The 57,671-nt window shown below is 32.0% G+C and carries 49 protein-coding genes and 4 tRNA genes (1 of these 53 only partly in view); 42 read left to right on the top strand and 11 right to left on the bottom strand.

Annotated features, from left to right (window positions below):
- Positions 1-271, top strand: the end of a protein-coding gene (gene hemL / locus ACYU7A_RS06495; RefSeq protein ID WP_460575095.1) for a glutamate-1-semialdehyde 2,1-aminomutase. Its footprint begins 1,016 nt before the window's first position; 271 of the gene's 1,287 nt are visible here — the last part of the coding sequence; the start codon falls outside the window, past its left edge; it ends in the stop codon at positions 269-271.
- A gap of 49 nt (positions 272-320) precedes the next feature.
- Here the strand turns inward: hemL and ACYU7A_RS06490 are convergent, their stop codons facing one another.
- Positions 321-647, bottom strand: a complete 327-nt coding sequence (locus tag ACYU7A_RS06490; RefSeq protein ID WP_298303541.1) for a hypothetical protein — start codon at positions 645-647, stop codon at positions 321-323.
- Positions 648-717: 70 nt separating this feature from the next.
- A complete protein-coding gene (locus tag ACYU7A_RS06485) occupies positions 718-1,170 on the bottom strand; it encodes a Spy/CpxP family protein refolding chaperone (RefSeq protein ID WP_460575093.1) in 453 nt (150 codons plus the stop codon).
- Positions 1,171-1,343: 173 nt separating this feature from the next.
- Between ACYU7A_RS06485 and ACYU7A_RS06480 the strand changes: the two genes are divergently transcribed.
- The 10 genes from ACYU7A_RS06480 to ric all read left to right on the top strand — a co-directional run bounded on the left by ACYU7A_RS06480 (position 1,344) and on the right by ric (position 9,370).
- Positions 1,344-1,820, top strand: coding sequence for a c-type cytochrome (locus tag ACYU7A_RS06480; RefSeq protein WP_460575091.1), 477 nt, complete (start codon positions 1,344-1,346; stop codon positions 1,818-1,820).
- 58 nt (positions 1,821-1,878) lie between these two features.
- Complete coding sequence (gene nosZ, locus ACYU7A_RS06475; RefSeq protein ID WP_460575089.1) at positions 1,879-3,852, top strand: Sec-dependent nitrous-oxide reductase; 1,974 nt, start codon at positions 1,879-1,881, stop codon at positions 3,850-3,852.
- A gap of 51 nt (positions 3,853-3,903) precedes the next feature.
- The gene (locus ACYU7A_RS06470) at positions 3,904-4,497 is read left to right on the top strand and encodes a hypothetical protein (RefSeq protein WP_460575087.1); all 594 of its coding nucleotides are present in this window, start codon (positions 3,904-3,906) and stop codon (positions 4,495-4,497) included.
- A gap of 96 nt (positions 4,498-4,593) precedes the next feature.
- Complete coding sequence (locus tag ACYU7A_RS06465; RefSeq protein WP_460575085.1) at positions 4,594-5,019, top strand: nitrous oxide reductase accessory protein NosL; 426 nt, start codon at positions 4,594-4,596, stop codon at positions 5,017-5,019.
- Positions 5,016-6,248: a nitrous oxide reductase family maturation protein NosD gene (locus ACYU7A_RS06460; RefSeq protein WP_460575083.1), complete on the top strand. Its 1,233-nt coding sequence runs from the start codon at positions 5,016-5,018 to the stop codon at positions 6,246-6,248. The genes ACYU7A_RS06465 and ACYU7A_RS06460 overlap by 4 nt, the downstream gene beginning before the upstream one ends.
- A complete protein-coding gene (locus ACYU7A_RS06455; RefSeq protein WP_298179232.1) occupies positions 6,245-6,988 on the top strand; it encodes an ABC transporter ATP-binding protein in 744 nt (247 codons plus the stop codon). Before ACYU7A_RS06460 ends, ACYU7A_RS06455 begins: the two co-directional genes overlap by 4 nt.
- The gene (locus tag ACYU7A_RS06450) at positions 6,985-7,752 is read left to right on the top strand and encodes an ABC transporter permease subunit (RefSeq protein ID WP_460575081.1); all 768 of its coding nucleotides are present in this window, start codon (positions 6,985-6,987) and stop codon (positions 7,750-7,752) included. Before ACYU7A_RS06455 ends, ACYU7A_RS06450 begins: the two co-directional genes overlap by 4 nt.
- A 3-nt stretch (positions 7,753-7,755) precedes the next feature.
- On the top strand, positions 7,756-8,127 hold the full coding sequence (locus ACYU7A_RS06445; protein WP_460575079.1) for a group III truncated hemoglobin: 372 nt from the start codon (positions 7,756-7,758) through the stop codon (positions 8,125-8,127).
- Positions 8,127-8,570, top strand: coding sequence for a copper resistance protein CopD (locus ACYU7A_RS06440; protein WP_460575077.1), 444 nt, complete (start codon positions 8,127-8,129; stop codon positions 8,568-8,570). Before ACYU7A_RS06445 ends, ACYU7A_RS06440 begins: the two co-directional genes overlap by 1 nt.
- 68 nt (positions 8,571-8,638) lie before the next feature.
- Positions 8,639-9,370 carry an iron-sulfur cluster repair di-iron protein gene (ric, locus tag ACYU7A_RS06435; RefSeq protein ID WP_460575075.1) on the top strand — a complete coding sequence of 244 codons (732 nt, stop codon included), beginning with the start codon at positions 8,639-8,641 and terminating at the stop codon, positions 9,368-9,370.
- A 103-nt stretch (positions 9,371-9,473) separates the two neighbouring features.
- Here ric and ACYU7A_RS06430 read toward each other — a convergent pair whose 3' ends face one another.
- The 3 genes from ACYU7A_RS06430 to ACYU7A_RS06420 form a co-directional block, all read right to left on the bottom strand.
- Positions 9,474-10,028 carry a fasciclin domain-containing protein gene (locus tag ACYU7A_RS06430; RefSeq protein WP_460575073.1) on the bottom strand — a complete coding sequence of 185 codons (555 nt, stop codon included), beginning with the start codon at positions 10,026-10,028 and terminating at the stop codon, positions 9,474-9,476.
- Between the two features lie 75 nt (positions 10,029-10,103).
- Positions 10,104-11,345, bottom strand: coding sequence for a hypothetical protein (locus ACYU7A_RS06425; protein ID WP_460575072.1), 1,242 nt, complete (start codon positions 11,343-11,345; stop codon positions 10,104-10,106).
- On the bottom strand, positions 11,345-11,935 hold the full coding sequence (locus tag ACYU7A_RS06420; protein ID WP_460575071.1) for a Crp/Fnr family transcriptional regulator: 591 nt from the start codon (positions 11,933-11,935) through the stop codon (positions 11,345-11,347). The genes ACYU7A_RS06425 and ACYU7A_RS06420 overlap by 1 nt, the downstream gene beginning before the upstream one ends.
- 143 nt (positions 11,936-12,078) lie before the next feature.
- Here ACYU7A_RS06420 and ACYU7A_RS06415 point away from each other — a divergent pair, with 143 nt between their 5' ends.
- The 3 genes from ACYU7A_RS06415 (at position 12,079) to ACYU7A_RS06405 (ending at position 15,473) form a co-directional block, all read left to right on the top strand.
- On the top strand, positions 12,079-12,456 hold the full coding sequence (locus ACYU7A_RS06415; protein ID WP_460575070.1) for a hypothetical protein: 378 nt from the start codon (positions 12,079-12,081) through the stop codon (positions 12,454-12,456).
- A gap of 114 nt (positions 12,457-12,570) precedes the next feature.
- The gene (locus tag ACYU7A_RS06410; RefSeq protein WP_460575068.1) at positions 12,571-13,422 is read left to right on the top strand and encodes a hypothetical protein; all 852 of its coding nucleotides are present in this window, start codon (positions 12,571-12,573) and stop codon (positions 13,420-13,422) included.
- Positions 13,423-13,481: 59 nt separating this feature from the next.
- Positions 13,482-15,473 carry a TonB-dependent receptor plug domain-containing protein gene (locus tag ACYU7A_RS06405; protein ID WP_460575067.1) on the top strand — a complete coding sequence of 664 codons (1,992 nt, stop codon included), beginning with the start codon at positions 13,482-13,484 and terminating at the stop codon, positions 15,471-15,473.
- 50 nt (positions 15,474-15,523) lie between these two features.
- Here the strand turns inward: ACYU7A_RS06405 and ACYU7A_RS06400 are convergent, their stop codons facing one another.
- The 4 genes from ACYU7A_RS06400 to lysS all read right to left on the bottom strand — a co-directional run bounded on the left by ACYU7A_RS06400 (position 15,524) and on the right by lysS (position 19,638).
- Positions 15,524-15,886 carry a hypothetical protein gene (locus ACYU7A_RS06400; protein ID WP_460575066.1) on the bottom strand — a complete coding sequence of 121 codons (363 nt, stop codon included), beginning with the start codon at positions 15,884-15,886 and terminating at the stop codon, positions 15,524-15,526.
- Between the two features lie 139 nt (positions 15,887-16,025).
- On the bottom strand, positions 16,026-16,529 hold the full coding sequence (locus ACYU7A_RS06395; RefSeq protein WP_460575065.1) for a hypothetical protein: 504 nt from the start codon (positions 16,527-16,529) through the stop codon (positions 16,026-16,028).
- Positions 16,526-17,857: an AAA family ATPase gene (locus ACYU7A_RS06390; RefSeq protein WP_460575064.1), complete on the bottom strand. Its 1,332-nt coding sequence runs from the start codon at positions 17,855-17,857 to the stop codon at positions 16,526-16,528. The genes ACYU7A_RS06395 and ACYU7A_RS06390 overlap by 4 nt, the downstream gene beginning before the upstream one ends.
- A gap of 32 nt (positions 17,858-17,889) precedes the next feature.
- Positions 17,890-19,638 (bottom strand): lysine--tRNA ligase, encoded by a 1,749-nt coding sequence (gene lysS, locus ACYU7A_RS06385; protein ID WP_460575062.1) that lies wholly within the window; start codon positions 19,636-19,638, stop codon positions 17,890-17,892.
- Positions 19,639-19,969: 331 nt separating this feature from the next.
- Here lysS and ACYU7A_RS06380 point away from each other — a divergent pair, with 331 nt between their 5' ends.
- On the top strand, positions 19,970-20,794 hold the full coding sequence (locus tag ACYU7A_RS06380) for a hypothetical protein (protein ID WP_460575061.1): 825 nt from the start codon (positions 19,970-19,972) through the stop codon (positions 20,792-20,794).
- Positions 20,794-21,498: a lipoyl(octanoyl) transferase LipB gene (gene lipB / locus ACYU7A_RS06375; protein WP_460575060.1), complete on the top strand. Its 705-nt coding sequence runs from the start codon at positions 20,794-20,796 to the stop codon at positions 21,496-21,498. The genes ACYU7A_RS06380 and lipB overlap by 1 nt, the downstream gene beginning before the upstream one ends.
- Positions 21,499-21,506: 8 nt before the next feature.
- On the opposite strand, the gene ACYU7A_RS06370 is transcribed toward lipB, so the two are convergent.
- Complete coding sequence (locus tag ACYU7A_RS06370; RefSeq protein WP_460575059.1) at positions 21,507-22,106, bottom strand: ribonuclease HII; 600 nt, start codon at positions 22,104-22,106, stop codon at positions 21,507-21,509.
- A gap of 199 nt (positions 22,107-22,305) precedes the next feature.
- On the opposite strand from ACYU7A_RS06370, the gene ACYU7A_RS06365 reads away from it, so the two are divergent.
- The 4 genes from ACYU7A_RS06365 to ACYU7A_RS06350 all read left to right on the top strand — a co-directional run bounded on the left by ACYU7A_RS06365 (position 22,306) and on the right by ACYU7A_RS06350 (position 30,885).
- A complete protein-coding gene (locus ACYU7A_RS06365; RefSeq protein WP_460575057.1) occupies positions 22,306-25,557 on the top strand; it encodes a SusC/RagA family TonB-linked outer membrane protein in 3,252 nt (1,083 codons plus the stop codon).
- An 11-nt stretch (positions 25,558-25,568) separates the two neighbouring features.
- Entirely contained in the window at positions 25,569-27,254 is a 1,686-nt protein-coding gene (locus ACYU7A_RS06360) for a SusD/RagB family nutrient-binding outer membrane lipoprotein (RefSeq protein WP_460575056.1), read from the top strand.
- Between the two features lie 119 nt (positions 27,255-27,373).
- Entirely contained in the window at positions 27,374-29,323 is a 1,950-nt protein-coding gene (locus tag ACYU7A_RS06355; RefSeq protein WP_460575055.1) for a putative porin, read from the top strand.
- A gap of 200 nt (positions 29,324-29,523) precedes the next feature.
- Positions 29,524-30,885 (top strand): pyridoxal-phosphate dependent enzyme, encoded by a 1,362-nt coding sequence (locus ACYU7A_RS06350; protein WP_460575053.1) that lies wholly within the window; start codon positions 29,524-29,526, stop codon positions 30,883-30,885.
- A gap of 37 nt (positions 30,886-30,922) precedes the next feature.
- On the opposite strand, the gene ACYU7A_RS06345 is transcribed toward ACYU7A_RS06350, so the two are convergent.
- Positions 30,923-32,572, bottom strand: coding sequence for a PNGase F N-terminal domain-containing protein (locus ACYU7A_RS06345; protein ID WP_460575052.1), 1,650 nt, complete (start codon positions 32,570-32,572; stop codon positions 30,923-30,925).
- A 112-nt stretch (positions 32,573-32,684) separates the two neighbouring features.
- Between ACYU7A_RS06345 and ACYU7A_RS06340 the strand changes: the two genes are divergently transcribed.
- From ACYU7A_RS06340 to ACYU7A_RS06235, 22 genes are all read left to right on the top strand, one after another.
- A complete protein-coding gene (locus ACYU7A_RS06340; RefSeq protein ID WP_460575407.1) occupies positions 32,685-33,953 on the top strand; it encodes a DUF2851 family protein in 1,269 nt (422 codons plus the stop codon).
- Position 33,954: 1 nt separating this feature from the next.
- Positions 33,955-34,176, top strand: a complete 222-nt coding sequence (locus ACYU7A_RS06335; RefSeq protein ID WP_298303510.1) for a PspC domain-containing protein — start codon at positions 33,955-33,957, stop codon at positions 34,174-34,176.
- A gap of 3 nt (positions 34,177-34,179) precedes the next feature.
- Positions 34,180-35,076, top strand: coding sequence for a helix-hairpin-helix domain-containing protein (locus ACYU7A_RS06330; RefSeq protein ID WP_460575051.1), 897 nt, complete (start codon positions 34,180-34,182; stop codon positions 35,074-35,076).
- Between the two features lie 35 nt (positions 35,077-35,111).
- Positions 35,112-36,284 carry an acyl-CoA dehydrogenase family protein gene (locus tag ACYU7A_RS06325; protein WP_396147146.1) on the top strand — a complete coding sequence of 391 codons (1,173 nt, stop codon included), beginning with the start codon at positions 35,112-35,114 and terminating at the stop codon, positions 36,282-36,284.
- Between the two features lie 331 nt (positions 36,285-36,615).
- The gene (gene rpsU / locus ACYU7A_RS06320; RefSeq protein WP_298303504.1) at positions 36,616-36,810 is read left to right on the top strand and encodes a 30S ribosomal protein S21; all 195 of its coding nucleotides are present in this window, start codon (positions 36,616-36,618) and stop codon (positions 36,808-36,810) included.
- A 92-nt stretch (positions 36,811-36,902) separates the two neighbouring features.
- Positions 36,903-37,796 carry a tyrosine-type recombinase/integrase gene (locus tag ACYU7A_RS06315; RefSeq protein WP_460575049.1) on the top strand — a complete coding sequence of 298 codons (894 nt, stop codon included), beginning with the start codon at positions 36,903-36,905 and terminating at the stop codon, positions 37,794-37,796.
- A 31-nt stretch (positions 37,797-37,827) separates the two neighbouring features.
- Entirely contained in the window at positions 37,828-38,130 is a 303-nt protein-coding gene (gene hpf / locus ACYU7A_RS06310) for a ribosome hibernation-promoting factor, HPF/YfiA family (RefSeq protein WP_345090237.1), read from the top strand.
- Between the two features lie 90 nt (positions 38,131-38,220).
- Positions 38,221-38,294, top strand: a tRNA-Thr gene (locus ACYU7A_RS06305).
- A gap of 28 nt (positions 38,295-38,322) precedes the next feature.
- Positions 38,323-38,404 (top strand) — tRNA-Tyr (locus ACYU7A_RS06300).
- A gap of 41 nt (positions 38,405-38,445) precedes the next feature.
- Positions 38,446-38,517: transfer RNA gene (locus ACYU7A_RS06295), tRNA-Thr, on the top strand.
- 58 nt (positions 38,518-38,575) lie between these two features.
- A complete protein-coding gene (gene tuf, locus ACYU7A_RS06290; protein ID WP_298120327.1) occupies positions 38,576-39,763 on the top strand; it encodes an elongation factor Tu in 1,188 nt (395 codons plus the stop codon).
- Positions 39,764-39,820: 57 nt separating this feature from the next.
- Positions 39,821-39,891, top strand: a tRNA-Trp gene (locus ACYU7A_RS06285).
- A 21-nt stretch (positions 39,892-39,912) separates the two neighbouring features.
- Positions 39,913-40,110, top strand: coding sequence for a preprotein translocase subunit SecE (secE, locus tag ACYU7A_RS06280; RefSeq protein WP_298305976.1), 198 nt, complete (start codon positions 39,913-39,915; stop codon positions 40,108-40,110).
- Positions 40,111-40,120: 10 nt separating this feature from the next.
- A complete protein-coding gene (gene nusG / locus ACYU7A_RS06275) occupies positions 40,121-40,672 on the top strand; it encodes a transcription termination/antitermination protein NusG (protein WP_344815214.1) in 552 nt (183 codons plus the stop codon).
- Between the two features lie 66 nt (positions 40,673-40,738).
- Entirely contained in the window at positions 40,739-41,179 is a 441-nt protein-coding gene (rplK, locus tag ACYU7A_RS06270) for a 50S ribosomal protein L11 (protein WP_344815213.1), read from the top strand.
- A gap of 8 nt (positions 41,180-41,187) precedes the next feature.
- A complete protein-coding gene (gene rplA / locus ACYU7A_RS06265; protein WP_344815212.1) occupies positions 41,188-41,877 on the top strand; it encodes a 50S ribosomal protein L1 in 690 nt (229 codons plus the stop codon).
- Positions 41,878-41,899: 22 nt separating this feature from the next.
- Positions 41,900-42,400, top strand: coding sequence for a 50S ribosomal protein L10 (gene rplJ / locus ACYU7A_RS06260; protein WP_344815211.1), 501 nt, complete (start codon positions 41,900-41,902; stop codon positions 42,398-42,400).
- Positions 42,401-42,454: 54 nt separating this feature from the next.
- Positions 42,455-42,826, top strand: coding sequence for a 50S ribosomal protein L7/L12 (gene rplL, locus ACYU7A_RS06255; RefSeq protein WP_333601479.1), 372 nt, complete (start codon positions 42,455-42,457; stop codon positions 42,824-42,826).
- A gap of 247 nt (positions 42,827-43,073) precedes the next feature.
- Entirely contained in the window at positions 43,074-46,886 is a 3,813-nt protein-coding gene (rpoB, locus tag ACYU7A_RS06250; RefSeq protein ID WP_344815210.1) for a DNA-directed RNA polymerase subunit beta, read from the top strand.
- A gap of 241 nt (positions 46,887-47,127) precedes the next feature.
- Positions 47,128-51,444, top strand: a complete 4,317-nt coding sequence (gene rpoC, locus ACYU7A_RS06245; protein ID WP_396147964.1) for a DNA-directed RNA polymerase subunit beta' — start codon at positions 47,128-47,130, stop codon at positions 51,442-51,444.
- Positions 51,445-51,446: 2 nt separating this feature from the next.
- A complete protein-coding gene (locus ACYU7A_RS06240; RefSeq protein ID WP_298303737.1) occupies positions 51,447-51,761 on the top strand; it encodes a DUF3467 domain-containing protein in 315 nt (104 codons plus the stop codon).
- A gap of 189 nt (positions 51,762-51,950) precedes the next feature.
- Positions 51,951-57,671 (top strand): YDG domain-containing protein (locus ACYU7A_RS06235; protein WP_460575043.1); only part of this gene is annotated, 5,721 nt, incomplete at its 3' end.

Below are 57,671 nucleotides of genomic sequence, written 5' to 3'. Positions count from 1 at the left end.
AAAAGTACTCTCAAATAATAATGTAGAATTTACTGTAAATAGAGTTGGTTCGATGATTTCAGTTCATTTTGATAAAGGTGCTGTAGTTGATTTCAAAACTGCTAAAAATGGAGATAACGAAACCTTTAAGAAATTCTTTCATGGTCTGTTAAATCAAGGTGTTTATATAGCACCATCTGCTTATGAAACTTGGTTTATAACAGACGCTTTAACTTATCAAGATTTAGATTATACTATAGATGCAATTGATAAAGTATCAAAAGAGTTGTAATAAAAAAGCTTCACAATTTGTGAAGCTTTTTTTATAGGTAATACTAAAATTATCTTTTTAATCTTTCAAACATTGCTTTGTTAGATTCAAGAATAGACATTTGTTTTTCACTTAATGTTGCTCTAATTTTAGCATCCATCACTTTTTCAAGTTCTGCTTTTCCTTCTGCAGATAAACTTCTATCTTCAAGAATTATATATTTTCTTTCAAACAATCTATAAAAATCTTCAATTTGATTATCTTTTAAACCTACCAATTCAGCAAGTTCAACAGCATCTTTCTTTGCAGCTTCTTGCGAAGTTAGTCTTTTTTCTTGAGCATTAGCGCTTAGAGTAAAAGCACAAACTAAAGCGAAAATAAAAAATATTTTTTTCATGTTTTTTTAAATTATTTGACGTCAATTATATTCAAAAATAATTCATTTAAATGAAAACACAAAATTTATTTTAGTTATCTTCTACTTTTTGACCTCTTTTCTTTTTATCTTTCATTTTTTCAATCACTTTTTCTTTGCGATCTTCACGTTTTTGGTCCCATTTTGTATACTGTTCATCAGTAAGAATTTTTTTCATTTCAGCTTTCAATACTTCTTGCTCTTTTTGCATTTCAGCTTTTCTTGCGGCCATTTCTTCTTTTGAAGGTCTTGCTTGTTGAGCACGTTCTTCTTTTAAAGCTTTCATTTCGGCTCTTTTTGCTTCCCTTTTTTCAGCTTGTTTAGCCATTAAAGCCTTTACTTCTTGTGCTTGCTTCTCGTTTAAGGATAAGTCAGTAGTTAATTTTTTTACATGCAATTCAACTCGTTCTTCAGTTGATAATTGTTCTTTTCTTTCTCCTCTTTTTCCTTGGGCAAATGTTGTAAATCCTACAACTAGTAATGCTAATAAAAATACTTTTTTCATGATGTGTTTTTTAATTGTTATAGTGATAAGACTCACTCTCTTTCAAAAGGTTTATTCGTTAACAAATATTTAATATTATTTCAAAAAAAATATTATGTCTTATGATTGCAGTCATAAAACATAACCCTATTCAATTAAGACCTTTGAGGTATTATTTTAAACTAAATTATATTATGAAAAAACTAGTATTATTATTTACCACAGTAGTTTTATTGTTTTCTTGTGGCAAAAAAGAAAAAGAAGGTGAAGAATATAATCCTTCTGCAACAACTGAAGAAGCTGCTTCAGCAGATCCATCTTCTTACGACCCAAAAAGAGGCGAAGGAAAATTTACAACTGTTGAACTTGGAGCTGCTTTAGATCAAGCTATGGCTACCAAAGGAGAAGAGGTTGCAGGAGTGAAATGCACTTCTTGTCATAAAACTACCGACGAAAAACTTGTTGGACCAGGATGGAAAGGTGTAACCGAAAGAAGAAAACCAGAATGGATTATGAACTTCATTACCAATCCAGATCCAATGATTGACAAAGACCCAGAAGTTCAAGCGCAATTAGAAATATGTCTTGTTCGTATGCCAAATCAAGGTTTAGCAGATGAGGAAGCAAGAAGTATTTTAGAGTTTATGCGTAAAAATGACGGTGTAAAATAAAAAAACAACCAACTATCTTATTAGGTGAAAGTAATTGGATAGTTCTAATTTCAATATAATGAAAAATAAATTTGTAAAAACAATTGCGATTCTAGTTTTAGGAAGTGCATTATTCACTTCCTGTAAACCAAAAAATTCAAGTGATGCAACGGTTGGTGATGCTGAAAAAGCGTATGTAGCACCTGGAAAATATGACGAATTCTACAACTTCGTATCTGGAGGTTTTAGTGGTCAGTTAAGCGTTTATGGTCTTCCAAGTGGAAGATTATTTAGAGTAATCCCAGTTTTTTCAGTAGATCCAGAAAAAGGTTGGGGTTATAGTGAAGAAACTAAACCAATGTTGAATACTTCGCATGGTTTTGTGCCTTGGGATGATTTACATCACACCGAAATGTCGCAAACAAATGGTGAAGTTGATGGTCGTTGGGTTTTTGGTAATGCCAACAATACACCTCGTATTGCTCGTATTGACCTAAAAACATTTAAAACAGCAGAAATAATCGAATTGCCAAATAGTGGTGGAAATCACTCTTCTCCATTCATCACAGAAAATACAGAATATGTAGTTGCAGGAACTCGTTTTAGTGTTCCAGGTGATTATTCTAATGGTGATGTGGCAATCAACACTTATAAAGAAAATTTCAAAGGGCATATTAGTTTTGTAAAAGTGGGTAAACAAGGCGAAATGGATTTAGCATTTCAAATTGTAACGCCTGGTGTAAACTTTGACCTTTCTCATGCAGGAAAAGGGAAATCTCATGGATGGTTTTTCTTCTCTTGTTATAATACGGAACAAGCCAATACTTTGTTAGAAGTGAATGCTTCTCAAAAAGATAAAGATTTTATTATGGCTGTAAACTGGAAAAAAGCTGAAGAATATATCAAAGCAGGAAAAGGAATAAAACAAAAAGCTCGATATGCTCATAATACATGGGACGAAAAAACACATACAGCAAAATCTGAAATTAAAACCGATGTTTTAGTTCTTGATGCTGCTGCTTTAAAAGATATTTGTTATATGATTCCTTGCCCAAAATCTCCTCATGGTTGTGATGTTGATCCAACTGGTGAATATATTGTGGGCTCTGGAAAATTGGCAGCTTTGATTCCTGTATTTAGCTTTGATAAATTAATGGGAGCTATTAAAGATAAAAAATTTGATGGAAATTATGGCGGAATTAATGTCATAAAATATGAAGCAGCTCTTCATGGTGAAGTTCAAAAACCTGGTTTAGGACCATTGCACACTGAGTTTGATGGAAAAGGAAATGCTTATACAACCTTCTTCGTTTCTTCTGAAGTTGTTAAATGGGATATCAAATCATTAAAAGTATTAGACAGAGTTGCTACCTATTATTCTGTTGGTCACTTATGTATTCCTGGCGGTGATTCTAAAAAACCTTTCGGAAAATATCTTGTTGCCTATAATAAAATTACAAAAGATAGATATTTACCAACAGGTCCAGAATTGGCACAATCAGCTCAAATATTTGATATTAGTGGTGATAAAATGAAACTCGTTTTAGACTTTCCAACTATTGGAGAACCTCACTATGCACAAGCAGCACCAGCCGATTTAATTCGAAATAATGGTCAATTAAAATTCTATAAAATCGGAGACAACAATCACCCATTTGTAGCTAAAGGTGAAAAAGAAGCCAAAGTAACACGACAAGGAAATCAAGTACATGTTTACATGACTTCTATTCGTTCTCACTTTGCGCCAGATAATATTGAAGGTATAAAAATGGGTGACGAAGTATATTTCCATGTTACAAATCTTGAGCAGGATTGGGATGTTCCTCACGGATTTGCAGTAAAAGGTGCAGATAATGGCGAATTATTAATTATGCCAGGAGAAACTGCAACTCTAAAATGGAAACCAGATAGAGTTGGAATTTTTCCAATGTACTGTACCGATTTTTGTAGTGCTTTACACCAAGAAATGCAAGGTTACATAAGAGTTTCTCCTGCAGGAAGTTCTGTACCGCTTACATGGAGTGTTGGAACTAACTTACCAAAAACAAAATAATTTTACCAAAAGGGACAAAGTAACTTTTGTCCCTTTTTAAATTCATTTTTTATGAAATCTTCTAAAATTTCAATGGTATCAAAAGTGATATTATTGGTTGTTTCAATCTTATTTATTGGCTCGCTTTTTGTTCCAATGTGGCAAATCGAACTCGAAGCGCCTCAATATCCTGAAGGTTTGGTTTTAAAATTGCATGCTAACAAAATTGGTGGCGATGTAGAAATCATCAACGGATTAAATCACTACATCGGAATGGCAACTTTGCATACCGAAAACTTTTTCGAATTCACTGCTTTACCCTATATTTTCGGAAGTTTTGCTATAATTTCTTTGTTGCTAATTTTTGTAGCAAAAAGAAAAGCAGTTTTAGCATTCTTTATTTCCTACATTCTTTTTGTGGTTTTAGCAGCCATCGATTTCTACAGATGGAATTATGAATATGGACATAATTTAGACCCAAATGCGGCTATAAAAGTGCCCGGTATGGCTTATCAACCGCCGTTAATTGGATACAAACAATTGTTGAACTTTGGAGCGTATTCAATTCCAGATATTGGTGGATGGTTTTTGACAGCTTGTGGTTTATTGTTGTTTTTCATCGTTTTTAAAGAATATAATTTATTCACTAAAAAGAAAATCAGTTAGTTATGAAATCGCTATTAACTAGAAGTTTGCGGAAGCAAACACCAATGAAAATAAAGCGATACTATATGTTACCGCTTAAAAATATAATTTAAACATATGAAATCATTTTTTATAGTGCTAATAACATCATTTTTGGTTTCTTGCAATTCAAACGAACCAAAACCAATTAAACTAAATTCTGATTCCTGTGATTTTTGTAAAATGACAATCGCAAACGGAAAATTTGGTACAGAATTAATCACTCAAAAAGGAAGATATTACAAGTTTGATGATGTAGCATGCATGATTCAATTTGACGAAACAAGCGAAGTTCCTTCCAAAGTATTTTTTGTAAATGATTATTTAAAAGAAAATGAATTAGTTGCAGCCGAAAAATGCTTTTTTCTAAAAGGCGGAACAATCAATTCTCCAATGCGTGGGAATCTTGCTGCATTTTCATCTGATAAAGAACAAAAAGAATTTCAAACCAAATTAAATGCTGAACCTATGACTTGGCTACAAGTTTATGATTCTTATAAATGAAGAAATTAATCTGCATATTATTTTTACTCTTATTTTCTATTTCAAATGCTAAAACCATTCAAGTAGGAAGCAATTTTCCTGTCAAAAAAATCAAGCAGGCTCTTCAGTTAGCTGTTGATGGCGACACAATTATTGTAAATAGCGGAGTTTATAAAGAAGGAAATATTCTAATCAATAAAAAAATCATTTTTCTTGGTAAAAACTTTCCAATTCTTGATGGACAGCGCAAGTTTGAAGTTATTTCTGTTAATGCCGATAATGTTGTGATCAAAGGATTTAAAATCATCAATTCAGGTTATGCCTCTCTTGATGATCCATGCGGAATCAAAGTGTATGATAGAACTTTTGTAAAAATTGAAAACAACATTCTCGACAACAATTTCTTCGGAATTTATCTTCAAAACTCTAGAAATTGCCTAATCAAAAACAATAAAATTACCGCTTACGGAAAACAAGAACAATTAATTGGAAATGGAATTCACTGTTGGAAAAGCGATAATCTTCAAATAATTGCTAATAAAATTTCGGGACATCGCGACGGAATTTATTTTGAATTTGTAACACAATCTGTCATTTGGAGGAATATTTCCAATAAAAACATTCGTTATGGTTTGCATTTTATGTTTTCCAACGATGATGCTTACATATTGAATGTTTTTAAAAATAATGGTGCAGGTGTTGCTGTCATGTTTACCAAAAATGTAAAAATGTATAACAATTATTTTGAAGAAAATTGGGGCGATTCCGCTTATGGTTTATTGCTCAAAGAAATTGCCGACAGCTATATTTTCAATAATAAATTTGCCCGAAATACTTCTGGAATTTATATGGAAGGAACATCAAGAATCAAGGTCGAAAAAAACGTTTTTGAATCGAATGGTTGGGGAATGAAAATTCAAGCAAGTTGTATGGATAATGAAATTGTAAACAATAATTATCTAAAAAATACTTTCGATATTAGCACCAATGGGAGCTTAGTTTTAAACACTTTCAATTCAAATTATTGGGATAAATATGAAGGATATGATTTAGATAAAAATGGAGTAGGCGATGTGCCTTATCATCCATTAAGTTTGTTTGCTGTTTTAACCGAAAAAACACCTTCTGCCATGTTGTTATACCGAAGTTTTATGATAACACTTTTAGACAAATCTGAAAAAGTTTTGCCAAGTATTACACCAGATAATTTTATAGATAAAACGCCTTTAATGAAATCGCTGCCATTATGATTGAAATTAAAAACATAAACAAAAAATTCGGAAAATTAGAAGTGCTGAAAAATGTCAATCTTTCATGTAAAAGTGGAGAATGTATTGCGCTAATTGGACCGAATGGTTGTGGAAAAACAACGTTGATAAAATCAATTCTCGGAATGGTTCTGCCAGATAAAGGTTCGATTGAGTTTAACGGGAAATCGGTTTTAGGAGAATATATCTATCGTGAAAACATTGGTTATATGCCACAAATTGGGCGTTATCCGGATAATATGACGATTGGGCAAATCATTGAAATGATAAAAAAAATCAGAAATTCCAATCAAGAATTAGATGAAGATTTGCTAAAAGCATTTGAATTAGAAAAAATGTTTGATAAGCAAATGCGAACACTTTCGGGTGGAACAACTCAAAAAGTAAGTGCCGTTTTAGCTTTTTTATTCAATCCTGAAGTCCTGATTTTAGACGAACCAACAGCTGGTTTAGATCCATTGGCATCTGAAATTTTGAAAGAAAAAATCATAAAGGAAAAAGAAAAAGGAAAACTCATTTTCATCACATCACATTTACTAAGTGAATTAGACGATTTGATTACCGAAATTATTTTTATGCAAGATGGAGAAGTTCATTTTCATAAAAAAGTTGAAGTCTTAAAATCTGAAACCAATGAAACTAAAATTTCAAAAGCTATTGCCAGTATTCTGAAACAAAAGCAACCTGAAAGTCATAACCCAAAACTCGCAAAAGTGTCATGAACAGAATCATAAAAATCATATTACTCGATATTCTAAAAAGCAAAATAGTTTTGGCTTACACCTTTATTTTAGCCATTCTATCATGGAGTTCGTTTGCGCTAGAAGACAATTCTGCAAAAGGAATTTTAACCATTTTAAACGTAATTTTATTTACAGTTCCATTGGTTTCAATACTTTTTGCAACGATTTACTTGTACAATAGCTCCGAATTTATTGAGCTTCTATTAAGTCAACCTATCAAAAGAAGAAAAATTTGGATAAGTTTATTCCTTGGACTTTCTTTTTCCATGATTCTTGCCTTTTTTGTTGGAGCTGGAATACCTTTATTACTCAATTCGCCTGATAGTATTGGCATTATGATGTTGTTAAATGGCTGTTTGATAACCGTAATTTTTACAGCATTAGCGTTTTTAAGTTCTATTTTAACAAGAGATAAAGCCAAAGGAATTGGAATTGCAATTATGACTTGGTTGTTTTTTGCCTTGCTATTTGACGGATTGGTTTTGTTTTTATTATTTCAATTTCAAGATTATCCAATCGAAAATGCAATGGTCGGAATCACCGCCTTTAGCCCAATAGATTTGGCACGAATTCAGATTTTGTTGCACCTTGATGTTTCTGCAATGATGGGTTATACAGGAGCTATTTTCAAAGATTTTTTTGGAACTTCAACAGGATTAATTGTGTCATTTTTCTTGTTGAGTTTATGGGCAATTATTCCGTTTTTTATTTCGTTGAAAAAATTTAATAGAAAAGATTTGTAACCAATGAAAACAGATATTAGAAATAGAAAAGACATCGAAAAGCTAGTTAATGCTTTCTACGAAAAAGTAAAAACAGATGAAGTTATTGGCTATTTATTTACCGATGTTGCCAAAGTAAATTGGGAATTACATTTGCCAAAAATGCATGATTTTTGGGAAAACATATTGTTCTATTCAGCCAATTATAGCGGAAGTCCAATGGCAGTTCACAAAGAATTGCATCAAAAAAGCACTATGACTCAAGAACATTTTCAGCATTGGAATGCACTTTTTAATCAAACGGTTGACAAACTTTTTGAAGGTGCAAAAGCAGACGAAATTAAAAATCGAGCGATGAATATCTCGGCTGTAATGATGTACAAAACATTGACTTAATGCATCATCAAATTATCCTTATAATTCATTTATTGGCTGCTAGTATTTGGGTTGGTGGTCATTTGTTTTTGATTTTAAGAATCTTACCTGCAACCTTACAACAAAAAGACATTTCAATTTTAAGTGATTTTAGACTTAAATTTGGAAAAATAGGAATGCCTTCTTTGCTTATTTTAGTCGTTACAGGAATTCTTTTAGCTTACGATTATAATGTACCTATTTCTGATTGGTTTTCATTTTCAAATCCAATAGAAAAAATTATTTCCATAAAATTACTTTTACTTTTTACTTCTCTAAGTTTAGCGGTTCACGCTCAAAAAGTTGTTTTCCCAAAATTGACTTCCAATAGAATGTTACCTGCAATTGTAGAAATTATTATTGTCACTTTAATTGCAGTTTCTATGCTCGTTTTAGGAAGTTTAGTAAGAGTTGGAGGAATATAATTTCTTTATGATTTAACTCATATTTTATAATTTTTTTTTCAAATACTTTTGAATAAAATTTAAAAGATATGGACACATTACAAAAAAATACCATTGGAGAATATGTAGCGCAAGACTTCAGAACCGCAGCACTTTTCTCAAAATATAAAATCGATTTTTGCTGTAAAGGCAATAAAACACTTGATGAAGTTTGCGAAGCAAAAGGTTTAGATGTAAATCAAATTGAAAATGAAATTGATGCAGTTTTAAACACCAATTCTTCATCAGAAATGGATTTTAAATCGTTTTCACCAAATTTATTGATTGATTATATATTAGAAACACATCACGAATATATCGAATCTAAAACACCTATTTTATTGATGTATTTGGATAAATTATGCAAAGTTCACGGCGAAAGGCATCCTGAATTGTTTGAAATTAATAATTTATTTAAAATTGCCTCAAGTGAATTGCTAAATCATTTGCAAAAAGAAGAAGTAGTTTTGTTTCCATTCATCAAAACAATGACAAACGCCATCAAAAACAACGAAACTATCCAACAACCAGGTTTCGGAACAGTTGAAAATCCGATTGCAATGCTAAAACATGATCATGAAACCGAAGGAGATTTATTTGCTAAAATTTCAGAGTTAACTAACGAATACAATCCACCAATAGATGCTTGTGAAACTTATAAAGTTACTTATGCAATGCTAAAAGAATTTGAACAAGATTTGCACAAACACATCCATTTAGAAAACAATATTCTGTTTCAAAAAGCAGTTGAATTAGAAGAAAGGTTCAATATTTTAGATTAAATAATTTTTCCAATAATGCATTAAAAAAGCGTGAATTACGACAATTCACGCTTTTCAGCTTTAATTAAAAAAAGAAAAACAATAATTGAATTAATAATTGATTTTATTTTGGTAGAAGTACATCTCCAATAACATGAATTATTCCGTTTCCTGTTGGGATTGATGCAACTATTTCTGAGCCGTTTACATACGTTTTGTCACCTTTTTTGGTGATTTTTACTTTACCTCCAAAAACCATATCAAATTCTTGTCCGTCTTGCATATATTCAGTTTTTAGCGTTCCTACATAAGTATGATAACCTAAAATATTTTCTAAATCACCTTTTTTCTCTGGTTTTAATAAACCTTCAACTGTTCCAGCAGGCAATTTATCAAATGCAGCATTGGTTGGAGCAAAAACTGTAAAAGGACCAGCATTGCTTAATGAAGTTACTAATCCTGCAGCTTTTACAGCCGTAACTAAAGTAGTATGATCTTTGCTTCCAACAGCAGTTTGTACAATGTTTGGAACAGAAGTTTCATCCACTACATTTTCTTGTCCGCCAGAACTTACTTCAGTAGTTTCAGAAGTGGTTTCTGATGTTGCTTGTTCGTTTTGTTTGCAACCAATGGCAATAAATAAACTTGCCAATAACAATGTTTTAATTGATTTTTTCATAATAAATACTTTTTTATACTTTCAAATTATACATACAAAGTACCTAATTATGAAACAGTTATTTTATGAGTGCAATCATAATAATGGAAGATTTTTAACTTTTTTTATAGAATAAAAAGCAGTAATTCCAATTCCAGAAACTAGAATAATTGCAGCTCCAAAGAGCATTTCGTTTGCAAAAGGAATTATGGTGTAACTAAATGATGCAATGCCTTGAACAGCAAGAATTATTTCGTTTAATAAAACGCCAATCGAGAAAATAATGACGCCAATTTTTATGGGTTTGTTAAAGTGAATTAAATGATTGGCATAAATGTAAAAAAGTAAAAATAAACTAATAATTGCCAATAAAACCAAGTGCAAATAAGCAATGACAATTGGTCTAAACCCAAAGGCAAGTTGACTAATTGCTGGAATAGTTGAACCCAATTGAAGCATAAATTTTATACTCAAAGCTAATCCAACGAAGAGTAAAATATAGCGTAAAAAGAAAGGAAAATTTTCAAGAAATTCTCTTTTTGTTTTGACAATGATAATCAAAAATCTAAACCAAGTATAAACTTGAATAAAAGCAGCAATTACAGTTGGAATGTAAATCCAAATAGGTAAATCTAACCAAAGTGTTGATAGAAAATACGCAGGAACACAAGATAAAAAAAACAGCCAAAAAGTTCTTTTTAAAAAAGCGCTATCATCTGATTTTATTTGTAAAAAAGAAATCAATAATCCCATACAAGCAAAGAAAAACCAGCCGTTATATTGAAAGTGCAAATAATAATAAATGGAAGCCAAATATTCATTTTGGAGAATATTTTTTGTCATCATCATATAAGCCAAAGCAAATGTCCCAAACGATGAAATCACATTGAAAAATAAAGCTGCTTTAAACCAATTTTTAGCCAATTCTTCATCAGAAATTAATTTCAAATCTTTAACAAAATAATACGCAAAAAAACATGTAACTACAATTGAAGCTGTAGAAAAAACTATGGAAATCAAACCATAACCTTGAATGATAAAAAACACCAACATTCCATAAGCACAAATCAAATTGGCGATTAAAATTTTATTGTATTTTTCAGTAAGTCTATTTTCTATATTCTTTGTTCTTTTTTTTAAAAAAACAATCATCAATACCATCAAAGTATGACTAATCCAACCCGAAAAAGCAAAATGCGAATGCGAATGTTGTAAATGTTTTTGGTCGAAAAACGGAAATTCAAAACCTATTTTGTAACGCATCAAAAGTCCGATAAGTGCAACAATTAATAAGTTTAGTATTGAAAATTTCAGCCAAAATTTGCTGTTAAAAAGCATTAGAAATAGATTTTATGATTAATGATGTCAATTTTTTTATCAGCTTTCATTTTACTAAAAGCTCTAATAACAGTTTCTACTCGTAAGCCAGTAAAATTGGCTATTTCTTGTCTTGTGAATGGAACCATTTCTTTTATTTTACAATCAGAACCTTTTTTGTGAGCGTTTAAAAAAGCAATAATTCTAAATTCTGGTTTTTGGTTGATAATATCTTTTGAAGTTTTAGCTTTAGAGTGAATTCTTTGTGCCATTAAATTCAAAAAATTCTTTTGAATAGAAGGATATTCATCCAATATTTTCAAGAATTTATCTTTAGAAAGCTTTACTATTTTACTGTCTTGAAAGGCTACTGCTGTTGCTGGATAACACTCGTCAATAAAAAGTGGTGGCTCTCCAAAACTTTGTCCGTTGGAAAAATAACCTTGCGTAAATTCTTTTCCTTCATCATTAGAATTGAACATTCTTATGCTTCCTTCAATGATTTGGTAGTAAAAATTTGCCATTTCTTCTTCATCAAAAATCACCTCATTTTTCTTGTATTCTTTAGCAATTGCTCCCCAAGAAAATAGTAAATCTAAATCTATCTGCATGATTGATAATGTGTTTTTTAAGTCGAAAAACCTTTGCTGAAAAGCTTTTCCGACTTATGGTTACAAAGTTAATTTTTATAAAATTACTAAAATTATGACCATAATCATATAAAACCCTAAAATTCTTATTGTAAATTTGCCTTGTGAAAAAACTTATAATCATAATAATTCTTGCAATATTTCTAAAACCGATTCTTCCGGTTATAGATTATGTTATTAATTATGATTATATCTCAAAAGTTCTTTGCGAAAACAAAGCTAAGCCACAACTAAAATGTAATGGTAAATGTCATTTGATGAAAGAATTGGCTAAAGCATCTGAAGACGAAAAACCAATTAATTCAGATAAAAAAGACAATTCTAAACAAGAAATTGAATTACTTTATTGCAACGAAGTTTCCGAATTTAATTTTAGACAAATTTATTTTTATAATAAAACTTCTGTTGGAGACAACTATGCCAACTTATACTTTCACACGGTAAGTTGCTCCGTTTTTCATCCGCCAACTTTTATTTCATAAATTTTATTTGAAATCGATTCAATTAGTTTGAATTGAAAGGATTCTTATATCCAAAAATGTCTCAAAGAGAAATCTTTACAGACACAGTATTCTATAGACTTTAATTAATAAAAAATGAAAACTCAATTAAAAAATATTTTCGCCATTTTATTTATGGCACTAGCTTTTACATCTTGTTCTAATGATGATAATAATGAACCAACAATAAATGAATTGGAAGGTTTAACAAAATTCAAAGAAATTGTAAATACTACTCATACTATTGAATTGTATTCTCATATAGGAGCAACAGTTCAAGGTTATAATGAAATCAAGTTAAGAATTAAGAATAACGCTAATAATCAATATGTTAAAAATGCAGAAGTTTCATGGATGCCAATTATGCACATGGCTATGATGAATCATTCCTGTCCAAATTCTGAAGTTGAAAAAATTACTGCAGATGGAACTTTGTATGGAGGGTACATCATGTTTCAAATGCCTCAAAATGCTACTGAATATTGGGATTTAAAAATCGATTATACTATTGATGGTGTTGGTTATACAATGACATCTGTTATCGATGTTCCTGCATCATCTAAAAGAACAGTTAACACTTTTATGGGGTCTGATGGTGTAAGATATTTAGTTGCTTATGTTGATCCGCATCATCCAAAAGTAGCTGTAAATGATTTAGTTGTTGGTGTGTGGAAAATGCAAGACATGATGACTTTTCCTGTAGTTGACGGTTATACTCTAAAAATTGACCCAAGAATGCCAAGCATGGGAAATCATAGTTCACCAAATAATGTAAATGCAACTCAAACAACAGCTGGTGACTTATACAATGGTAAATTATCATTAACAATGACAGGTTATTGGAAAATAAATCTTCAGTTAGCAAAAGCTGATGGCACCATTGTTAAGGGTGAAGAGATATCTGGAAATGTGACAGATAGCAGTATATATTTTGAAATAGAATTCTAATTTTATTCTTAAAAAGGTCATTTTACAGTTTTGTTTTTTGACCTTTTTAAACATTCATTATGAAAAAAAATATTGTAGTTTGTCTTCTATTTTCAGTTCTATTTTCATTTTCACAAGAAAAAGCAAAAGATACTTTAATTTCTCAAATTTTAAATGAAATAATACTAATTGGAAAAAAAAGACAACTTTCTGATAAACAATCCAAAACGCTTACTTCAATTGATGATTATTTACAACAATCAGCAAAAGTTGATATGATAAAACGTGGTGCCTATGCTTGGGAACCAATAATCAATTCGATGTCAACAGAAAGAACATTGATAACCATTGATGGGATGCGAATTTTTGGTGCTTGTACCGATAAAATGGATCCAATTACTTCCTATGTTGAAGTTTCCAATTTATCTGAAGCTACCATTTCTTCAGGTCAAGAAGGTGCTTGTTTTGGTAGCACAATTGGCGGTTCAATTGATTTAAAAAGAAACCAAAACAACTTTGGAAATCAAAAATGGAGTTATAATTTAAACTCTGGTTTTGAAACCAATAACCAACAAAAAATCATAGGTACTGCTATAAATTATGCAGATAATTTGTTTTATGTTGATACCGATTTTATGTTGCGTGATGCAGAAAATTACAAAGCAGGAAATAATAAAGAAGTTTTGTTTTCTCAATTTAAGAAAATGAATTTTTCCGTTACTTCAGGTTTCAAATTAAGTAAAAATAAATTGATTGAAGCTTCCTTAATTTACGATAAAGCAACCGATGTTGGTTATCCAGCTTTACCTATGGATGTTTCAATTGCTGAGGCAATTATATCGTCTTTAAAATATGAGTATGTACCATTAAATTCTATTGTAAACAGTTGGGAAACAAAAGTGTATTTCAATACAATTATGCACAAAATGGATGATACAAAACGACCGTTTGTACCAGTTCATATGGATATGCCAGGTTGGAGTAAAACCTATGGTTATTATTCAAAAATTAAAGCCAAAAATGGAAATCATAATTTGTTATTGAATTTGAATTCGTTTTACAACAAATCTTTGGCAGAAATGACCATGTATCCTGCAAATCCAAATGAAAATTTGATGTTTATGTTGACTTGGCCAGATGTTACTACATTCTATAACGGATTATTTTTAGAAGATAATTATGCGTTAAATTGTCATTCAAGTTTGAAATTTTCTGCTGCATTTGGTAATCATTCTAACAAAATAGAAAGCGAATTTGGATTAAACAGCTTGCAAATTTTTTATCCCGAAATGAAAGCAAAAAACGACCGATTTCTAAAAAGTTTTTCAGCTAATTATAATTCTTCTAAAAATAGTTTTGAATTTGGATTTGGAGCTGCTTATGGAGAAAGAGCACCATCAATAACTGAGGCATATGGCTTTTACTTGTTCAATAGTTTTGAGAATTATGACAACATTGGAAATCCGAATTTGAAAAACGAAACTTCATTAGAAGGAAATGCTTTTGTTGGTTTGAAAAAAGAAAAAATGAAAATGAAAATTACATCATCTTATTTTCATATTTCCAATTATATTGTTGGAAAACCAAATGTTAGTTTAGTTCCAATGACAATTGGCGCAACTGGTGTAAAAATTTACACAGCACTAGATTATGCTACCATTTTCAATGTAGGTTTAACTTCTGAAATCAAGTTTTCTAAACAATTCAAATGGAATTCGCAGTTGGTTTATAGTAGAGGAAAAGATTTTGAAAATGTAAATTTACCATTTATAAGTCCGTTTAGCTTTACAACTTCAATGGTATATTTTAAACAGAAATTTTCATCAGAAATTGTACTTCAAGGAAATGCAAAACACACCAATTTTGGAATTATTTACGGTGAAGATAGAACTCCAGATTACGCAATAATTAATGTTAATTTTGGATATAAATTCAATATGAATAAATGTAAATTTGTCACAAAATTCGGAATTGAAAATATTCTTGATGCTTATTATTCAACGTATTCAGATTGGAATAATTTTCCGAGACAAGGAAGAAACTTTTTTGTGAATTTAAGTTGTAGTTTATAAAAAAAATAGGCGATTCAATTGAATCGCCTATTTTTTATTTTATTATAATATTATTTGCTAGAAAACTGAGTTAATCTGTTGAATAATTCTTTATCTTTCTTTAGAGCTTCAATTTGTTCCTCATCGAAAGCACTTAATAATTTTAAAGTATATCTTTCAAAAACTGCTTGTTTTTCTTCTTGAGTTTTAGAATTATTTACGTCATCTTTTCTCATTTGTAATAAATTTAATAAATCCATTTTCAAACTTTCTTCAATTTTTACTGACTTTGACATTAAATTAATATCCTCAATAATAGTTTCTTTTACACTTTTTTCATTTGTGTTCGGAGTTGAAAATGTTTTTGCTTCTTGAGCATTTGCATTAAAACTAAACGCTAAAAACAATGTGAATATTGCGATAATTCTTTTCATAATCTTCTTTAAATTAATTTGTTGAAAAGCGAATTTAATAATTTTTTTTAAAAATCAATGCAAATGATAAAAAAAATTATGATTTCAGTTCAACTGTTTTGTTTTCACCATCCACAATAACTTTTGTTAAACCTTTTAGTTATTCAAATAAAATATAATTTCCAATTGTTAAATCAATATTATATTTGGTTTTAAATTCTTTTCTTTTTGTTGATTCACTCGGTTTGATTATTCTTTTTTTGTTAGGAAAACAGACTAGTCCATGCAATACTAAATTATTAGGAAAGTCTAATTTATTTAAATAAAAATTAAAAGTATTCTCAATCTGTTTATAAGCTTTCTTTTTATGATTTGCAAATCCATCTTTTGCAACTTTGATATCAATAAAATGAAAATCTAATGAATTAAATACAATATAATCACATTGCCCACCTTTTACATTATTCATTACACAATCATCATTCTGTAAAAAATAAAATGGGGTGTTTATGCTATTTTCAATATGCAAATGTTTCGGTTCTGTTTTAGAAACAAAAACTCCTTTTTTCAATTCATTATCTTCAAATATATATGAATGTTTATCATTAATTGAAGATAAACATTTTTCTACATCCGAAAAAGCTTCTTGAATTACTGCAATCATAAATCCAACAATTTGTCAAATTCATCTGAAAAATCATCAGAAATAGTATCAATCATATTTTCTTTGATTTGGCCTAATTTGTCGTCCATTATTTTATATGCTTTTCCATTTTTTAATTGGTACGCAATAAATTTTTTTGGATTTAACCAAGAATCTTTTTTTATAATTTTATTTACTTCTTTTGGTTTTGATTGACCTTTGTCATATGCTAATAATAGATTATTGATTGATGCCAAAACAAATGGACTATGAGTTGTGAGAATCAAATTTTTTCTATTTAAAAGACAGTTTTTAACTAAATATTTAATCAACTCATGTTGTGCTTTAGGATATAGATTCAATTCAGGCTCTTCAACTACAAAATTGAAATTATATTCATCTTTTAATGATTTTGCATATTCAACTAAAAGTAAAACAGGAATTACAGATTGTAATCCAGAAGCCGATTCTAGTAAATCTACTTTTTCATTATTGTTATGATAAATGTAAGATGTTTTTCCTTCTCTTTTGTACGTTATTTTTTTATCAATTATGCTCAAAGGCAATTCTTTTATTTTTTGTAGTGCTTTTTCATAATCTTGACCACTTTCTAAAAGATGTTTTGGAATTTGAATATTATTGTTTATTAAACCAAGAGCATTTTCTGCAATTAGATGGAGAAAGTTTCTTTCGGATGGTATGTAAATAGAATCAAATAAATATAAATTAGGAAATAGAGTTAGTATTTTTTCAAATAATTCAATGTAATTTTCTAAGTTCTTTTCTATGTTTAAAATTTCAAATATTTTATCTACACCAATTTCTTTGAAGGTTGTTTGAAGTATATCAGGATTGAGAAATTTTAAAAATTTATTTTTTTGATCTTTTGTATTGAATAAGTTTAATACTTTACTCACATCGTTTAATAGACAATCTCTTAATTCTAATCCGAGATTTTTTTTTAAATCATCAGTTATTTTTTTTTGATTTAAATTCTGGTCTTTGCTAAATTCTTTTATTACAGAAACGTATCTATGTGCAGTTGCTTTAGTAAAATTTCCATTTTTATAGCTAAGTGAAAAAGGGCTTTTGCCAATGTAATTTATATTATCATAAGAAATGAATGTGTCATTCTTTAGATAATTAATAATGTTATATTTTTTTAATTCATCTTCAAAAGTTAGTGATTCATCTTTTCTAAATTTTTCATCCTCAAAAATTGAAAGCAATTTTGCGAGTGTACTTTTACCTGAAGCTTGCGCACCAATAAAAGTCACCATTTCTCTTACTTCGATTTCAATATCTTTTAGAGGTCCAAAATTTTTAACAATAAGTTTTGCTCTTTCCATAATTCAAATATAGGAAATATTTTTATGCTATATTAATACAAATCATACAATGGTTCCTCATTTGAGGGATCGTTTTTTAATAGAACATCTTCAACGAATAGAATTTCATTTTCTTTATAAATTTTTACAAATCCTGAGTTTGATAATTCTTTAATCGCCTTATCCCATTTTTTTCCTGATAAAAAGGATTTTTGTTTTAAATCAACTAACTCCATTTTAACAGACTTTTCTAATATGTCGAAAATTAATTTTTCATCACCAGTTATAACAAATTGTTTCGACTGCTTTTTCTCTGGTCGCATTTGAGGAAAGAAAAGAACTTCTTGAATAGAAGGATTATTGGTTAAAAACATAATCAATCGATCCATTCCAATTCCTAATCCAGAAGTTGGTGGCATTCCATATTCTAATGCTCTTAAAAAGTCTTCATCTATAATTCCGTTAGCTTCATCATCACCTTTTTCACTTAAAGCCATTTGTGCTTCAAAACGTTCACGTTGGTCAATAGGATCATTCAATTCTGAATATGCATTTGCTATTTCTTTTCCACAAACCATCAACTCGAAGCGTTCTGTTAATTCAGGATTATCTCTGTGTGATTTACACAATGGTGACATTTCTTTTGGATAATCAGTAATAAACGTTGGTTGAATAAAATTTCCTTCACATTTAGCTCCAAAAATCTCATCAATTAATTTTCCTTTACCCATTGTTGCATCAACCTCAATTCCCATTGATTTTGCAGCTTCAAAAAGTTCTACTTCCGTTTTACCAGAAATATCAAAACCTGTAAAGTTTTTAATGGCTTCGGTCATAGTAACTCTAGCATAAGGTGCTTTGAAACTTACTTTATGCTCGCCAAAAGTTGCATCAGTTGTTCCATTTACCTCATTTGCACAATATTCTAATAAATTTTCTGTAAACTCCATCATCCAGTTGTAGTCTTTGTAAGCTACATAAATTTCCATTGCAGTAAATTCAGGATTGTGCGTTCTATCCATTCCCTCATTTCTGAAGTTTTTCGAGAATTCATATACACCATCAAAACCACCAACAATCAATCTTTTAAGATATAATTCGTTAGCAATTCTCAAATATAATGGAATATCCAAAGCATTATGATGTGAAATAAAAGGTCTTGCCGCAGCACCACCAGGAATTGCTTGTAAAATTGGAGTTTCCACTTCCATGTATCCAGCAGTGTTAAAGAAATTTCGCATCGCTGTAAAAAGTTTCGTTCTTTTTACAAAAACTTCTTTCACATTTGGGTTTACAACCAAGTCAACATAACGCATTCTGTAACGCAATTCAGCATCATTAAAGGCATCGTGTACTTTTCCATCTTCATCAACTTTTGGCAAAGGCAACGGACGTAAAGTTTTACTCAAGAATGTAAAATTATCAACTCTTATACATTGAGCACCAACTTTAGTCATGAATAATTCTCCTTCAACACCAATGAAATCACCTAAATCGGTCAATTTTTTAAAAACCTGATTGTAAAGCGTTTTGTCTTCTCCTTCACAAATTACATCTCTATTAAAATACAATTGAATTCTGCCATCGCTATCTTGTAATTCGGCAAAACAAGCTTTTCCTTGATCTCGAACACTCATCAATCGTCCAGCAACATTAACCTTCTTACCTTCTTCAAAATTTTCCTTCACCTGTTTAGAAGTAGCGTTTACTGGATATAAATCCGCAGGATAAGGGTTAATTCCAAGAGTGCGTAAAGCATCAAGTTTTTCTCGTCTAATGATTTCTTGTTCTGAAAGTTGCATATAATTGTATTTAAGCGTGCAAAGATAGGTATTAGTTAGAAAGTTTCAAAACAACAATTTTCAAATTTATTTTGTAAAAGTAGCGAATGGCTTGGGCTTTATTTGTTATCCATTTTCCTGCCATCCATTCTATCTTTTTCTCTCGTTTTAAAAAAAAACGAGAAAAAAAGGATGCCATTCCTGTCAGGGCTAAATTGTAAACTTTTTGTATATTTGTAAAATAAATTAAATTAAAGATGAAATCGCCATTAACTACAAGTTTGCGCAAGCAAGCACCAATAAATAAAAAGGCGATTACATATATTACCACTAACAAATAAATTTCACATATATGAAATCAATAAAATTACTTTTTGCACTACTTCTTACGTTAGCTATGACGAGTTGTACCATAACAGAAAAAATGATTATTAATGATAATGGTTCGGGTAAATTTGCTTATGACATTGACGGTACCAAAATGATGTCAATGATGGGTAGCGCATTTAAAGGTGATGATAAAGAAGATACTAAAAAAGATAAAAAAGAAACGGTAAACAGAAAAAATAAAAAAGTAGTTGACAGTACTTTTACTTTCAAAGAAATGTTTGCGAGTAAACAAGATAGTATTTCTAAATTATCTCCAGAAGAGCAAGCCAAAATTAAAAAAATGGAACGCTTTAGTGTGAGAACCATTATTGATGAGGAAAAAGGAATAATGAATTACAGTATGTTTACAGATTTCAATTCAATTTCAGAACTTCAAGATGTAATGTCTCCAGTTGAATCAATGAAATCAATTTCTCCTACAGGTCAAAAATCTGGTGGAATGGGAATGGCTCCAGATGCTTTAGAAGATAATTCTTCTACAAGTTTCTTTTATGATGGAAAAACATTCAAAAAGACTGTAGCTAAAATTGAAAAGAAAAAAGAGGTTACTGAAGAGGTAGAAGAAGGTTCAGAGGATGATGTTGCTAATAAAATGAAAGAATCTTTAGATATGTTTTATGACCAATCTAATTTCAAAGTAGTTTATCAATTTCCAAAACCAGTTAAAAAGATTTCTATTGAAAATGCACTTTATAGCGAAGACAGAAAAACAATTACCATAGAATATCCTTTGAAAGATTATATGGAAAATCCAGAGAAGCTTAATTTTGAAGTGATTTTTGAATAATGAATAAAAAAATAAAGCTTCAAGATTTAGGTAAAAAAGATTACAAAGAAACTTGGGATTATCAAGAAGAACTTTTTAAAGGAATTGTTGATATAAAAATTCAAAATAGAAAAGAAAATACTTTGGTTGAAACGCCAAATTATTTTTTGTTTGTAGAACATCCTCATGTATATACATTAGGTAAAAGTGGAGATATATCTAATTTACTTTTATCAGAAAAACAACTTCAAGATAAAGGAGCAACTTTTTACAAAATAAATAGAGGTGGAGATATTACCTATCATGGACCAGGTCAGATAGTAGGATATCCAATTTTAGATTTGGAAAATTTCTTTACTGATATTCACAAGTATTTACGATTTCTCGAAGAAGTAATAATTCTAACTTTGGCCGAATACAATATAACTGGAACAAGAAGCGAAGGTGAAACAGGTGTATGGCTAGATGTTGGAACACCATTTGCTAGAAAAATTTGCGCTATGGGTGTTCGAGCAAGTCGTTGGGTAACCATGCATGGTTTTGCCCTAAATGTAAATGCCAACTTAGGATATTTCGACAATATCATTCCATGTGGTATAAAAGGAAAAGCTGTTACATCATTGCAAGTTGAACTTGGTGTCGAAAGTGTTAATGAAGAAGAAGTAAAAGAAAAAATTCAAAAACATTTCTCAAAATTATTTGAATCAGAATTTCAAATTTCCTAAAATCAATATTATAAATCTAGTTTCAATTGTTCTGGTAACAATCTAAAGCTCATTCGGTGATATTTAGTTGTTCCATATTTTCTAATGGCTTCTCTATGTTCTTTAGTTGGATAACCTTTATTTTGTTTCCAATTATACATTGGAAATTCCTCGTGTATTTTATCCATATATTCATCTCTGTAAGTTTTTGCCAAAACCGATGCTGCTGCAATGCTCATATATTTAGAATCACCTTTTACTATAGTGCTGTATGGGATATTGTTGATAGGTTTAAATCTATTTCCATCTACTATAATATAATTAGGTATAGGATTTAACTTAATAACACATTCTTGCATGGCTTTTATAGATGCGTTTAAGATGTTTATTTCGTCAATGATTATCGGCTCCAAATGAGTGACAGCATAAGATATTGCTTTTTCTTCTATAATTGGTTTTAATCTTTCTCGAACCTTTTCAGATAATTGCTTTGAGTCATTTAATAAATCCAACTGAAAGTCTTCCGGAAGAATAATAGCAGCAGCAGTTACAGGTCCTGCTAAACAACCTCTTCCGGCTTCGTCAGTTCCGCACTCATAAGGTGATTCAGAATATCTTAAACTTAACATAAAATTAATTTTGATAAAAATACAAATTTTAACGCAACCTTTTGCATAATTCTGCATCATAGTAATGTGTTGCAACCACAATGTTAGTAAACCGCTTAAAAAATTTAACAAAAATAAATTGTAATATTCCGAAGTATTATTTGTTTATTTAAGAAATTATTAAGAAGTTTGCGGAATAACTAACTCAAATAAATTTAATATGAGATCGAAGTTCAAATGGATTTTTACGCTATTAGTAGCGTTATCAATGCAGTTTTCGTTTGCACAAGAGAAAACTGTAACAGGTACAATTACCGATGGTAAGTTACCTTTACCTGGTGCTAATGTTGTTATTAAAGGAACAACAAATGGAGTTGCTGCCGATATGGATGGTAAATTCTCCATAAAAGCAAAAGCTGGTGATGTTCTTGTAGTATCTTTTACAGGATATGACAATAAAACATTGACAGTTGGAGCAGCTAACAGCTATAAAGTAGCTTTAAATGAATCAGCAACTATTCTTAAAGAGGTAGTTGTTGGGGCTGTGGGTATTAAAAAGAAGAAAGATGCTGTTACTTCAAGTAGTCAGGTTGTTTCTTCAAGAGAACTTACTCAAGCTGTGAATCCAAATGTTGTTCAGTCTTTAGCAGGAAAAGTTTCTGGTTTGCAAATTAACACAGTTAGCAATGGTGTTAATGCAGAGACTAGAATTGTTTTAAGGGGAACAAGAACAATAACAGGAGATTCTCAAGCATTGATTGTGATTGATAATGTTGTTTCTTCTGCATCAGTTCTTTCTCAATTACCTCCAGAAATTATCGAGTCTGTAAATGTTCTTAAAGGACAACAAGGTGCTGCTTTGTATGGAGAAGTGGGTAGTAATGGTGTAATTATTGTTTCAACCAAAAAGGGGTCTAAATCTAACAAACCAAGAATCTCTGTAAATACTTCAGTAGATTTTGAGGAAATATTATTCTTGCCAAAAAGACAAGAAAAATATGGACAAGGATGGGCTGTTCCTACTTCATTTGATGATGGTACAGGAAATCAAACTTATCATGATTTTCTTGAGAATGGAGCTTGGGGAGAAGCTTTTCAAGGCTCTTTATTGTCAGGTACTATGCAGGCTACTGGTTTGCCGCAAGCAGATGGAAGTTTTATCTTTTCTCCTTGGGCTCCAATTAAGGATAACATTAAAAAATTCTTTAAAACAGGAACTACTTATCAAAACGGATTTTCTATGAATTTTGGAAATGATGAAGGGTATGCTTTGTTTTCTGCAAATAGACAAAATACTGATTTTGTTGTTGCTGGAGATAATGTAGTAAGAAATTCTTTTTTGTTTAAAGGAGGTAAAAAGCTTGGAAAGTTTACAATTGACGGAAATGTTAATTTTGTTACTGCTCATTCAACAGAAACAGATGCTTCTTTGATGGATGAGTTATTAAACACTGCTACGAATATACCTGTTGAGAAATTTGCTGCAGGTGAGAATCAACATCACTGGACAGTATATTACAAATCACCTTATTGGATGTCGAGAAATTTAAGATATGATGATAGATCAGAAATTTGGAACGGTGTATTAACTTTAGGTTATGAAATTAATAAAAACATTAATGTAAATTATACAAATAATGTTCAGTTAAGAAATGTTCAAAGTGAATACCATAATAATGGATATAATACTGACTATGAATATAATCTTCCTGCTCCATATCTTTATAATGGAAGTTCAACGTTCTTGTACTCTGATTTAACAACTACTCCTTTCTTTTCTTCATCTTATTACATTCAAAATGATAAAAGAAGAAGTTATTACAGTGATTTTATAGTTAATTTTAACTATGATTTGACTAAAGACTTAAATTTTAAATTAAATTTAGGTAATAACATTCAAGATAACAGAAGAAACTTGATTACAAATGGAGGAACTGGTTTAGATAAACCAGGTATCTATAATGTAAATAACTTGCTTAATCCTAATAATGTGGATTCATCAGCTGGAACTGGAGCTACTCCTGGACAATTTATTGGGGCTGGAAACCGTTTGGATAATAGATTGGTTGAAAGTAGAAAAGTTGCATACTTTGCTAATGCAGATTTTGGATATAAAGATTATTTATTTTTAAATGCCACTGCAAGATATGAAAAAACATCTGTTGTAAAAGGTTCACAATTTTATCCTAGTGCTGGAGTTTCATTTATACCTACTAAAGCATTTTCAAGTTTAAAGGATAATTCTGTGTTGAATTATGCAAAAATATCTGCTAACATAACAGTTACTGGTAATACATCAAATGTACTTCCTTATGAAATTTCTGGTGCTCCAGGAATACTTGGAACTGGTTACCCATTTGGAGCATCTAACTCTTATGTTAATACAACTTCAAATATTGATCCTGACATTTCTCCTGAATATGTAATTTCAAAAGAGTTGAATTTAAGTTTAGGTTTCTTGAAAAATAGAATTACCCTTGAAGGCTCCGTTTATAAATCTGATACTAAAGATTTGATTACTAATAAAACCACTTCTTCTGCATCAGGTTTAGCAAGATTGAAAACTAATGTTGGTGATATGGAAAACAAAGGTTTTGAGATTGATTTAGGAGTTACTCCAATCAAAACTAAAAACTTTAGTTGGGATATGAAAGCAAGTTACACTACATTCAAAAGTGTCGTAACATCACTTGCTGATGGAGTGGATGAAGTTAACTTACAGTCTAATGCTGTTGTTGGTATTTTTGCTCAAGTTGGTCAAGAATTTCCATTAATTAAAGGGACAAGTTATGTTAGAGATGGATTAGGAAATGTTGTGTTAAATGCAAACAATGTTCCTGTAATTAATAATAATTTTACAATACTTGGTAAAGCTACTCCAGATTATATCATTGGTTTTACAAACTCATTTGAATATAAAGGATTAAAACTAACAACTGTTGCTGATTTTAGAACTGGACATAGTTTCTTTTCTTCTGTAACAAGAACACTTTCTTTTGCAGGACATTTATATGAATCTGGAGAATTTGATAGAGAATTTGGTTATGTTTTTCCTACAAACGTTGAATTTCCAGTTGGTTCAGGAAATTATGTTCCTAATACTAATCCAGTGAATGGAGGTGGTAATAATGCAACGTGGAGATACTATGATCAAAATTATGGTAGTGTTGCTGAAGCACAATTAATTGATGCAACAGCTCTTAAAATTCGTGAAATTTCATTAAGTTATTCATTACCAAAAAAACTTATTGAAAAAGTTGGATTTGAATCATTTAGATTTGGAATTAATGCAAGAAATCCGTTTGTGTTTTTAGCAGATGGTAAATTCTTAAAAGCTAAAAATGGTGGTGAAAATAGGGGATATGCTGATCCAGAGGCTTCTAATACCACGGGTAATGCTCAAGGATTAATCGATATTGGTAAATATCCTACAACTAAAACTTATGGTTTTAGTATTAATTTAACTTTCTAAAAAAAAAAATTATGAAAAAAAATAAATTTTTAGCAATTGCCATTGCTTTCGTTTTATTTTCATGTGATAATTATTTGGATGTAAATGATAATCCAAATCAGGCTTTATATGAAGATTTAGTACCTAGTGAATTGCTGTCGGCTGCTCAATCAAATGCTTTTAGAACTCAAACTATAAACATGAATCAATTAGGGAATGTTTTTAGTAATGCATGGGCAGGAAATATTCTTCAGGTTTCTGGAGGTTTCTCTGATGAGTTTAATTTAAATGTTACAAGTTCATTTCAAAATGGAATTTGGAATAATTTATATAGAAGTATTGGTAATTTTCAAAGTATAATAGACCGCCCTAATACAAATGGTGAGTTTGATAATTATCAAGCAGTTGCTAAAATATGCAAGGCACATTATATGCAATATATTGTTGATTTATATGGTAACGTACCATATTCTGAAGCATGGAAATATTCTTTAAATACTACTCCTAAATATGATGATGATCAACAAATTTACAGATCATTAATTGAAGAATTGGAGTCTGCAAGGACATTAATTGACAATGCTTCTGGTAATGCACAAGATGTAACTGCCTCTGATGTTATGTTAGGTGGTGATATGGCAAAATGGAAATCTTTTGCTAACAATATTGAGCTAAGATTACTTATTCGTATGTCTAATTCTACTGGAGCTGTTGGTTCTTACAGAGATTCTAAATTGCAAACATTGCTTGCACAAAATGATTTCCTAATTGAGGATGTTAAGATTAATCCAGGTTATTCTATGGCAAGTAATGATAAACAGAACCCTTTTTGGGGAACTTATGCTTATGATGCAAGTCCTGCTGCTTTACAAAATTATAACTATATTGCACCTACAGGTCATTTTTATAGAGCTACATCATTGTATTCTACATTTCCTACTGCTGATGCTGGATCTACAAAAATTCAATTAAAACATGGAACTTCTCCAACTTATTCTACTGTTGATTATCCAAACGTTGCCGATAACAGAAGAACTAGAATATTTAGACCTGGAGCAAGTCAAACTATATTTAGAGCTGTTGATCAAGGATTTACATCACCAAACGTATTCCCTCCAACGGATTTAGGTACTACAAAAACATTGGGAAGACAAGGTTTTGGTACTTTTAATCCTTACAATATCAAAGGATTATTTGTTGATGAGTTATCGGCTGTTGATGGTTATGTTATGACAAAATCTGAAATATGTTTTCTTTTAGCTGAAGCTGGTATTAGAAAAGCAAATGGAGAAACTGGATATAATAATTTTGTAGGAAGTGCAAGTACTTTCTTTAGTGATGGAGTTCAATCTAGTTTTGATTTTAGATTTGCAAGTGGAGCTCCTGCTTACATTACTAATGTTAATGGTAAATTGAATTACAGCATTACTTTGGGCTCGTTTGAAAACAAACTGCATGCTATTATGTTTCAAAAATGGATTGCTTTAATCGGTATTCATGGTATAGAATCTTACATTGATTACACTAGAACAGGTTTTCCAATAACTCCTTTAGCAAGTACTGCGGCTAATCCAAATAAGCCAAAACGTCTTGTTTATCCTGTATCTGAATATGTTGCAAATTCAGCTAATGTTCCATCTATGGGTAATGGTGAAGTTTTTACAGTTAACTCTAAATCTCCTTTTTGGTTATTAGGTGATCCTGCTTTAGGAAATTAATACATATTTTTATTTTAAAGACCACCATTTATTGGTGGTCTTTTTTTTTGCTTTATATTATGATTTTCAATTAGTATAGTTTATAAACAATTGTCTATTTTTGTTGCTTTGTATTTACTATGAGAAGATTATATTTTTTATTGTTGTTTATTCCATGCTTACTTTTATCTCAAGAAAAAGGAAAAGAGGAAAAGCGTAAAAGTTTGGTAAAAACCGCTGAACAGAAAGCAAAAGAGCAAGCTAGAAAAGCACCAATTACATCATATAAAATTATTTCTATTGATAGAGATACTACTTTTGTGGACACCACTCTTGCAATTAAAAAAGAGTATGATTATAATTATTTAAGAAGAGATATTTTTGGTTTGATGCCATTTCCTAATGAAGGACAAACATACAATACCTTAGATTTTGGTTTAAATAAATTTAATCCTTATCCTGAATTTGGTTTCAAAGCCAAACATTTTAATTATTTAGAAGTAGATGATATTAAGTATTATTCAGTTGCAACTCCATTAACCGAACTTTATTTTAAAACGGTAATGGAGCAAGGACAAAATGTCGATGCTTTAATAACTTTAAATACTTCTGAACGTTTTAATTTTTCAATTGCTTTTAAAGGATTAAGATCCTTAGGGAAATACATTAATCAACTTACAAGCGCAGGAAATTTTAGATTTACTTCAAGTTATTTCACTAAAAATAAAAAATATTATGCGAATTTCCATTTCACAGGTCAAGATTTATTGAATGGCGAAAATGGAGGTTTGACAATTCCATTAGATTTTGAAAGTGAAGATGATGCCTTTAAAAATAGACCACGTTTGCAAGTTTTTCTCTCAGATGCAAAATCTTTCTTAAAAGGTAAACGACTTTTTTTAGACCATAGTTTTAGAATAAATTCAAAAGATGCAAACAATAATTTATTTATAACACATCAACTTAATTACGAACATAAATTTTTTGAATACAATCAGGCAAGTTTAAATTCTGAAATTGGAACAGGTACTGGTGTATTCAAACGTTTTGGTGATGTTCCTTCCGCAGCCTATACAAAAATAAACGATCATACAAGATATGATAGATTATATAATAAGGTTGGAGCTATTTACGAGAACAAAACGCTTGGAAAGTTTCAGTTCTTTATAGAAAATTTTAATTACAAGTATTTTTATAGTTTAGTGCAAACTGTTGGAAGTGTAACCTTTCCTAACCAATTAAAAGCAACTATTAACTCTATTGGAGGTCAATACGAATACAGAAAGAATAAATGGAATGGGAAGGCAATGCTGTCCAATTCAATTTCAACTCAAGCTTTCAGAAATTTTGATGCTAATTTAGATTATCAAATTAATGATAAAAATAAAGTTTCTTTTCAATATCAAAATATAAGTAAACTTCCTAATCTTAATTACATACTCAATCAAAGTACTTACGTCAATTACAATTGGTTAAATAATTTTAAAAACGAAAAAATCAATAATATAGTAGTAAATGCCAATACACAATGGCTTAATGCTACTGCACAATTCACAACACTTAATGATTATTTGTATTTTCATGATGTTCAACAAGTAGCGAACCAGCAACTAGTAACGCCTCATCAATATTCTGGAACTATTAATTACCTTTCTTTAAAAGCGGCGAAAGAATTTAAATATAAAAAATGGGCTCTTGATAATACTTTTCTATATCAAAAAGTAACTCAAAAAGACACGATTCTAAATGTGCCTGAAGTGACTTTAAGAAGTACCATTTATTTTTCAGATAATGTGTTCAAAAAAGCAATGTTTCTACAAACAGGTATAACTATAAATTATTTTACAAAATATTACGCCAACGATTATAACCCAATCTTAGGTGAGTTTTTTGTGCAAAATGAAAAACAAATAGGAAATTTTCCAATGCTAGATTTCTTTGTAAATGCCAGAGTAAGACAAACCAGAATTTTTCTAAAAGCAGAACATTTTAATTCAAGTTTTACAGGTAATACATACTATTCAGCACCCAACACACCATACCATGACTTCATGATTCGATTTGGTCTAGTTTGGAATTTCTTTCAATAGTTTTATTTAGAAACGAATCGCTTGCGAATTTTACCAAGCCATATTCCTGCTGTCCGAGTTACACGGTAACTTCTCCCATCAGGGTTAAACAGTATTCCATTTTTGCAAAGTTCACGGTGTTGTAAAACCATATTATTATCAATATCTTTGCCATTCAAAAATTATAATTCGTAAATCATAATTCCTTAATCCTTAATCCAATGAATTATTCAGAAAATATATTAGGAACTATTGGTAATACGCCTTTAGTAAAACTAAACAAAGTAGTTGAAGGTATTGACGCTTTAGTACTTGCTAAAGTTGAAACTTTCAATCCAGGAAATTCTACCAAAGATAGAATGGCTCTAAAAATGATTGAAGATGCCGAAGCCGATGGAAGATTAAAACCAGGTGGAACTATAATCGAAGGAACTTCTGGAAATACCGGAATGGGATTAGCTCTTGCTGCTATTGTAAAAGGATACAAATGTATTTTTGTAATCACCGACAAGCAATCCAAAGAAAAAATGGATATTCTTCGTGCAGTTGGAGCAAAAGTAATCGTTTGTCCAACAGATGTTGAACCTACAGACGAACGTTCTTATTATTCAGTATCTAAAAGATTAGGAACAGAAATTCCAAATTCTTGGTACGTAAACCAATACGATAATCCATCGAATGCAACAGCACATTACGAACAAACTGGTCCAGAAATTTGGGAACAAACCGACGGTAAAATCACTCATTTCGTAGTTGGTGTTGGAACAGGTGGAACAATTTCAGGAATTGGAAAATATCTAAAAGAAAAGAATCCAAATATCAAAATCTGGGGAATTGATACTTATGGTTCTGTTTTCAAAAAATACCACGAAACTGGAATATTTGACGAAAATGAAATCTATTCTTATATAACAGAAGGTATCGGAGAAGATATTCTTCCAAAAAACGTAGATTTCTCGCTTATCGATGGGTTTACAAAGGTTACTGATAAAGATGCAGCAGTTTATACAAGAAAAATCGCTCTTGAAGAAGGAATTTTTGTTGGAAACTCAGCAGGTTCTTGTGTAAAAGGATTACATCAGTTAAAAGAACATTTCAAACCAGAAGATGTTGTAGTTGTTTTGTTTCACGATTCAGGAAGTAGATATGTAGGTAAAATGTTCAACGACGATTGGATGCGTGAACGTGGTTTCTTAGATGAAGAAATAACAAAAGCCGAAGACGTTATTAAAGACCACATTGATAAATCTTTAATTATTGTTCGTACAGAAGAGTTAGTTTCTCACGCCATTGAAAGAATGAGAAAATTTAAAATTTCTCAGATTCCAGTAATAGACATCAATGGATTCGTTGGTTCAGTAGACGAATCAGATTTGTTTCAAAGCTATGTTTCAGATAAAAATGTTGCTGATAAACCTATCAAAGAAGTTATGGGAAAACCTTATCCAATTGTTAAACTAGGAACTCCAATTGAAGAAGTTTCCAAACTTTTTACAAAAGACAATCAAGCTGTTCTAGTAGATTTAGGAAATGGAAAGCATCATATCATTACAAAATATGATATCATTGGTTCAATAAAATAGTAATTAATCAAACCTACAATGAAAGTTGTAGGTTTTTTTATTCTCCAATTAAAACACCACTAACATTCCAAGCGCTAAAACTACTTCCTTCATTAGCACCTTGCGGAATTTTAACTTGTATTGTATGGTTTCCAGCTTTCAAATTTCCCAAATCAATATAAACTGGATTAGTAACCATTCCCGGACACCAATTTGAACGACTATAATCAGATGAAGACAATCCGTTAGGAAAATTCCCAGAAGCCGGATTGTATAAACGATAAGAACCACAATCTTCTCGCCAAGGAGTAAAATGAAAAACTTCCTTTTCATCCAACAACAAAGTGTTTTTCTTCGGCACAAATTCATCACCGTTTTCCCATCCACCATGACCTGTTGTTATGTATCTAAGTCTTACATTTTTTAAATCTTTATCTAATTTAAAGTTCACAACCAAACCTTTATCAGAATTAAACATCGTTCCATATTCTTGCCCAGCCATTTCCATAACATTGGTTGTGTTGAAAATCGATACTACATTAGAAGCTTTATTAACGCCGTTTTCCTCTGGATGAATAGTCAAATTTACACTTACTTTATGACCGCCTTTATCATAATTTCCGATAAAAGTTCCTATATAAACTTCTTTATTGTTTAAAGCCGCAGTCAATTCAGAAATATCCTGACGGTAACTCACTTTTTCTTCCCAAATTTTATCTTTTAATTGAAGCGAATTGTATTGTTTAATTCCAAATGGTGTAAAAAAGCGCATCAATTCAATCAATGATGAATAATCATCTGTAGAAACAACGCCTTGATATTGTTTTCCATTTCCATTTTCATAGACTGGTAATGTTTTAGCGCCATTTTTCAATCCATCCAAAAAGGAAACTTTTTTATCCATCGGAATCATAAACACAGAACCGGTTCTGTCATAAGCATCGCCATTAGATTGCTCTGTTACATCAACAAAAACCTGACTTCCTTTAGCAATAGTTGGTATTTTTACTTTTCTTAAAATAATAGTTCCGTTTGCAAATCTCAAAATACTATCATTAGATATAGAAGCATCCGAAAAATTAATGATTTCATCTTTAAAAATTGAAATCGTCGTAAACCTACTTTTCCAAACTAAATCTCTGTAAGTTAATAAATCTATAGTCTTAGTTTCATCAACTTTCAAAGATGGAAATTGTTTCACTTTTTCAACTTTAGTTGCAGAAACAATAAAGTTTCCATTACGAACAGTTTCCAAAACCAAGCCTAAATTTTGACCAAGTAACGATGGAGCACCTTTTACTTTTAAGTCATTAGTATACCAAATTTCAATAGTATTTGAGTTAATAATAGTTTTCGCTTTTTTACAAGTATATCCTAATATTTTTTTAGTATCGCCAAGTAATTCAAAGGTTTGTTTACCAATGGAAGTGCTGTCTTTTGTAGAAATTAATTTTGAACTATTCAATTGAGCTAATTGAAAATAATTCAATCCAGTAATTATAGTTTGCTCAAAAGGAAAAGTAGCTTTACTATTTTGAATCGATTCTGAGGAGATTAATGAAGTAGTTTCATTTGAAAACACCAAAATTGGATCTTGATTTTCAACCAAAGTTCCATTAGAAGTTCGAGTGTAAGTTATTTTATAATTCGTTTGACCAAATGTTAATGACGAAAATAATAGAATAACAAATAAAATAAGTCGTTTCATGATGTGTTGTTTGTTTTACAAATATATGTTTACAAATTTAATTTTCCGAAATTTGTGTAATTCAAATCAAAAAAGTACTTTAGTGCCTTCAAAGCCATACAGATACTATTTTATGAAAGAAGATTTTCTACACTACATTTGGTTGTACAAGAAATTGGATTTTACCAATTTAAAAACCACAAACGGAGAAGTTATCACCTTAATAAACTTCGGACAATACATTCAACAATCAGGACCAGATTTTTTCAATGCTCAAGTAGTAATTGATAATCAAAAATGGGCTGGAAATATTGAAATTCATTTAAAATCCTCCGATTGGTATGTGCATCATCACGAAAAAGATGATAATTATAATAATGTAATTCTACACGTTGTTTGGGAAAATGACACGCCAATATTTAGAAAAGACAATTCTGAAATCCCTGTTTTGGAACTAAAAAAATATGTCTCCAAAGAAGAATTAAATAAATACCATGAACTCACAGCTCAAAAATCATGGATTTATTGCGAAAATCAAATTGATAAAGTTCCAAGTTTTGTTTTCTCCAACTGGCAAGAACGATTGTTTTTTGAAAGATTAGAAAGAAAATCTAGCCCAATTCAACAATTGTTACAAGAAACTGAAAACGATTGGGAAGCAGTTTTGTTTTGTATGTTGGCTAAGAATTTTGGTTTGAATACCAATGGTGAAATGTTTTTTAAAGTAGCCAAGTCAATCACGTTTCCTATCATTAGAAAAGAAGCTTTAGAAGTAAAATATTTGGAAGCCTTACTTTTCGGTCAAGCCGATATGATTCCAATAAATGCAGAAGATAATTATGCAAAAGAACTAAAATCTTGGTTTGATTATATTGCATTAAAATATAAATTAGAAAAACCAGCGATTGCACCAGTTCAGTTTTTCAAACACAGACCAGATAATTTTCCAACCATTCGTTTGGCTCAATTAGCGATGCTTTATCATCAACAAAGAAATTTATTTTCTAAGATAATTGAAGCAAAAACAATTCAAGAGATTTATCAAATTTTCAATATTGCAGTAAGCGATTATTGGAAAACGCATTATAATTTTGATAAACAAAGCCCCAAAAAAGAAAAAGCATTATCTAAATCTTTTATAGATTTATTGATTACAAATACAATTATCCCAATTCAATTTGCATTTGCAAACAGTCAAGGAAAAGATAATTCTGAATTTTTAATTGATTTGTTGTCAAATATTCTACCTGAGAAAAACACAATTATTGAAAAGTTTACTACTTTTGGAATTAAATCTACAAATGCATTTCAAACGCAATCTCTTTTGCAATTGAAAAATGAATATTGTAATCATAAAAAGTGTTTGCAATGTTCCATAGGTTTAGAACTATTAAAGAATTAAGATGATAACCAACATACGCTATTTTTTTGAAAAACACGGATTTCACGTTTCTTCTCGTTTAGCTGATAAACTTGGAATGAGAGCTACCAATGTGCGCTTGTTTTTTATATACATTTCTTTTGTAACCGTTGGTTTAGGTTTCGGATTTTATCTAACTTTAGCATTTTGGATTAAACTGAAAGATTTAGTTAGAGCAAAACGAACGTCAGTTTTTGATTTATAAATTTTGGAAAACAACAATTACATAAAATCATTATTCCATTTTTCGAAAGACCAACGAAAAGGAATTCTATTGCTATTCATTATAATCATAGGATTGCAATTAGGAAGCTATTTTTTAGATTTTTCAAATGATGATAAAAGTACTCCAGAAAAACAGAATTGGCTTTCTTTACAAAGTAATATTGATTCTTTAAAGTCTGAAAAGCCACAGTCAACTTATAAAATCTATCCGTTTAATCCAAACTTCATAACTGATTTTAAAGGACACAAATTAGGGATGTCTGTTGAGCAAATAGATCGTTTATTAGCTTTCAGGAAACAAGGTAAGTTTGCTAACTCACCTGAAGAATTTCAAAAAGTTACTGGAATTTCCGATTCACTTCTAAATGCAATTTCACCTTATTTCAAATTTCCAGATTGGGTAAACAAAAAGAATTCCAATCAAAATGGAAGTAACGGTTGGGTAGACTATTCTAAAGACAAATACGAAAAGAAAGAAAAAAAGATAGTCGTTCTCGATATCAACTCAGCAACTAAAGAGGATTTGATGAAAGTTTATGGAATTGGTGAAGCCATTTCAGACAGAATTTTAAAACAAAAAGAATTGTTTGGCCAGTTTGTTTCTATGGAACAAATGAATGATGTTTGGGGATTATCTCCAGAAGTTATTGAAAAACTCAATCAAAGTTTCAAAGTTGTCAATCCAAAACCCAAGAAAATCAATATTAATAATGCTTCAATCAAGGAATTAGGTCAGTTTCCATACTTTAAATATCCTATTTCTAAAAATATTGTGACTTATAGAAGTATGAATGGCGATTTAAAAATTGAGGATTTAACAAATATTAAAGCTTTTCCTGTTGATAAAATAAAAATAATTGCCTTATATTTGGAATTCTAAAATAAATCAACATTTTTTTAAAATTGCTTATCAATATGAATTCAACATATTTCACAGAAGAACACGAACTATTTAGGAAGAGTTTGCAAGATTTTTTGCAAAAAGAAGTAGTACCTCATATTGAAAAATGGGAAAAAACAGGAACGATAGAACGCTTTATCTGGAAAAAATTCGGTGAAATGGGTTTCTTCGGAATCAATTATCCAGAAGCATACGGAGGTTTAAACTTAGATTTGTTCTATACCGTAATTTTTCTAGAAGAACTTCAAAAAATAAAATCTTCAGGTTTTGCAGCTGCTATGTGGGCACATGCTTATTTAGCTATGACGCACTTAAACGCAGAAGGAGACGAGCGAATTAAACAAGACTATTTAGCTCCAAGTATTTCAGGTGATAAAATTGGTGCATTATGTATAACAGAACCTTTTGGCGGTAGCGATGTTGCTGGAATGAGAACTACAGCTATCAAAAAAGGTGATAAATATGTAATTAATGGTTCAAAAACCTTTATTACTAACGGAGTTTATGCAGATTATTACGTAGTTGCTGCCAAAACAAGCCCAGAATTAGGAAATAAAGGAATAAGTATATTTTTAGTGGATACCAATCTAAACGGAATTTCTGCTTCAAAACTTGATAAATTAGGATGGAGAGCTTCCGATACTGCCGAAATAGCATTCGATAATGTCGAAATTCCAGCCGAAAATTTAATGGGATTAGAAGGTAAAGGCTTTCCATATATTATGGAGCACTTTGCACTAGAACGATTAATTATGGCAATCAATGCACACGCAAGAGCAGAATACGCAATTGATTACACTATAAAATACATGTCAGAGCGTGAAGCGTTCGGTACAAAAATCAATAAATTTCAAGCATTACGTCACACTATGGTAGAGCATGCGACAGATGTTGAACATTGCAAAATTTTCAATTATGCTGCAGTAGCAAGATTAAATCAAGGTGAATATGTAGTAAAAGAAGCTACAATGGCAAAACTTAAATCTACAAAAGTTGCCGATGAAACCATTTACAGTTGTCTTCAAATGTTAGGCGGTTATGGCTATATGGAAGAATATCCTATGGCAAGATTGTTAAGAGACAGTCGTCTTGGACCAATAGGTGGAGGAACATCTGAAATTTTGAAAGAAATTTTGTCCAAAATGATTATTGATAACCAAAATTATAAACCAGCAGAAAAGAAATAGTAATTATTAAGTTTAGTAGCTAATCCAGCTATACACTATTATCTTTTTAATAAAATTGTGTTTTTCTATATATAAAAAAAGGAGCTTCCGTTGGTCGCTCTTTTTTTATAAGAAATCGCCATAAACACGAGTTTGCTTGCAAACACCAATAAATAAAAAGGCGATACCATATATGACCGCTAACAAATAAATTTTACATATATGAAAAACTACAATTTTATCAAAAAAGGATAACCGTTTCTATCTGGGCTAAAAAAAATACACAATTCTATTTCAGATATCAAAAATAATACTACTTTTGCACCACTAAATGAGAGGAGGTGTCTAGATTATGTTAATTATACCAATTAAAGACGGAGAAAATATCGATAGAGCATTAAAGCGCTATAAAAGAAAATTTGATAAAACAGGTACTGTTCGTCAGTTACGTGCACGTCAAGCTTTCATAAAACCTTCTGTTGTTAAAAGAGCACAAGTTCAAAAAGCAGCGTATATTCAAAACTTAAGAGACTCATTAGAAAGTTAATTAATTTATAGAATAAAAATACAACCGCTAGTCAATAAAGTTTCATAACTTTGTTACTAGCGGTTTTTTATTTTTCAAATCCCTAATCATTAATGAATAACTTAAAAGCATTTCAAGACTATCTTCAACTAGAAAAGAATTATTCTTTACATACAGTCAATGCTTATGTAAATGATTTGGTTTTTTTTAAAGAATTTTTAATAGAAAATTTTGATACCGAAAAACTAGAAGATGTAAATTACAGTATGATTAGAAGCTGGATAGTATCAATGGTCGATAATGATATTTCTAATAGTTCGGTAAACAGAAAAATTTCTTCCTTAAAATCATTCTACAAGTTTTTATTAAAAACAAAGCAAATAGAGAACAGTCCACTTTTAAAACATAAATCATTAAAAACACCAAAAAAAATTCAAATTCCATTCTCCGAAAAAGAACTTGACCAAGTTCTAAATCAGCTTACTTATCCTGAAGGATTTGACGGAATTAGAGATAAATTGATAATTGATCTTTTTTACACAACAGGCATAAGAAGAGTAGAGCTAATCGATTTAAAAATGCAAAATGTTGATTTATCGAACAATACACTAAAAGTATTAGGGAAAAGAAACAAAGAAAGAATTCTTCCAATTTTGCCAATTATATCGAAACAAATCAGAAGTTATTTATTAGAAAGAACTAAAATTGAGGTGATTAAAGATGAGGAACATTTTTTTTTAATGTTAAAAGGAGTTAAATTAAATGATTCGTTTGTATATCGATTAATAAATTATTACTTTAGTAATGTTTCCGAGAAGGTAAAAAGGAGTCCGCATATATTACGTCATACATTTGCAACTCATATGTTAAACAATGGAGCAGATTTAAATTCTGTAAAAGAGTTATTAGGTCATTCAAGTTTGGCTTCTACTCAAGTATATACTCATAATAGTTTAGCAGAGTTGAAAAAAGTGTATGGGAATTCGCATCCAAGGAATCAAAAATAAATTAAAAGTGTAACCATTAATTTTAAAAATTATGAAGGTAAATGTAAATGCAGTAAATTTTACAGTTGATAGAAAGCTAATAGATTTTATTCAACTAAGAATGGATAAATTGGAAAAGTATTATGATAAAATTGTTTCTTCAGATGTTTTTTTGAAAGTTGAAAATACAAGTGATAAAGAAAATAAAATTGTCGAAGTAAAAATTCACGTTCCAGGAGATGATTTTTTAGTAAAAAAACAATGCAAAACTTTTGAAGAAGCCGTTGAATTATCAGCAGAATCTTTAGAACGATTATTGGTAAAAAGAAAAGAAAAAATTAGAACTCATATTTAATTAAAATTTTTATAAAAAATATTTTGATTAAAAAATAAAATGCCTACATTTGCAGTCCGTTAGAAATAGCGGACTTTTTTTATTGATATTGCCAGCGTAGCTCAGTTGGCTAGAGCAGCTGATTTGTAATCAGCAGGTCGTGGGTTCGAGTCCCTCCGCCGGCTCTTTTAAGGTATTGAATAATAATGGTTTGGGGAGATACTCAAGCGGCCAACGAGGGCAGACTGTAAATCTGCTGACTACGTCTTCGCAGGTTCGAATCCTGCTCTCCCCACAAATTCAAGAGTTTTTGCTTGAATGAATAAAAAAAACTCTGCCGACTTAGCTCAGGGGTAGAGTGCTTCCTTGGTAAGGAAGAGGTCACGGGTTCAATTCCCGTAGTTGGCTCAAAAATTGAAAATTTGAACACTAATAAATATATAACTAAGATTAAAAATTAAGTAAAATGGCAAAAGAAACCTTTAACCGTTCGAAACCACACTTAAATATTGGTACGATCGGACACGTGGATCACGGTAAAACAACTTTAACAGCAGCAATCACGAAAGTATTATCTGATGCTGGTTACTGTCAAGCAAAATCATTTGATCAAATTGATAATGCACCTGAAGAAAAAGAAAGAGGTATTACTATTAATACGTCTCACGTAGAATATGAAACTGCTAACCGTCACTACGCACACGTTGACTGTCCAGGTCACGCGGATTACGTTAAGAACATGGTTACAGGAGCTGCGCAAATGGATGGTGCTATCTTAGTAGTTGCTGCTACAGACGGACCAATGCCACAAACACGTGAGCACATCCTTTTAGGACGTCAAGTAGGTATTCCAAGAATTGTTGTATTCATGAATAAAGTGGATATGGTTGATGACGCGGAATTACTAGAATTAGTTGAAATGGAAATCAGAGATTTATTATCTTTCTACGAATATGATGGAGATAATGGTCCTGTAGTTCAAGGTTCAGCTTTAGGAGGATTAAATAATGATCCAAACTGGGTTCCAAAAATTATTGAATTAATGGAAGCGGTTGATAATTGGATTGAAGAGCCAATCCGTGATACTGAAAAACCATTCTTGATGCCAGTTGAGGATGTATTTACAATTACTGGTCGTGGAACTGTTGCTACAGGTCGTATCGAAACAGGAGTTTGTAATACAGGAGATCCAGTTGAAATCATCGGTATGGGTGCTGAAAAATTAACTTCAACTATTACAGGTATCGAAATGTTCCGTCAAATCCTTGATAGAGGTGAGGCTGGAGATAACGCAGGTATCTTGTTAAGAGGTGTTGCTAAAGAAGATATCAAAAGAGGAATGGTTATTGTTAAGCCAGGATCTGTAAAACCACACGCTAAATTTAAAGCTGAGGTTTATATCTTGAAAAAAGAAGAAGGTGGTCGTCACACACCATTCCACAATAACTACCGTCCACAGTTCTACGTTCGTACAACTGACGTAACAGGAGTTATTTCTTTACCAGCAGGTGTAGAGATGGTAATGCCAGGTGATAACTTAACTATTGATGTAGCTTTATTAAGCCCAATTGCAATGAACGTAGGTTTACGTTTTGCTATCCGTGAAGGTGGTAGAACAGTTGGTGCTGGTCAAGTAACTGAAATCGTAGAATAATTTCAAAATAAATAAAGAGCCAGTGTCGTTTTTTTGACGACACTGGTTTTTAATGAAACGGGCGTAGTTCAAGGGTAGAATAGCGGTCTCCAAAACCGTTGATGGGGGTTCGAATCCCTCCGCCCGTGCAAAAAAATAAATACATTATTATGTCAAAAGTATTAAATTATTTTTCAGAAGCATTTGAAGAGTTGAAGTCAAATGTAACTTGGCCAGAATGGGCTGAAGTGCAAAGATTAACTATTATTGTTGCTCTTTTTTCAATTCTATTTGCTTTGGCTACATGGGGAGTTGATGAACTTTGTTCAAGAGCTATTGAAGGTTTTTTCAAATTGATAAAAGGTTAATATTTTTACCATGGCTGATAATAGTGTGAAAAAATGGTACGTAGTAAGAGCTGTAAGTGGTCAGGAAAATAAGGTAAAAGCCTATATTGAAACTGAGATTAGCAGACTTGGAATGAGTGATTATATTTCACAAGTTCTTGTTCCTACTGAAAAAGTTGTTCAAGTTCGTGATGGAAAAAAGATTTCTAAAGATAAAGTTTATTTCCCTGGCTATGTAATGATTGAAGCAAATCTTACAGGTGAAATACCTCACATTATTAAGTCAATTACAGGAGTAATTGGATTTTTGGGAGAGGTAAAAGGAGGTGATCCAGTTCCATTGAGATTGTCAGAAGTAAACAGAATGTTAGGTAAGGTTGATGAATTGGCTGTTAATGTTGATACACAATCTATTCCGTTCAAAATTAATGAAACAATTAAGGTTATTGATGGGCCTTTCAATGGTTTTAATGGAACTATTGAGAAAATCAATGAAGAAAAGCGTAAACTTGAAGTTATGGTGAAAATTTTCGGAAGAAGAACACCTCTTGAATTGAGTTTTATGCAAGTTGAAAAAGTATAATTTTTGTTACATATATATTAAACCGCATCAATCGCTTCCAATTGAGAGATGTAAAATTTTTAAGAAATGGCTAAAGAAATTAGTAAAGTAGTTAAACTACAAGTTAAGGGAGGTGCTGCGAACCCGTCGCCACCGGTTGGACCTGCTTTGGGAGCTGCTGGGGTTAACATCATGGAGTTCTGTAAGCAATTTAATGCTAGAACTCAAGATCAACCTGGCAAAGTTTTACCAGTACAAATTACTGTGTATAAAGACAAATCGTTTGATTTTGTTGTAAAAACTCCACCTGCTGCTATTCAATTATTGGATGCTGCTAAATTGAAATCTGGTTCAGGCCAGCCTAATAGAAAAAAAGTTGCAAATGTAACTTGGGATCAAATTAAGGCTATTGCTGAAGACAAGATGGTTGATTTAAATGCTTTCACAATTGAAAAAGCGATGAGCATGATTGCTGGAACAGCTAGATCTATGGGTATAACTGTAACTGGAGATTCTCCTCTAAAATAAGGTAAGAAATGGCAAAATTGACAAAAAAACAAAAAGAGGCTGCTTCAAAAATTGAAAAAAACAAACTTTATTCTCTTAAAGATGCTTCATCTTTATTGAAAGTTGTTGCTTCAGCAAAATTTGATGAGTCTGTAGATATTGCTGTTAAGCTTGGAGTTGATCCTAGAAAAGCAAATCAAATGGTAAGAGGTGTTGTAACTCTTCCTCATGGAACTGGTAAAGATACTAAAGTATTAGCTTTAGTAACTCCAGATAAAGAAGCAGAAGCTAAAGCAGCTGGTGCTGACTATGTAGGTTTAGACGATTACCTTCAAAAAATTAAAGATGGTTGGACAGATGTTGATGTTATCATCACTATGCCAGCTATCATGGGTAAATTAGGTCCATTAGGGCGTGTTTTAGGTCCAAGAGGTTTAATGCCGAACCCTAAAACAGGAACTGTAACTATGGAAATTGGTAAAGCTGTTGCGGAAGTAAAAGCTGGTAAAATCGATTTTAAAGTTGATAAAACAGGTATCGTACATGCAGGTATTGGAAGAATTTCTTTCGAAGCTGATAAAATTGTAGATAACGCTCATGAAATTATTCAAACATTACTTAAATTAAAACCAACTGCAGCTAAAGGTACTTACATCAAGTCTATTCACTTGTCAAGTACAATGAGTCCTGCTATAGCTTTAGATCCTAAAGCCGTATAATTGGTAGTTAACAAATTTTATTATGACTAGAGAAGAAAAATCAATCGCGATAGAAGATTTAACTGCAAAGTTGGCTGAAGCAAACATAGTATATATTGCTGATACTTCAGGATTAGATGCAGACACTACTTCAAATTTAAGAAGAGCTTGTTTTAAAGCTGGAATTAAATTAGAAGTTGTTAAAAACACTCTATTAGAAAAAGCTATGGAAGCTTCTGATAAGGAATATGGAGATTTACCTTCAGTTCTTAAAGGAAATTCATCAATCTTTATTTCTGATGTTGCTAACGCACCAGCAAAAATAATTAAAGACTTTAGAAAAAAATCAGATAAGCCACAATTTAAAGGAGCTTTCATCAATAATGAAATATATATTGGAGAAAATCTTTTAGATAGTTTAGCTTCACTTAAATCTAAAGAAGAAGTTATTGGAGAAATCATTGGATTACTTCAATCTCCAGCTAAACGCATCATTTCTGCTTTATTAAATAATGCAGAGCAAAAAGGTGAGGCAGCTGAATAATTAGCGCACAAGTAAACAAAAATAGAATTAAAAACATTTTAAACGATAGAAAAAATGGCAGATTTGAAACAATTCGCAGAACAATTAGTTAACTTAACTGTAAAAGAAGTTAACGATTTAGCTACAATTTTAAAAGATGAGTATGGTATCGAACCAGCTGCTGCAGCTGTAGTAGTTGCTGCTGGTGGTGGAGATGCTGGTGCTGCTGAAGAGCAAACAGAATTCACTGTAGTATTAAAAGACGCAGGTGCTTCTAAATTAGCAGTTGTTAAAGCGGTTAAAGAATTAACTGGTTTAGGATTGAAAGAAGCTAAAGATATGGTAGATGGTGCTCCAGCTAATATTAAAGAAGGAGTTACTAAAGCTGAAGCTGAAGGTTTGAAAAAATCTTTAGAAGAAGCTGGAGCTGTTGTTGAGTTAAAATAACTCTAACATAGTTTTAGAACAAGGTTTAGGTCTTGAGTTTAACCACTCAATGGCCTAAACCATTTTTCGTATAATAAAATTATACTCTAAAAGTTATCTTAAAAGAGTTTAAATACGAAAAAGCTTTTAGTCAATACGAAGAAGAAAATTTACAGATACTGGTTTATTTTTAAGATGTATTGATAATAAAAGAAAGTATACATTACACAAAACAATTACTTTTTTTTAATCAAAATTTTGTCCATTGATGATAACAAATCAGACTGAAAGATTGAATTTTGCCTCTACTAAAAACATTCCTCAATATCCAGATTTTCTAGATGTTCAGGTTAAATCGTTTCAAGATTTTTTCCAATTGGAAACCAAATCTGACGAAAGAGGCAACGAAGGTTTATACAATACCTTCATGGAAAATTTTCCAATTACTGATACAAGAAACCAATTTGTATTAGAATTCCTTGATTACTTTGTTGATCCACCACGTTACACTATTCAAGAGTGTATCGAAAGAGGTTTAACGTACAGTGTACCTCTTAAAGCACGCCTTAAATTATATTGTACTGATCCTGAACATGAGGATTTCGAAACTATAGTTCAAGACGTTTATTTAGGTACGATTCCTTATATGACGCCTAGCGGAACATTTGTTATAAATGGTGCTGAGCGTGTTGTAGTTTCGCAATTACACCGTTCTCCAGGAGTTTTCTTTGGTCAATCATTCCATGCAAATGGCACTAAATTGTATTCTGCCAGAGTAATTCCTTTTAAAGGTTCTTGGATAGAATTTGCAACTGATATCAATAACGTAATGTACGCGTACATTGATAGAAAGAAAAAATTACCTGTTACTACTCTTTTACGTGCTATCGGATTTGAAAGAGATAAAGACATTCTTGAGATATTTGATCTTGCAGAAGAAATCAAAGTTTCAAAAACTGGTCTTAAAAAATATGTTGGTAGAAAATTAGCAGCGAGAGTATTGAATACTTGGCACGAAGATTTCGTGGACGAGGATACTGGAGAGGTTGTTTCTATTGAGCGTAACGAAATTATATTAGATAGAGATACTATATTAGATAAAGATAATGTAGAAGAAATTCTTGATGCTGATGTGAAAGTAATCTTGTTACACAAGGAAGAAAATAATCAAGTTGATTATGCAATCATCCACAACACATTACAAAAAGATCCAACAAACTCTGAAAAAGAGGCTGTTGAACACATATATAGACAATTACGTAACGCTGAACCGCCTGATGAGGAAACAGCTCGTGGTATTATTGATAAATTGTTCTTCTCTGACCAACGTTATAACTTAGGTGAAGTAGGTCGTTATAGAATGAACAAAAAGTTAAACCTTGATATTCCAATGGAAAAACAAGTTTTAACTAAAGAAGATATAATCACTATCATTAAATATTTGATCGAATTAATCAATGCGAAAGCAGATATTGATGATATTGATCACTTATCAAACCGTCGTGTAAGAACAGTTGGAGAACAACTTTCTCAACAATTTGGTGTTGGTTTAGCTCGTATGGCTAGAACTATTCGTGAGAGAATGAACGTTAGAGATAACGAGGTGTTTACACCAATTGATTTGATTAATGCCAAAACATTATCATCGGTTATCAACTCTTTCTTTGGTACTAACCAGTTATCTCAATTTATGGATCAAACCAATCCATTAGCCGAGATTACACACAAAAGAAGATTATCAGCACTTGGACCAGGCGGACTTTCTAGAGAAAGAGCTGGTTTCGAGGTTCGTGACGTTCACTATACTCACTACGGAAGACTTTGTCCAATTGAAACTCCTGAGGGACCAAACATTGGATTGATTTCATCTCTAGGTGTTTATGCGAAAGTTAATGGAATGGGATTCATCGAAACTCCTTACCGTAAGGTTACAAATGGAGTTGTTGATTTAGAATCTACACCTACATATTTAAGCGCAGAAGAAGAAGAAGGTAAAATGATTGCTCAAGCAAACATCGAAATGGATGCTAAAGGAGCTATCACTGCTGATACAGTTATTGCTCGTGAAGAAGGTGATTTCCCAGTTGTAAAACCAACTGAAATTCATTACACTGACGTTGCACCAAATCAGATTGCTTCTATTTCAGCTTCATTAATTCCTTTCTTGGAGCATGATGATGCGAACCGTGCGTTGATGGGATCAAACATGATGCGTCAAGCCGTTCCATTATTACGTCCAGAAGCTCCAATCGTTGGAACAGGTCTTGAAAGACAAGTTGCTTCTGATTCAAGAGTATTGATTAATGCTGAAGGAAACGGAACTGTTGAGTATGTTGATGCTAATATGATTACTATCAAATACGACAGAACTGAAGAAGAAAGAATGGTAAGTTTTGACCCAGATGAAAAAACATACCAATTAATCAAATTTAGAAAAACGAATCAAAGTACTTCTATTAACTTGAAACCAATCGTAAGAAAAGGTGATAGAGTTCAATTAGGTCAAGTACTTTGTGAAGGATATGCCACTCAAAACGGAGAATTAGCTATCGGTAGAAACCTTAAAGTAGCATTTATGCCATGGAAAGGTTACAACTTTGAGGATGCGATTGTAATCTCTGAAAAAGTGGTTCGTGATGATATTTTTACTTCTATTCACGTAGATGATTATTCATTAGAAGTTAGAGATACAAAATTAGGTAACGAAGAGTTGACTAATGATATTCCTAACGTTTCTGAAGAAGCTACTAAAGATTTGGATGAAAATGGAATGATTAGAATTGGAGCTGAAGTTAAACCTGGCGACATCTTAATCGGAAAAATTACACCAAAAGGAGAATCAGACCCAACTCCAGAAGAAAAACTTTTAAGAGCTATCTTCGGTGATAAAGCTGGTGATGTGAAAGATGCTTCATTAAAAGCTTCTCCATCATTACACGGTGTAGTTTTAGACAAAAAATTATTCGCAAGAGCAGTAAAAGACAAACGTAAGCGTACAAAAGACAAAGACGATTTGACTGCTTTAGAAATGGAATTCGAAACTAAATTTGTTGATTTAAAAGACAGATTAATCGAAAAACTTTTTGTTATTGTTGACGGAAAAACATCGCAAGGTGTTATGAACGATTTAGGAGAAGAAGTTTTACCAAAAGGTAAAAAATATTCTAAAAAAATGCTTCAATCTGTTGAGGATTTCGCTCACTTAACAAAAGGACAATGGGTTGCTGATGATGATACTAACCGATTGGTTAATGATTTGATTCACAACTACAAAATCAAGTTAAACGATTTACAAGGAGCTTTGCGTAGAGAAAAATTCACTATTACTGTTGGAGATGAATTACCAGCTGGAATCTTGAAATTAGCGAAAGTTTATATCGCTAAAAAACGTAAATTAAAAGTTGGGGATAAAATGGCAGGACGTCACGGTAACAAAGGTATTGTTGCTCGTATCGTACGTCATGAAGATATGCCTTTCCTTGAAGATGGAACTCCAGTTGATATCGTATTGAATCCACTTGGTGTACCTTCTCGTATGAACATTGGTCAGATTTATGAAACTGTTCTTGGATGGGCAGGTCAAAAATTAGGTCGTAAATATGCAACTCCAATCTTTGATGGTGCAACTTTAGATCAAATCAATGAATTAACAGACGAAGCAGGAATCCCAAGATTTGGTCATACTTATTTATATGACGGAGGAACAGGAGAACGTTTCCACCAAGCAGCAACAGTTGGAGTTATCTATATGTTGAAACTTGGACACATGGTTGACGATAAAATGCACGCTCGTTCTATCGGACCATACTCACTTATCACGCAACAACCACTTGGAGGTAAAGCTCAATTTGGAGGTCAACGTTTTGGAGAGATGGAGGTTTGGGCTCTTGAGGCTTATGGTGCTTCAAGTACTTTAAGAGAAATCTTAACTGTTAAATCGGATGACGTAATTGGTAGAGCTAAAACTTACGAAGCAATCGTTAAGGGTGAAACTATGCCAGAACCAGGATTACCAGAATCATTCAATGTATTAATGCATGAATTGAAAGGTCTTGGATTAGACATTAGATTAGAAGAATAATTATAATAGAGACGTGATTTATCACGTCTCTATATTTGCATTTATAATAAGTTTTTAAAGATTTATACCCGTAAACCGTTCCGATTTTTTATAGATTTTTATTTATAACTAGCACCTCCAAATTTTAGATTTGAGGTTTAGAGAAGTAATTCGAGGTAGTAACTTAATGGTTAAGTTTTTTTAGGAAAACAAAAATCATAAATCTAAGTTCAATTAATGTAGTAAATCAATAGTAAAAACTATGATGAATAATAGAAATAATAACAAAGACAACAAGCAAACCACAATTAAAAGATTCAATAAAATTACTATTGGATTAGCTTCTCCAGAATCAATTTTGGCAGAGTCTCGTGGTGAGGTTTTGAAACCAGAAACTATTAATTATAGAACTCACAAACCAGAACGCGATGGTCTATTCTGTGAAAGAATTTTCGGTCCAGTAAAGGATTTTGAGTGTGCTTGTGGAAAATATAAAAGAATTCGCTACAAAGGAATCGTATGTGACCGTTGTGGTGTTGAAGTAACTGAGAAAAAAGTACGTCGCGATAGAGTAGGACACATCAACCTTGTTGTGCCTATTGCTCACATTTGGTATTTCCGTTCACTTCCAAATAAAATTGGTTATATCCTTGGACTTCCATCTAAGAAATTAGATATGATTATCTACTACGAAAGATATGTAGTAATCCAAGCAGGTATTGCTAAAAATGCAGAAGGTGATGCTTTACAACGTCTTGACTTTTTAACAGAAGAAGAGTACCTAAATATTTTAGATACACTTCCAATGGAAAACCAATATCTTGACGATTTTGATCCTAATAAATTTGTTGCCAAAATGGGAGCAGAATGTATCATGGATTTATTAGCAAGAACTGATTTAGATGCACTTTCTTACGAGCTAAGACATAGTGCAAATAATGAAACTTCTAAACAAAGAAAAACAGAAGCATTAAAAAGATTACAAGTTGTTGAATCTTTCCGTGACTCTAACTTAAACAGAGAGAACCGTCCAGAATGGATGATTCTTAAAGTTGTACCAGTTATTCCACCAGAATTGCGTCCATTGGTGCCACTTGATGGTGGTCGTTTCGCAACTTCAGATTTGAATGACTTGTACCGTAGAGTTATCATCAGAAACAACCGTTTGAAAAGATTAATGGAAATAAAAGCTCCAGAAGTTATCTTAAGAAACGAAAAACGTATGTTACAAGAATCAGTAGATTCATTATTTGATAACACTCGTAAAGCTTCTGCTGTTAAAACAGAATCAAATAGACCATTAAAATCTTTATCAGACTCATTAAAAGGTAAACAAGGTCGTTTCCGTCAAAACTTACTTGGAAAACGTGTGGATTATTCTGCTCGTTCGGTAATTGTTGTTGGACCAGAAATGAAATTGTTCGAATGTGGTCTTCCTAAAGATATGGCTGCTGAACTATACAAACCATTCGTTATTCGTAAGTTAATCGAAAGAGGAATTGTTAAAACAGTTAAGTCGGCTAAGAAAATAATTGACAAAAAAGAGCCAGTAGTTTGGGATATCTTAGAAAATGTAATTAAAGGACATCCAGTATTACTGAATCGTGCTCCTACCTTACACAGACTTGGTATTCAAGCTTTCCAACCAAAATTAATTGAAGGAAAAGCTATCCAATTACACCCATTAGTATGTACGGCGTTCAACGCGGATTTTGATGGTGACCAGATGGCGGTTCACTTGCCACTTGGACCAGAAGCTATTTTAGAGGCACAATTATTAATGTTGGCTTCTCACAATATCTTGAATCCAGCGAATGGTGCTCCAATTACTGTACCTTCTCAAGACATGGTTCTTGGTCTTTATTATATGACCAAAGAAAGATTGACTACTGAAGGACACGTAATTTTAGGTCAAGATTTAACTTTCTACTCTGCAGAAGAAGTAAATATTGCTTTGAATGAAGGTAGATTAGAATTGAATGCTCGTGTGAAAGTACGTGCTAAAGATTTTAATGAAAATGGAGAGTTAGTTTACAAAGTTATTCAAACAACTGCAGGTAGAGTACTTTTCAACGAAGTAGTTCCTCCAGCTGCAGGATACATAAATGAAGTATTAACTAAAAAATCTTTACGTGATATTATTGGAAAAATCCTTGCAGTAACAGATGTTCCTACAACGGCTGCTTTCCTTGATAACATGAAAGATATGGGTTATAAATTTGCCTTTAAAGGTGGATTGTCATTCTCATTAGGTGATATTAGAATTCCTGAACAAAAAACTAAATTAATTGCTGATGCTCGTGTTCAAGTAGAAGGTATTTCTATGAACTATAACATGGGACTTATCACAAATAACGAACGTTACAATCAGGTTATTGATATTTGGACTTCTGCAAATGCTCAATTAACAGAATTAGCAATGAAAAATATTAGAGAAGACCAACAAGGTTTCAACTCTGTATATATGATGCTTGACTCTGGAGCGCGTGGATCTAAAGAGCAAATTCGTCAGTTAACTGGTATGCGTGGTTTGATGGCTAAGCCTAAAAAATCTACTGCTGGTGGTGGTGAAATTATTGAAAATCCAATTCTTTCTAACTTTAAAGAAGGTCTTTCTATCCTTGAGTACTTTATTTCTACTCACGGTGCGCGTAAAGGTCTTGCAGATACTGCTCTTAAAACTGCCGATGCTGGTTACCTTACTCGTAGATTACATGACGTTTCTCAAGATGTTATTGTAAACTCTGTAGATTGTGGTACTTTAAGAGGAATTGAAGTTTCTGCTTTAAAGAAAAATGAAGAAATTGTTGAAACATTAGGAGAAAGAATTTTAGGACGTGTTGCATTGCAAGATGTAATCAATCCTTTAACTTCTGATATTGTTATCCACGCAGGTGAACAAATTACTGAAGCAATCGTTAAAATTATTGAAGAATCTCCAATTGAAAAAGTGGAAGTACGTTCTCCTTTAGTTTGTGAAGCTAAAAAAGGTATTTGTGCTAAATGTTACGGAAGAAACTTAGCAACTGGAAAAATGACTCAAAAAGGTGAAGCTGTTGGTGTTATCGCTGCACAGTCAATTGGTGAGCCAGGAACACAGTTAACACTTCGTACTTTCCACGTTGGTGGAGTTGCTGGTGGAGTTTCTGAAGAGTCTAGCGTAATTGCAAGATTTGGTGGAAAACTAGAAATTGAAGATTTAAAAACTGTTGTTGGTGAAGATGCTGATGGAAACAAAGTAGATATCGTAGTTTCTCGTTCAACAGAATTAAAATTAATTGATGTTAAAACTGGAATCCTTTTAAGTACTCATTACATTCCTTATGGTTCTGTTATCAGTGTAAAAGATGGTGACGTAGTTGAAAAAGGAGCTGCAATTTGTAAATGGGATCCATATAATGGTGTAATCGTTTCTGAATTTACAGGAAAAATTGCTTATGAAGATTTAGAACAAGGACAATCATTCCAAGTTGAAATCGATGAGCAAACAGGTTTCCAAGAAAAAGTAATTTCTGAAGGAAGAAACAAAAAATTAATTCCAACATTATTGGTTTACGGTAAAGATGGAGAGCTTATTCGTTCTTACAACTTACCAGTTGGAGCTCACCTTATGGTAGAAGATGGAGAGAAAATTAAAGCAGGTAAAATCCTTGTGAAAATTCCTCGTCGTTCTTCTAAAGCTGGTGATATTACTGGAGGTTTACCAAGAATTACAGAGTTGTTAGAAGCTCGTAATCCTTCTAATCCTGCTGTAGTTTCAGAAATTGATGGTGTTGTTTCTTTTGGAAAAATTAAAAGAGGTAATCGTGAAATCATCATCGAATCTAAATTTGGTGAGGTTAAGAAATATCTAGTAAAATTATCTAGTCAAATTCTTGTTCAAGAAAATGACTTCGTAAAAGCTGGAGTTCCTTTATCTGATGGCGCAATTACTCCAGATGATATTTTAAGAATTCAAGGTCCATCTGCTGTTCAACAGTACTTGGTTAACGAAATTCAAGAAGTTTACCGTCTTCAAGGTGTAAAAATCAATGATAAACACTTTGAGGTTGTAATTCGTCAAATGATGCGTAAAGTAAGAGTTGAAGATCCAGGAGATACTTTATTCTTAGAAGAGCAATTAATTCATACAAGTGATTTTATCGTTGAAAATGATAAATTATACGGAATGAAAGTGGTTGAAGATGCAGGTGATTCTGAAAATCTTAAACCAGGTCAAATCATTTCTCCGCGTGAATTAAGAGATGAAAATTCATTATTGAAACGTAATGATAAAAATTTAGTTGTAGCTCGTGATGTTATTACTGCTACTGCAACTCCTGTATTACAAGGTATTACAAGAGCTTCGCTTCAAACTAAATCATTCATTTCTGCAGCATCGTTCCAGGAAACTACAAAAGTATTAAATGAAGCAGCTGTTGCTGGTAAAGTAGATACTTTAGAAGGATTGAAAGAAAATGTAATCGTTGGACACAGAATTCCAGCTGGTACAGGTATGAGAGATTACGATCACATCATAGTTGGATCTAAAGAGGATTACAATGAGTTAATGGCGAATAAAGAAGAATATATTTATTAATCATGAGTGATAACAATCAACCACAACCGGGACAAATAAACATTGAGCTTGATGAAAAAGTTGCTGAAGGAATTTATTCTAATCTAGCAATTATAAATCATTCTCCATCAGAGTTTGTTTTAGATTTTGTGACCATCATGCCAGGTGTTCCAAAATCAAAAGTAAAATCGAGAATTATTTTAACTCCTCAACATGCTAAAAGGTTTCTTAAAGCACTGGGAGAAAACATTCACCGATTTGAAGTGGCTCATGGCGAAATAAAAGATTCCGAACAACCGCCAATTCCTTTAAACTTTGGTCCAACAGGACAAGCTTAATAAATTAAAACTCCTCAAGAAATTGAGGAGTTTTTTTTATGTGTTTTCTATTATAAAACCGATTAAAAACCTATTTAATCGATAAACGTGATTGTTGATAAATGTTAACAAAAAGCTAACATAAAACATACGTTTTGAGAGGTTTAGTTTTTAACTTTGTACTTCAAAATCAAAAAAAATCATAATTTTATGAAAAAACATTTACAAGTTATTAATTCAATGCGACCGCTCTTTTGGAGCTTAGCATTATTATTACTATTTTTTTCAACAAATGCTGTTGGACAAGCTTTTAGTGGAACATATAGTTTTGCCGGTACTGTAGGAAATGTTAGTAGTTTGCCATATAATGGGACTGCTATTACTAACTTAACAGTTAATCCTTTGGTTAAAGTTTCAGTATCCACATCAAGTAGTAGTGGAAATTCTAGAGCAACAAATTGGCCAACTGGTTCAGTAAATGGTGGAGCAATTGGCGGAAATGTTGATTTAGGTAAATACTACGAATTTAGTATTACTGCTAGCGCAGGGTATACAATTTCAAATCCATCAATTCAATTTGGAGTTGGTAGAAGTGGAGAAGGTCCGAGAAGGTTTCAATGGAGAACAAGTTTAGATACTTATGCTTCGTTAATACCTGTAACAACAACTGGTGCTAGTTTAACAAACGTATCTAATGTATTAGAATCGCCAGATGCGAATAGTGGTTACACAGGAAATGTAGTGAGTGTTTCAAATACAGGTATTTCAACGATTACTTTCAGATTTTATGCTTATGGTGCAGAGACTAATGCTGGTACTGGAGGTCTTCAAGGTAATTTAATTTTTAATGGAACTCTAGTAGCAACTACTACACCTATTATTACAGGTGCTGCAACTGCAACTGCTTTTACAACAACATATGGAACAGCTTCTACAGTTCAATCTTTTGCAGTTTCAGGAGCTGATTTATCTGCAAATTTAGTTGCAACAGCTCCAGCTGGTTTTGAAGTTTCTAATGACGGAACCACCTATGGTGCTATAACTTCTTTTCCACAAATTTCTGGAAGTGCAAGTGGTACTTTAAGAATTAGATTAAAAGCTGATGCTCCTGTTTCTGGTTCTTATAATTCTCAAAATATTGTTCTTTCAAGTACAGGAGCAACTTCTGTAAATATTACAACAGCATCAACCGGAAACATTGTTTCTCCAGCTACGATTACTATCACAGCAAATAATCAAAATGTTGCTTTTGGAACTCCTGTAGCAACAGTTATTGCTGCTGGTACTTATGCTTCTTCAGGATTTGTAAATAGTGAAAATGCTTCCGTTATTGGAGGTTCGGTTTCTTATACAACTTCTTATACAGATACTACTCCAGCTGCTACAGCTGGCGTTACAATTTCTCCAAATGTGTCATTACTTACAGCATCTAATTATGTTTTTTCAGCTGCTGATGGTTCTATATCAATTACATCTAATCCAACTCCTTCAATTACTAGTGGATTAATTTTTAGCTCTGTATATGGAACTGTTGCTTCGATTTATACAATTACTGCTTCTGAATCTCCAACAAGTTACAGTGCTTCTGGTTTGCCAAATGGATTGACTTTAAACACTTCAAACGGTGAAATTTCAGGTACTCCAACTGTTGTACCTGGTGCTTATAATGTTTTGATTTCAGCATCTAATGGTGCTGGTGCAGGAGATAGTCAAACATTAGTTTATACAATTATAGCCAAAGAATTGACAATTTCTGGTGCTATTGCTGATAATAAAATTTATGATAGAACTAATGTTGCTACAATTTCAGGATCTACTTTAGTAGGTGTTTTTGGAAGTGATAATGTATCTGTTTCTAATACTGGAACATTTGCAACTATTAATGTTTCAAATGGTGTCTCAGTTACTTCAACTCAAACATTAAGTGGTTTGGATGCAGGAAAGTATATTTTGACTTTACCTACTGGATTAGCAGCAGATATTACAGCTAAAGAAGTAACTATTTCTGGTGCAGCTGCTCAAAACAAAGGTTTTGACGGAAATACAACAGCTATCATAACAGGTACATTAAATGGAGTGATTGCTCCAGATGCAGTAACTTTAACTTTATCAGGTACATTTGCTAGTTCAGCAATTGGAACTGGAATTGCTGTTACTTCAACTTCTACAATTGGAGGTGCAAATTCTGGAAACTATTCTTTGACTCAGCCAACAGGTTTGACTGCAAATATTACTGTGCCATCAGTTCCTTTATTACAATGGAATACCTTTACAAATACAGGTAACGAAACTACTGAGCCAAGTGCTACTAATGATGCTAATATGTTATCTTCTGATTTAAATTACACCGGTAGTACTGTTGTACCTGCAGGTAACGGAAGTCGTTTTGGTGGAACTTGGGGAACAGTTCCGGCAGTAACTACTGATAAATATATTCAATTTACTGCTACACCTACATTGGGTTATATGTTTACTCCAACTTCATTTGTTTTTATTTGGGATAGATCTTCTACAGGTCCTTCTAGTGTTGCACTAAGATCTTCAGCTGATGGTTTTACATCCGATTTAGGTGTAATTACTGGATTATCAACTGCAGGTGCAAGTACAACAACATTTAGAACAATAAATATTTCAGGTTTGTCAGGTTTGTCAAGTGCTACTACTTTTAGATTGTATGGATATACTTCTACTGGTGGAACTGGTGGTTTTGACTGTGCTTCTTCTCAAAATAATGTGGTTTTAAATGGTTATACAGAGTTAGCTCCACCGCCAGCTATTGCTGCTTCAGGAACTTTATCTGCACTATCAACTGTATACGGAACACCATCTTCAGAAACTTCTTTCTCTGTTTCTGGAACTTACATGCAAGCTGGAATTTTGGTAACACCTCCTGCTGGATATGAAGTTTCATTATCATCAGGTTCTGGTTTTGGTTCAACTGTTACTGTTGGTGCCGCTGGAACAATTTCTTCAACACCAGTTTATGTGCGTTTAAGCGCTACAGCATCAGTTATTAATTCTCCTTATTCTGGAGATATTGTATTGTCTAGTTCTAATGCCACTTCTGTAAATGTAGCAACTGTTTCAAGTACGGTTTCTGCTAAGGAATTAACAGTGACTGGACTATCAGCAAATAATAAAGTTTTTGATGGAAATACAGCTGCGACTTTATCAGGTTCAGGTTCTTTAGTTGGTGTAATCAATGGCGATGTGGTTTCTTTAGATGGAACACCGGTTGGAACTTTCGCAAGTTCTGCTGTTGCAAATGCAGTTGCTGTTTCAGTAACTGGATACTCAATTAGTGGAGCAGGTTCTGCTAACTATTACCTTACTCAGCCTTCTTTAGTAGCTGATATTACTAATGAACCTTCACCAGTAATCTCAAGTGTTTTAACTGCTTCAGCTACATATGGTGTTTCGGCTGCAACATACACAATAACTGCTTCAGAGTCGCCATCAAGTTTTAATGCTACTGGTTTACCTGCAGGATTATCTGTAAATACTTCTAATGGTGAAATTACTGGAACACCAACAGGATTGCCTGGATTGTATACAGTTACTATTTCTGCTACAAATGGAGGAGGAACAGGTATAGCAACTCTTAATTACACTATTTTAGCTAAAGAACTTACTTTGAGTGGAGCTATTGCGGATAATAAAGTTTATAATAAATTAAATAATACAATAATTTCAGGTTATACTTTGGTGGGTGTTGTAGGTGCAGATGATATTACCGTTTCTAATACTGGTACATTTGCCTCTGTTGATGTTGCTAATGGTATTTCTGTTACTTCTACACAAACTTTAAGTGGAGCAGATATTGCAAAATATACACTAACACTTCCAACAGGATTGTCAGCAAATATTACTCCAAAGTCACTTACACTAACTGGAGCAATTGCTCAGAACAAACCTTTTGACGGAAATACTAATGCAACAATAACAGGTGCTTTAACAGGAGTTATTTCTGGTGATGTTGTTACATTAATTGGAACAGGAACTTTCGCATCTTCTGCTGTAGCTAATGGAGTTGCTGTAACTTCAACATCAACATTAGGTGGAGCAAGTTCAGGAAATTACTCTTTAACTCAGCCAACAGGTCTTATTGCTAATATTACTCCTCCTGCATTATTGCAATGGAATACTTTTGGAAATGCAGGGACTGAAACAACAGAACCAAGTGTATATAATAATGTAAATGTTACTGCTGCAAATTTAACTCAAGGTACAATTACGGCTGCAGGTAATCCAAATCGTTTCGGTGGTTCAGGTTGGTTTAATACTGGTAATACAGCTGCTGGAAGTACTTTAACGGAAGCTATTGCAGGTAATGATTATGTACAATTTGTTGTAACACCCAATTCAGGATATACTTTTACAGCGACATCATTTTCATTTTTATGGGATTTTTCAGGTACAGGTCCAAGATCAGTTACTTTAAGATCATCAGCTGACGGATTCGCTTCAGATTTAGGAACTTTAAATAATTTAACGGCTAGTACTTCAGTATTTAGAACTATTTCTATTACATCATTAGTAAATGTTTCAACTCCAACAACGTTTAGACTTTATGGTTTTGGCGGAACTAATACAGGTGGAACAGGAGGATTTGATACCGGAGTTAGTCAAAATAATGTAATTCTGTACGGTACTACAGCTGAATTAACAGGTCCAACAGCATCTGTTATCTCTGGAACTACATCTATTTGTGATGGTGATAGCGCTGCCATTTCGGTAACGTTAACAGGAGGAACAAGTCCTTTTACAATTGAATATACTGATGGAACTACTGTATTTACAGAAACTAATTATATTAGTGGAACAAATATTATTGTTTCACCATTAACTACTTCAACTTATACTATAGTGTCAGTTACAGATAGCTTAGCGTTAACAGGAACTGGAAATAGTGGTTCTGCTGTAATAACTTTGTTGCCAAATTTAACTTATTATGTTGATAATGATGGTGATGGTTATGGCGATCCACTAGCTCCAACTTTTCAATCTTGTGTTCCTTTCCCGGGTTATGTAACCTTAGGAACAGATTGTAACGATGCAAATGCGGCTATCAATCCAGGAGCAGTTGATGTATGTTACGACGGAATCGACAACGATTGTAATGGAGTTATTGATAATGTAGGTCTTCCAGGTGGTTGTACACCAATTGTTGGTTCATTGCCAGCAGGAACATGTGGTACAACTCTTGCAGGCTGGTACTCAACTATTACAGCAAATTGGACAAATTTTGCTCAAGGATACAGATTCAAAATCACTAAAGTGGATATGAATACAAATGCTCCAATTGCTGCACCAGTTATCATTGACAGACCAGTAAACAATATTTCATTGGCCAACGTTCCAGGAACGACTTACAACTCAAGATATATGTTTGAGATTGCAGTACGATTCAACAATGTATGGCAACCTTTCTTTGGAGCACCATGTTACTTAAACACTCCAAATCCGGTTTCAACAATTGGAGTACAATGTGGAAGTACATTAACAGCTATGAACCAATGGATTACTGCAGGAGCAGTTTCTAATGTTACTGCTTATAGATTTAGAGTTACAAGAGTAATTGCAGGAAATCCAACAGGATTACCACAAGAAACTACACAAGCAGGTAATAAGTTTAACATGACGCAATTATCAGGAATCTTGTATGCTAGTACTTATAGAGTAGAAGTTTCGTTAAGAAATACTGATGGTACCTTCTTACCTTATGGTACACCATGTGATATCAATACACCAGCTCATCCTACTACACAAGTAAGAACGGTTCAATGTAATAACTATCAAGTAACAAGTAACTCAGAATTAATTATTGCAGATGCTGTTCCATCAGCAACAACATACCGATTTAGAGTTTACAACGGAGTTGATTATGATACATTCTACGACAACCAATACAACAGATTTACATTAAACAAT

The sequence above is a fragment of the Flavobacterium koreense genome (assembly GCF_054776075.1).
This window is presented reverse-complemented; position numbering and strand designations above follow the sequence as displayed.

Bases quoted from the DNA above. Each gene is read 5' to 3' on its own strand.
- rpoB (WP_344815210.1), top strand. From the start codon at position 43,074: ATGATAACAAATCAGACTGAAAGATTGAATTTTGCCTCTACTAAAAAC.
- ACYU7A_RS06400 (WP_460575066.1), bottom strand. From the start codon at position 15,886: ATGAAAAGAATTATCGCAATATTCACATTGTTTTTAGCGTTTAGTTTT.
- rpsU (WP_298303504.1), top strand. From the start codon at position 36,616: ATGTTAATTATACCAATTAAAGACGGAGAAAATATCGATAGAGCATTA.
- ACYU7A_RS06335 (WP_298303510.1), top strand. From the start codon at position 33,955: ATGATAACCAACATACGCTATTTTTTTGAAAAACACGGATTTCACGTT.
- secE (WP_298305976.1), top strand. From the start codon at position 39,913: ATGTCAAAAGTATTAAATTATTTTTCAGAAGCATTTGAAGAGTTGAAG.
- ACYU7A_RS06445 (WP_460575079.1), top strand. From the start codon at position 7,756: ATGAAAACAGATATTAGAAATAGAAAAGACATCGAAAAGCTAGTTAAT.
- rplK (WP_344815213.1), top strand. From the start codon at position 40,739: ATGGCTAAAGAAATTAGTAAAGTAGTTAAACTACAAGTTAAGGGAGGT.
- ACYU7A_RS06340 (WP_460575407.1), top strand. From the start codon at position 32,685: ATGAAAGAAGATTTTCTACACTACATTTGGTTGTACAAGAAATTGGAT.
- ACYU7A_RS06350 (WP_460575053.1), top strand. From the start codon at position 29,524: ATGAATTATTCAGAAAATATATTAGGAACTATTGGTAATACGCCTTTA.
- ACYU7A_RS06390 (WP_460575064.1), bottom strand. From the start codon at position 17,857: ATGGAAAGAGCAAAACTTATTGTTAAAAATTTTGGACCTCTAAAAGAT.
- ACYU7A_RS06430 (WP_460575073.1), bottom strand. From the start codon at position 10,028: ATGAAAAAATCAATTAAAACATTGTTATTGGCAAGTTTATTTATTGCC.
- ACYU7A_RS06345 (WP_460575052.1), bottom strand. From the start codon at position 32,572: ATGAAACGACTTATTTTATTTGTTATTCTATTATTTTCGTCATTAACA.
- ACYU7A_RS06450 (WP_460575081.1), top strand. From the start codon at position 6,985: ATGAACAGAATCATAAAAATCATATTACTCGATATTCTAAAAAGCAAA.
- ACYU7A_RS06355 (WP_460575055.1), top strand. From the start codon at position 27,374: ATGAGAAGATTATATTTTTTATTGTTGTTTATTCCATGCTTACTTTTA.
- ACYU7A_RS06440 (WP_460575077.1), top strand. From the start codon at position 8,127: ATGCATCATCAAATTATCCTTATAATTCATTTATTGGCTGCTAGTATT.
- ACYU7A_RS06455 (WP_298179232.1), top strand. From the start codon at position 6,245: ATGATTGAAATTAAAAACATAAACAAAAAATTCGGAAAATTAGAAGTG.
- rplJ (WP_344815211.1), top strand. From the start codon at position 41,900: ATGACTAGAGAAGAAAAATCAATCGCGATAGAAGATTTAACTGCAAAG.
- ACYU7A_RS06360 (WP_460575056.1), top strand. From the start codon at position 25,569: ATGAAAAAAAATAAATTTTTAGCAATTGCCATTGCTTTCGTTTTATTT.
- ACYU7A_RS06315 (WP_460575049.1), top strand. From the start codon at position 36,903: ATGAATAACTTAAAAGCATTTCAAGACTATCTTCAACTAGAAAAGAAT.
- ACYU7A_RS06365 (WP_460575057.1), top strand. From the start codon at position 22,306: ATGAGATCGAAGTTCAAATGGATTTTTACGCTATTAGTAGCGTTATCA.
- ACYU7A_RS06425 (WP_460575072.1), bottom strand. From the start codon at position 11,345: ATGCTTTTTAACAGCAAATTTTGGCTGAAATTTTCAATACTAAACTTA.
- ACYU7A_RS06395 (WP_460575065.1), bottom strand. From the start codon at position 16,529: ATGATTGCAGTAATTCAAGAAGCTTTTTCGGATGTAGAAAAATGTTTA.
- ACYU7A_RS06465 (WP_460575085.1), top strand. From the start codon at position 4,594: ATGAAATCATTTTTTATAGTGCTAATAACATCATTTTTGGTTTCTTGC.
- nosZ (WP_460575089.1), top strand. From the start codon at position 1,879: ATGAAAAATAAATTTGTAAAAACAATTGCGATTCTAGTTTTAGGAAGT.
- rplA (WP_344815212.1), top strand. From the start codon at position 41,188: ATGGCAAAATTGACAAAAAAACAAAAAGAGGCTGCTTCAAAAATTGAA.
- ACYU7A_RS06420 (WP_460575071.1), bottom strand. From the start codon at position 11,935: ATGCAGATAGATTTAGATTTACTATTTTCTTGGGGAGCAATTGCTAAA.
- ACYU7A_RS06485 (WP_460575093.1), bottom strand. From the start codon at position 1,170: ATGAAAAAAGTATTTTTATTAGCATTACTAGTTGTAGGATTTACAACA.
- ACYU7A_RS06410 (WP_460575068.1), top strand. From the start codon at position 12,571: ATGAAAACTCAATTAAAAAATATTTTCGCCATTTTATTTATGGCACTA.
- ACYU7A_RS06470 (WP_460575087.1), top strand. From the start codon at position 3,904: ATGAAATCTTCTAAAATTTCAATGGTATCAAAAGTGATATTATTGGTT.
- lipB (WP_460575060.1), top strand. From the start codon at position 20,794: ATGAATAAAAAAATAAAGCTTCAAGATTTAGGTAAAAAAGATTACAAA.
- ACYU7A_RS06460 (WP_460575083.1), top strand. From the start codon at position 5,016: ATGAAGAAATTAATCTGCATATTATTTTTACTCTTATTTTCTATTTCA.
- ric (WP_460575075.1), top strand. From the start codon at position 8,639: ATGGACACATTACAAAAAAATACCATTGGAGAATATGTAGCGCAAGAC.
- ACYU7A_RS06405 (WP_460575067.1), top strand. From the start codon at position 13,482: ATGAAAAAAAATATTGTAGTTTGTCTTCTATTTTCAGTTCTATTTTCA.
- ACYU7A_RS06240 (WP_298303737.1), top strand. From the start codon at position 51,447: ATGAGTGATAACAATCAACCACAACCGGGACAAATAAACATTGAGCTT.
- hpf (WP_345090237.1), top strand. From the start codon at position 37,828: ATGAAGGTAAATGTAAATGCAGTAAATTTTACAGTTGATAGAAAGCTA.
- ACYU7A_RS06490 (WP_298303541.1), bottom strand. From the start codon at position 647: ATGAAAAAAATATTTTTTATTTTCGCTTTAGTTTGTGCTTTTACTCTA.
- ACYU7A_RS06380 (WP_460575061.1), top strand. From the start codon at position 19,970: ATGAAATCAATAAAATTACTTTTTGCACTACTTCTTACGTTAGCTATG.
- tuf (WP_298120327.1), top strand. From the start codon at position 38,576: ATGGCAAAAGAAACCTTTAACCGTTCGAAACCACACTTAAATATTGGT.
- rplL (WP_333601479.1), top strand. From the start codon at position 42,455: ATGGCAGATTTGAAACAATTCGCAGAACAATTAGTTAACTTAACTGTA.
- rpoC (WP_396147964.1), top strand. From the start codon at position 47,128: ATGATGAATAATAGAAATAATAACAAAGACAACAAGCAAACCACAATT.
- ACYU7A_RS06325 (WP_396147146.1), top strand. From the start codon at position 35,112: ATGAATTCAACATATTTCACAGAAGAACACGAACTATTTAGGAAGAGT.
- lysS (WP_460575062.1), bottom strand. From the start codon at position 19,638: ATGCAACTTTCAGAACAAGAAATCATTAGACGAGAAAAACTTGATGCT.
- ACYU7A_RS06370 (WP_460575059.1), bottom strand. From the start codon at position 22,106: ATGTTAAGTTTAAGATATTCTGAATCACCTTATGAGTGCGGAACTGAC.
- nusG (WP_344815214.1), top strand. From the start codon at position 40,121: ATGGCTGATAATAGTGTGAAAAAATGGTACGTAGTAAGAGCTGTAAGT.
- ACYU7A_RS06480 (WP_460575091.1), top strand. From the start codon at position 1,344: ATGAAAAAACTAGTATTATTATTTACCACAGTAGTTTTATTGTTTTCT.